Source organism: Kitasatospora sp. NPDC041917 (genome assembly GCF_055589745.1).
On record NZ_JBVJBI010000018.1, the window covers coordinates 1 to 54,012 of the forward strand.

At 74.6% G+C, this 54,012-nt stretch carries 52 protein-coding genes and 2 pseudogenes (1 of these 54 only partly in view); 20 read left to right on the forward strand and 34 right to left on the reverse strand.

Annotated elements, in window-relative coordinates:
- Positions 1-114: 114 nt before the first annotated feature.
- Positions 115-786, reverse strand: a complete 672-nt coding sequence (locus ACZ6EM_RS22225; RefSeq protein WP_465773066.1) for a DUF6629 family protein — start codon at positions 784-786, stop codon at positions 115-117.
- Positions 787-996: 210 nt separating this feature from the next.
- Positions 997-1,836, reverse strand: a pseudogene (locus ACZ6EM_RS22230) (DMT family transporter); the annotation flags it as partial.
- A 268-nt stretch (positions 1,837-2,104) separates the two neighbouring features.
- Between ACZ6EM_RS22230 and ACZ6EM_RS22235 the strand changes: the two are divergent.
- Positions 2,105-2,368, forward strand: a complete 264-nt coding sequence (locus tag ACZ6EM_RS22235) for a dsRBD fold-containing protein (RefSeq protein ID WP_380546048.1) — start codon at positions 2,105-2,107, stop codon at positions 2,366-2,368.
- 181 nt (positions 2,369-2,549) lie between these two features.
- Here ACZ6EM_RS22235 and ACZ6EM_RS22240 read toward each other — a convergent pair whose 3' ends face one another.
- Complete coding sequence (locus ACZ6EM_RS22240) at positions 2,550-3,419, reverse strand: alpha/beta fold hydrolase (RefSeq protein WP_465773067.1); 870 nt, start codon at positions 3,417-3,419, stop codon at positions 2,550-2,552.
- A 148-nt stretch (positions 3,420-3,567) separates the two neighbouring features.
- Here ACZ6EM_RS22240 and ACZ6EM_RS22245 point away from each other — a divergent pair, with 148 nt between their 5' ends.
- A complete protein-coding gene (locus ACZ6EM_RS22245) occupies positions 3,568-4,023 on the forward strand; it encodes a MarR family winged helix-turn-helix transcriptional regulator (RefSeq protein WP_401054826.1) in 456 nt (151 codons plus the stop codon).
- An 11-nt stretch (positions 4,024-4,034) separates the two neighbouring features.
- Here the strand turns inward: ACZ6EM_RS22245 and ACZ6EM_RS22250 are convergent, their stop codons facing one another.
- The gene (locus ACZ6EM_RS22250) at positions 4,035-4,961 is read right to left on the reverse strand and encodes an AEC family transporter (RefSeq protein ID WP_359907535.1); all 927 of its coding nucleotides are present in this window, start codon (positions 4,959-4,961) and stop codon (positions 4,035-4,037) included.
- Between the two features lie 286 nt (positions 4,962-5,247).
- On the opposite strand from ACZ6EM_RS22250, the gene ACZ6EM_RS22255 reads away from it, so the two are divergent.
- Positions 5,248-5,706 (forward strand): HD domain-containing protein, encoded by a 459-nt coding sequence (locus ACZ6EM_RS22255; RefSeq protein WP_465773068.1) that lies wholly within the window; start codon positions 5,248-5,250, stop codon positions 5,704-5,706.
- 278 nt (positions 5,707-5,984) lie between these two features.
- Here ACZ6EM_RS22255 and ACZ6EM_RS22260 read toward each other — a convergent pair whose 3' ends face one another.
- Entirely contained in the window at positions 5,985-6,359 is a 375-nt protein-coding gene (locus tag ACZ6EM_RS22260; RefSeq protein ID WP_380546041.1) for an aggregation-promoting factor C-terminal-like domain-containing protein, read from the reverse strand.
- Between the two features lie 566 nt (positions 6,360-6,925).
- Positions 6,926-8,464, reverse strand: coding sequence for a carboxyl transferase domain-containing protein (locus ACZ6EM_RS22265; RefSeq protein ID WP_465773069.1), 1,539 nt, complete (start codon positions 8,462-8,464; stop codon positions 6,926-6,928).
- A gap of 279 nt (positions 8,465-8,743) precedes the next feature.
- Here ACZ6EM_RS22265 and ACZ6EM_RS22270 point away from each other — a divergent pair, with 279 nt between their 5' ends.
- Entirely contained in the window at positions 8,744-9,136 is a 393-nt protein-coding gene (locus ACZ6EM_RS22270; RefSeq protein ID WP_380356563.1) for a ribonuclease, read from the forward strand.
- Between the two features lie 121 nt (positions 9,137-9,257).
- On the opposite strand, the gene ACZ6EM_RS22275 is transcribed toward ACZ6EM_RS22270, so the two are convergent.
- The gene (locus ACZ6EM_RS22275; RefSeq protein WP_401050345.1) at positions 9,258-10,076 is read right to left on the reverse strand and encodes an MOSC domain-containing protein; all 819 of its coding nucleotides are present in this window, start codon (positions 10,074-10,076) and stop codon (positions 9,258-9,260) included.
- 144 nt (positions 10,077-10,220) lie between these two features.
- On the opposite strand from ACZ6EM_RS22275, the gene ACZ6EM_RS22280 reads away from it, so the two are divergent.
- Both ACZ6EM_RS22280 and ACZ6EM_RS22285 read left to right on the forward strand, forming a co-directional pair.
- Entirely contained in the window at positions 10,221-10,931 is a 711-nt protein-coding gene (locus ACZ6EM_RS22280) for a TetR/AcrR family transcriptional regulator (RefSeq protein WP_452178096.1), read from the forward strand.
- Between the two features lie 256 nt (positions 10,932-11,187).
- Entirely contained in the window at positions 11,188-11,715 is a 528-nt protein-coding gene (locus ACZ6EM_RS22285) for a universal stress protein (protein WP_401050349.1), read from the forward strand.
- Positions 11,716-11,755: 40 nt separating this feature from the next.
- On the opposite strand, the gene ACZ6EM_RS22290 is transcribed toward ACZ6EM_RS22285, so the two are convergent.
- Positions 11,756-12,478 (reverse strand): alpha/beta hydrolase family protein, encoded by a 723-nt coding sequence (locus ACZ6EM_RS22290; protein ID WP_401050351.1) that lies wholly within the window; start codon positions 12,476-12,478, stop codon positions 11,756-11,758.
- A gap of 275 nt (positions 12,479-12,753) precedes the next feature.
- Entirely contained in the window at positions 12,754-13,560 is an 807-nt protein-coding gene (locus tag ACZ6EM_RS22295; protein ID WP_401055120.1) for an IclR family transcriptional regulator, read from the reverse strand.
- A 326-nt stretch (positions 13,561-13,886) separates the two neighbouring features.
- Here ACZ6EM_RS22295 and ACZ6EM_RS22300 point away from each other — a divergent pair, with 326 nt between their 5' ends.
- The 3 genes from ACZ6EM_RS22300 (at position 13,887) to ACZ6EM_RS22310 (ending at position 17,225) form a co-directional block, all read left to right on the forward strand.
- Positions 13,887-15,197, forward strand: coding sequence for an extracellular solute-binding protein (locus ACZ6EM_RS22300; protein ID WP_401055121.1), 1,311 nt, complete (start codon positions 13,887-13,889; stop codon positions 15,195-15,197).
- Between the two features lie 118 nt (positions 15,198-15,315).
- Positions 15,316-16,293 carry a carbohydrate ABC transporter permease gene (locus ACZ6EM_RS22305; protein WP_359907564.1) on the forward strand — a complete coding sequence of 326 codons (978 nt, stop codon included), beginning with the start codon at positions 15,316-15,318 and terminating at the stop codon, positions 16,291-16,293.
- Positions 16,290-17,225 (forward strand): carbohydrate ABC transporter permease, encoded by a 936-nt coding sequence (locus ACZ6EM_RS22310; RefSeq protein ID WP_401046383.1) that lies wholly within the window; start codon positions 16,290-16,292, stop codon positions 17,223-17,225. The genes ACZ6EM_RS22305 and ACZ6EM_RS22310 overlap by 4 nt, the downstream gene beginning before the upstream one ends.
- Positions 17,226-17,314: 89 nt before the next feature.
- On the opposite strand, the gene ACZ6EM_RS22315 is transcribed toward ACZ6EM_RS22310, so the two are convergent.
- The 3 genes from ACZ6EM_RS22315 to ACZ6EM_RS22325 all read right to left on the reverse strand — a co-directional run bounded on the left by ACZ6EM_RS22315 (position 17,315) and on the right by ACZ6EM_RS22325 (position 19,629).
- Positions 17,315-17,926: a DUF7691 family protein gene (locus ACZ6EM_RS22315; protein WP_465773070.1), complete on the reverse strand. Its 612-nt coding sequence runs from the start codon at positions 17,924-17,926 to the stop codon at positions 17,315-17,317.
- A 181-nt stretch (positions 17,927-18,107) separates the two neighbouring features.
- Entirely contained in the window at positions 18,108-18,866 is a 759-nt protein-coding gene (locus tag ACZ6EM_RS22320) for a VOC family protein (RefSeq protein ID WP_401046388.1), read from the reverse strand.
- A 121-nt stretch (positions 18,867-18,987) separates the two neighbouring features.
- Positions 18,988-19,629, reverse strand: a complete 642-nt coding sequence (locus ACZ6EM_RS22325; protein WP_465773071.1) for an alpha-ketoglutarate-dependent dioxygenase AlkB — start codon at positions 19,627-19,629, stop codon at positions 18,988-18,990.
- 262 nt (positions 19,630-19,891) lie between these two features.
- Between ACZ6EM_RS22325 and ACZ6EM_RS22330 the strand changes: the two genes are divergently transcribed.
- From ACZ6EM_RS22330 to ACZ6EM_RS22340, 3 genes are all read left to right on the forward strand, one after another.
- Positions 19,892-20,338: a hypothetical protein gene (locus tag ACZ6EM_RS22330; protein ID WP_465773072.1), complete on the forward strand. Its 447-nt coding sequence runs from the start codon at positions 19,892-19,894 to the stop codon at positions 20,336-20,338.
- A 103-nt stretch (positions 20,339-20,441) separates the two neighbouring features.
- Complete coding sequence (locus ACZ6EM_RS22335) at positions 20,442-21,059, forward strand: hypothetical protein (RefSeq protein ID WP_465773073.1); 618 nt, start codon at positions 20,442-20,444, stop codon at positions 21,057-21,059.
- A 94-nt stretch (positions 21,060-21,153) separates the two neighbouring features.
- Complete coding sequence (locus ACZ6EM_RS22340) at positions 21,154-21,672, forward strand: universal stress protein (RefSeq protein WP_380545787.1); 519 nt, start codon at positions 21,154-21,156, stop codon at positions 21,670-21,672.
- Positions 21,673-21,679: 7 nt separating this feature from the next.
- Here ACZ6EM_RS22340 and ACZ6EM_RS22345 read toward each other — a convergent pair whose 3' ends face one another.
- The 13 genes and pseudogenes from ACZ6EM_RS22345 to ACZ6EM_RS22405 form a co-directional block, all read right to left on the reverse strand.
- A complete protein-coding gene (locus ACZ6EM_RS22345; RefSeq protein ID WP_465773074.1) occupies positions 21,680-23,356 on the reverse strand; it encodes an amidohydrolase in 1,677 nt (558 codons plus the stop codon).
- A complete protein-coding gene (locus tag ACZ6EM_RS22350; protein WP_452178105.1) occupies positions 23,353-24,195 on the reverse strand; it encodes a PaaX family transcriptional regulator in 843 nt (280 codons plus the stop codon). The genes ACZ6EM_RS22345 and ACZ6EM_RS22350 overlap by 4 nt, the downstream gene beginning before the upstream one ends.
- A gap of 92 nt (positions 24,196-24,287) precedes the next feature.
- Positions 24,288-25,040, reverse strand: coding sequence for a maleate cis-trans isomerase family protein (locus ACZ6EM_RS22355; protein WP_387688143.1), 753 nt, complete (start codon positions 25,038-25,040; stop codon positions 24,288-24,290).
- Between the two features lie 32 nt (positions 25,041-25,072).
- Positions 25,073-26,014, reverse strand: a complete 942-nt coding sequence (locus tag ACZ6EM_RS22360; protein WP_465773075.1) for a fumarylacetoacetate hydrolase family protein — start codon at positions 26,012-26,014, stop codon at positions 25,073-25,075.
- Positions 26,015-26,031: 17 nt separating this feature from the next.
- Complete coding sequence (locus ACZ6EM_RS22365) at positions 26,032-27,171, reverse strand: cupin domain-containing protein (protein ID WP_465773076.1); 1,140 nt, start codon at positions 27,169-27,171, stop codon at positions 26,032-26,034.
- Positions 27,168-28,139: a carbon-nitrogen hydrolase family protein gene (locus ACZ6EM_RS22370; RefSeq protein WP_401051766.1), complete on the reverse strand. Its 972-nt coding sequence runs from the start codon at positions 28,137-28,139 to the stop codon at positions 27,168-27,170. Before ACZ6EM_RS22370 ends, ACZ6EM_RS22365 begins: the two co-directional genes overlap by 4 nt.
- A gap of 9 nt (positions 28,140-28,148) precedes the next feature.
- On the reverse strand, positions 28,149-30,524 hold the full coding sequence (locus ACZ6EM_RS22375; protein WP_465773077.1) for an oxidoreductase: 2,376 nt from the start codon (positions 30,522-30,524) through the stop codon (positions 28,149-28,151).
- An 88-nt stretch (positions 30,525-30,612) separates the two neighbouring features.
- Positions 30,613-30,996: an acyl-CoA thioesterase gene (locus ACZ6EM_RS22380; protein ID WP_401051770.1), complete on the reverse strand. Its 384-nt coding sequence runs from the start codon at positions 30,994-30,996 to the stop codon at positions 30,613-30,615.
- A gap of 33 nt (positions 30,997-31,029) precedes the next feature.
- A pseudogene (locus tag ACZ6EM_RS22385) lies at positions 31,030-32,640 on the reverse strand (AMP-binding protein); the annotation flags it as partial.
- 135 nt (positions 32,641-32,775) lie between these two features.
- Positions 32,776-33,828 carry a hypothetical protein gene (locus ACZ6EM_RS22390; RefSeq protein WP_465773078.1) on the reverse strand — a complete coding sequence of 351 codons (1,053 nt, stop codon included), beginning with the start codon at positions 33,826-33,828 and terminating at the stop codon, positions 32,776-32,778.
- Between the two features lie 216 nt (positions 33,829-34,044).
- A complete protein-coding gene (gene adhP / locus ACZ6EM_RS22395; RefSeq protein ID WP_452178109.1) occupies positions 34,045-35,058 on the reverse strand; it encodes an alcohol dehydrogenase AdhP in 1,014 nt (337 codons plus the stop codon).
- 148 nt (positions 35,059-35,206) lie between these two features.
- The gene (locus ACZ6EM_RS22400; protein WP_401055489.1) at positions 35,207-35,704 is read right to left on the reverse strand and encodes a GNAT family N-acetyltransferase; all 498 of its coding nucleotides are present in this window, start codon (positions 35,702-35,704) and stop codon (positions 35,207-35,209) included.
- A complete protein-coding gene (locus ACZ6EM_RS22405) occupies positions 35,701-37,068 on the reverse strand; it encodes a DUF6271 family protein (RefSeq protein WP_465773080.1) in 1,368 nt (455 codons plus the stop codon). The genes ACZ6EM_RS22400 and ACZ6EM_RS22405 overlap by 4 nt, the downstream gene beginning before the upstream one ends.
- 358 nt (positions 37,069-37,426) lie before the next feature.
- Between ACZ6EM_RS22405 and ACZ6EM_RS22410 the strand changes: the two genes are divergently transcribed.
- The 3 genes from ACZ6EM_RS22410 (at position 37,427) to ACZ6EM_RS22420 (ending at position 40,578) form a co-directional block, all read left to right on the forward strand.
- Entirely contained in the window at positions 37,427-38,620 is a 1,194-nt protein-coding gene (locus ACZ6EM_RS22410; RefSeq protein ID WP_452178110.1) for a peptidoglycan-binding protein, read from the forward strand.
- Between the two features lie 159 nt (positions 38,621-38,779).
- Positions 38,780-39,499 carry a DUF2269 domain-containing protein gene (locus ACZ6EM_RS22415; RefSeq protein ID WP_465773081.1) on the forward strand — a complete coding sequence of 240 codons (720 nt, stop codon included), beginning with the start codon at positions 38,780-38,782 and terminating at the stop codon, positions 39,497-39,499.
- Positions 39,500-39,570: 71 nt separating this feature from the next.
- Entirely contained in the window at positions 39,571-40,578 is a 1,008-nt protein-coding gene (locus ACZ6EM_RS22420) for an LLM class flavin-dependent oxidoreductase (protein WP_359898257.1), read from the forward strand.
- A 150-nt stretch (positions 40,579-40,728) separates the two neighbouring features.
- Here ACZ6EM_RS22420 and ACZ6EM_RS22425 read toward each other — a convergent pair whose 3' ends face one another.
- Together ACZ6EM_RS22425 and ACZ6EM_RS22430 are read right to left on the reverse strand one after the other, a co-directional pair.
- Positions 40,729-42,285 (reverse strand): APC family permease, encoded by a 1,557-nt coding sequence (locus tag ACZ6EM_RS22425; RefSeq protein WP_465773082.1) that lies wholly within the window; start codon positions 42,283-42,285, stop codon positions 40,729-40,731.
- A 162-nt stretch (positions 42,286-42,447) separates the two neighbouring features.
- Entirely contained in the window at positions 42,448-44,094 is a 1,647-nt protein-coding gene (locus tag ACZ6EM_RS22430; RefSeq protein ID WP_452178113.1) for an amidohydrolase, read from the reverse strand.
- 205 nt (positions 44,095-44,299) lie between these two features.
- On the opposite strand from ACZ6EM_RS22430, the gene ACZ6EM_RS22435 reads away from it, so the two are divergent.
- The 5 genes from ACZ6EM_RS22435 to ACZ6EM_RS22455 all read left to right on the forward strand — a co-directional run bounded on the left by ACZ6EM_RS22435 (position 44,300) and on the right by ACZ6EM_RS22455 (position 47,924).
- Entirely contained in the window at positions 44,300-44,908 is a 609-nt protein-coding gene (locus tag ACZ6EM_RS22435; RefSeq protein ID WP_452178114.1) for a TetR/AcrR family transcriptional regulator C-terminal domain-containing protein, read from the forward strand.
- 634 nt (positions 44,909-45,542) lie between these two features.
- Positions 45,543-45,926 carry a hypothetical protein gene (locus tag ACZ6EM_RS22440; RefSeq protein WP_380545757.1) on the forward strand — a complete coding sequence of 128 codons (384 nt, stop codon included), beginning with the start codon at positions 45,543-45,545 and terminating at the stop codon, positions 45,924-45,926.
- 4 nt (positions 45,927-45,930) lie between these two features.
- Positions 45,931-47,001, forward strand: coding sequence for a hypothetical protein (locus ACZ6EM_RS22445; RefSeq protein WP_465773083.1), 1,071 nt, complete (start codon positions 45,931-45,933; stop codon positions 46,999-47,001).
- Between the two features lie 82 nt (positions 47,002-47,083).
- Positions 47,084-47,479: a roadblock/LC7 domain-containing protein gene (locus tag ACZ6EM_RS22450; protein ID WP_359898245.1), complete on the forward strand. Its 396-nt coding sequence runs from the start codon at positions 47,084-47,086 to the stop codon at positions 47,477-47,479.
- Between the two features lie 70 nt (positions 47,480-47,549).
- Positions 47,550-47,924 (forward strand): hypothetical protein, encoded by a 375-nt coding sequence (locus ACZ6EM_RS22455; RefSeq protein WP_359898244.1) that lies wholly within the window; start codon positions 47,550-47,552, stop codon positions 47,922-47,924.
- Positions 47,925-48,058: 134 nt separating this feature from the next.
- Here ACZ6EM_RS22455 and ACZ6EM_RS22460 read toward each other — a convergent pair whose 3' ends face one another.
- The 7 genes from ACZ6EM_RS22460 to ACZ6EM_RS22490 form a co-directional block, all read right to left on the reverse strand.
- Positions 48,059-49,210 (reverse strand): NUDIX domain-containing protein, encoded by a 1,152-nt coding sequence (locus ACZ6EM_RS22460; RefSeq protein ID WP_465773084.1) that lies wholly within the window; start codon positions 49,208-49,210, stop codon positions 48,059-48,061.
- Positions 49,207-49,566: a DUF6210 family protein gene (locus ACZ6EM_RS22465; RefSeq protein ID WP_465773125.1), complete on the reverse strand. Its 360-nt coding sequence runs from the start codon at positions 49,564-49,566 to the stop codon at positions 49,207-49,209. The genes ACZ6EM_RS22460 and ACZ6EM_RS22465 overlap by 4 nt, the downstream gene beginning before the upstream one ends.
- 27 nt (positions 49,567-49,593) lie before the next feature.
- The gene (locus tag ACZ6EM_RS22470) at positions 49,594-50,472 is read right to left on the reverse strand and encodes an SGNH/GDSL hydrolase family protein (protein WP_465773085.1); all 879 of its coding nucleotides are present in this window, start codon (positions 50,470-50,472) and stop codon (positions 49,594-49,596) included.
- Complete coding sequence (locus tag ACZ6EM_RS22475; protein WP_465773086.1) at positions 50,453-51,760, reverse strand: glycosyltransferase; 1,308 nt, start codon at positions 51,758-51,760, stop codon at positions 50,453-50,455. Before ACZ6EM_RS22475 ends, ACZ6EM_RS22470 begins: the two co-directional genes overlap by 20 nt.
- Entirely contained in the window at positions 51,757-52,974 is a 1,218-nt protein-coding gene (locus ACZ6EM_RS22480; protein WP_465773087.1) for a glycosyltransferase family 4 protein, read from the reverse strand. Before ACZ6EM_RS22480 ends, ACZ6EM_RS22475 begins: the two co-directional genes overlap by 4 nt.
- Positions 52,975-53,083: 109 nt before the next feature.
- Positions 53,084-53,272 carry a YegP family protein gene (locus tag ACZ6EM_RS22485; protein ID WP_359898239.1) on the reverse strand — a complete coding sequence of 63 codons (189 nt, stop codon included), beginning with the start codon at positions 53,270-53,272 and terminating at the stop codon, positions 53,084-53,086.
- Between the two features lie 137 nt (positions 53,273-53,409).
- On the reverse strand, positions 53,410-54,012 hold the 3' portion of the coding sequence (locus tag ACZ6EM_RS22490; RefSeq protein ID WP_401054492.1) for a TetR/AcrR family transcriptional regulator. The gene runs 75 nt beyond the window's last position; only the last 603 of its 678 coding nucleotides appear in the window; its start codon lies off the right edge, out of view; the stop codon is at positions 53,410-53,412.

The following is a 54,012-nucleotide window of genomic DNA, read 5'->3' on the forward strand; positions in this document are numbered from 1 at the left end:
CGACGCCAACACCAGGCCCGGACCAGCCACTACAAACGACGAGGCCACAGCCCAAGAGCTGAAGCCTCGCCACAGTAAGCACCGTTGCAGTACTAGCCGGCCCCAGGGCACGCCCTATCGGGCCCGGTCTTCGACAGGGGCTGGCCCGCCCGCCGGTCGGTGGCCCGCCCACTGGAGCAGCAGCAGGCTGGTCAGCGCGGCGAGGGCACACCACGTGGAGACGAAGGCGAGGTGCCAGAGCAGGGCGCAGGCGGCGGCGCCCGCGCCGGTGAGGAGACCGAGACGGCGGAGCAGCCGGTCGCCGCTTGCCAGCAGGGAGCCGACGGTGACGAGGAGGTAGCCGGCCAGCAGGAGAGCCGGGTACGGGATGCCCACCGCATAGCCGAGGGTGTGGCCGTGCACGGTTGCCCCCACCGGGTGGGAGCCGATGGCCACGGCCGGTGGAACGGCGACCGCCGCACCGAGCAGGGTGAGCGCGGCGAGCAGCCGTCGGCGCGGGCCGTCGGTCGCGCACCACACGGCGGCGGGGACCAGGACGGGCAGCAGCGGCAGGGCGACCACCGCCCAGGCGGTGCGGGCCGCTCCGGCGAGGCCGTCCGGCAGCCCGCCGTCGGTGCCGAGCCAGACCAGCGCCTCGATCAGCTGGTGCACGCCCAGGACCAGGGGGAGTGCGGCGAGCGGCAAGCGCTCGGGCCGGCCGGCCCGGTGGGCGCGGACCAGGCACGCCACCCCCGCGACCGCGACCAGCCCACCGGCCACGGCGTCCGCCTGCGCACTCCAGCACATCGGGGCCTAACCGGTGCTCCCGGGGCGGTCGTGCTCCGCGGACCCGCCCGTCGGTTCGTCCTCCGGATCGTCGTCCGGATTGCCCTTCGGCTCGTCGTCCGGTCGGTCTTCCGGCCCGCCCCCGGACTTCTGCTCCGCCCCGCCCTCCCGCGGCTCCGCTCCGTCCTCCGGCGGTGCCCCGATGCTCTCCAGGGTGTCGCGGACGGTCCCGGGCATCGCCGGATGGCGGCCGATCACGATCACCCCGATCACGATCGCGACCAGCCCGGCCGCCTGCCAGGCCAGCGCCGCCGGGGTCACCCGCAGCCGGTCGCCGAGGAACCCGACCGCGCAGGCGATCCCGGCCACCGGCTGGGCGGCGGTCAGCGCCGGCAGGGACATCCGCAGCGGCGCCGCCTCGAAGGCGCTCTGCACCAGCAGCAGCCCGACCACGCCCGCCACCACCACCGCGTACGGTTGCCAACTGCGCAGCACCGCGGACAGGCCCTCGTGGTCGAGGCGCTGGGTGGTGGTCCGGGTCAGCGCGTCCTGGAGGCCGTAGAGCAGCCCGGCGGCGAGCGCCAGCAGGGTCGCCTCCTCGAACAGCGGCAGCCGCCGGGCCAGCGAGACCAGCAGCACGACCAGCCCGACCACGGTGCCGACCACCAGCCAGTGCCGCAGCTCCCCGGCGGGCGCCCCGCCGCCGGTCGGTTGCCCGGCCACGATGAAGGCCGTCACCCCGAGGGCCAGCAGCAGCACCCCGGCCCAGCCGGAACGGCCCAGGGTCTGACGGGTCAACACCCGGGCCAGTGCCATGGCGAAGATCAGATTGGTGGCCAGCAGCGGTTCGACCAGCGACACCTCGCCCTGGTTGAGGGCGAACGCCGAGAGGATCAGCCCGCTGACCATGAACCCGGTGCCGAGCAGCCACTGCGGCATCCGCATCAGGTCCAGCAGCAGCCGCCAGCGCAGCAGATCGGAGCGAGGGGCTTGCTGCGCCGCGTGCTGCTGGAGGACGAAGCCGAGCCCCAGACAGCAGGCCGCACTGAGAGCGAGGAGGAAGACCGCCACGGAGGGACCACCAGGTTGTCGCTGCCCGCGCCGCGCCGACGGCTCCGAGAGGTGGGTCGGAGGTCGCGGCCGCTCCCGCCAGCCTACCGCCGGGCCGGTGCCCGGGCCGGGCGCACGACACGCGCGCGGCGCGGTGGGCACCGGGTCGTCCGGCAGCGCTTGCCGCCACCGGCGGGGCAGGCGCACGCTGGTGTGAGCGGCCGCCACGGGTCACCGTCCGTGCCGGTCCGGACAGGCGCGACGGGGGGCCGGCGCCAGGAGGTGTGGCATGCACAACCAGTGGGACGTGGAGCTCAGCTTCGAGGAAGACGGCGTGCACACGGCGTGCGAGGCCAGGCTGACCGGCGCCAGGGCGCCAGGCCTGAGCGCGCACGGCGAATCCGTGAAAAGCGCGGACGACCGTCCGCTCGCCAGGATCGGCGAGGAGGTCGCGGCCGCCCGGGCCCTGGAGGACCTGTCCCGCAAGCTGCGGGCGCAGGCCACCGGGGAGATCGACGACGAAGGGCACCGCCCGGGGTACCTGATCTACTGAGCCCACCGGCAGCCGAACCCCCGTAGGTCACGGGACTTACGCGAAGTCCCTCGCACGTCCGAACCCGGCAGCACGAGAAGTCGGGTGGGCCGACTTTTCGCGCGGGTTGGGTGTGGCGCCTGCCTCGGGGCGGTTTCGGTGCAGGGGGCGGGGCGACGTCTCGTGGGGTGGGTGGGGGTGGTCAGGTTTGGTGGGTGGGGGTGAGGAAGGTGGTGAGGCGGGGGTTGAGGTCCTGGGCGGCGGCCATGGGGAGGTTGTGGTGCGAGACGCCCGGGAGGATGGCGACCTCTGCTCCGGGGAGGGTGCGGCGGGCGGTCCGGGCGATGCGGTGGGGGTCGTGGGTGCGGCTGTGGGCGGCGAGGAGGGTGAGGACGGGGGCGGTGAGGGTGCGGAGGCGTTCGGGGGAGGGGCGGGGGCCGGTCACGACGGGGGAGGCGGGGAAGTCGGCGTAGCCGAGGGCGTAGAGCTCGCGCCAGGCGGGGTCGAGGGGCGGGGTGTCGCGGGTCTCCCAGTCGAGGTAGGAGCGGGCGCGGGCCGGGGTGCGGTGGGGCAGGAAGAGGGGGAGGGCGCGCAGCAGGTAGCCGGGGCGGAAGCCGGCGAAGCACTGGGTGGGGTCGAGCAGGGCGAGCCTGTCGACCCGGGCGGGGGCGTGCAGGGCGTACTCCAGGGCGATCCAGCCGCCGTACGAGTGGCCGCAGAGGTCGGCCTGCGGGACGTCGAGTCCGTCGAGGACGGCGTCCAGCCAGCCGAGCAGGCCGGGGACGCCGTCGAGGGCGGCGCCGTCGTGGATGCTGCGGCCGGGGTCTCCGATGAGGTCGACGGCGAGGACGCGGTGTCCGGCCTCGGCCCAGGCGCCGGCGTTGGCGAACCACATGGTGGAGGTGGCGCCGCCGCCGTGGAGCAGGACGAGCGGGTGGCCGTCGGCGGGGCCGCAGGCGTTGATCCGGGTGGTGCCGTGGGCGGTGCGGACGGTGAGTGCCTCGACCGGGACGGGCCAGCGGGCGAGCAGGGCGTCGTAGGCGGCGAGGAAGGGGGCGGTGCGGGCGGACATGGGGCCTCCGCGGGTGTGGTGTGATGGCGGCCGGGTCGGCTGAACCACTCGCCGAACACGTATCGCGCTGAACAAGCATCTCGCTGAGCAATTATCTCGCTGAGCGAGAGAATAGTCGCACATGCCCTCCCCGAGGAAGGACGACAGGGTGTCCGAGGTTGCCGAGCCGATGCGGCTGGTCCATCTGCTGCGTGGCCTGACGGTCGAACTCGACCTGTTCGGAGCCGAGTTCGCGGCCCGCAACGGTCTGCACCCGACCGATCTGCGGGCGCTGATCCACCTGCTGGACGCGGCCAGGGCCGAGGAGGTCGTCACCCCGGGCCGGCTCGGCGAGGCGCTGGGGCTGAACTCGGCGGGTACCACCGGCCTGGTGGACCGGCTGGAGCGGCTCGGGCTGATCCGGCGCGAGCGCGACCCGCAGGACCGGCGCCGGGTGCGGCTGCTGGTGGAGGAGCGGGCGATGGAGCTGGGGGAGGGCTTCTTCGGAGGGCTGATCGGCGACCTGGTCGCGGCGATGCGGCGGTTCGAGCCGGGGGAGCTGGACACGGCCCGGCGCTTCCTGGCGGCCGTGACCGAGGTGGTGTCGGCCGCCAGGGAGAGGTGAGCGGGCCGGAACTACGCGGGGCCGAGGGTCCAGCTGATCACCGACAGCGTCGCCATCGACAGGAGCGTCGACCAGAGCACCGCGTCCCGGGCGAGGGCGGTGCCCCGCTGGTACTCGCGGGCGTAGGTGTACACGTTCTGCGCGGTGGGCAGCGCCGAGAACAGCACCACGGTGAGGAGCTGGTGGGCGGGCAGGTGGAGCAGCGGGCCGGCCACGGCGAGTGCGACCAGCGGCTGGACCAGGGTCTTGAGCACGACGATCAGCCCGACCTCGGTGCGGCGCGGACGGCCGTCCGCCGGTGGGCGGTTGTGCAGCGAGAGTCCGAGGGTGATCAGCGCGGTGGGGACGCCGGCGCCGCCGAGCAGTTCGCAGGAACGATTCAGCTCGGCAGGCAGGTGCACGCCGGTCGCCGAGACGACCGCGCCCAGCGCGGTGGCCAGCAGGATCGGGTTGCGGACGGGCAGGGTGAGCAGCGCCCGGCGGCCGGCCGCGCCACCGTCCAGGACGGCCAGGACGGCGGGGGTGACCACCAGGATCTGGAACAGCACCACGGGCGCCACGAAAGAGGCGTCGCCGAGGACCTGCATGGTCACCGGGATGCCGAGGTTGGCCGAGTTCACGTAGCCGGAGGCCATCGCGCCGATGGCCAGTTCGCCGGGCTTGCGGTGGAACAGCAGCCGCCCGGCGAGCAGCCCGAGGCCGATCGCGACCGCGGTGCCCGCAGTGAAGGCGAGCATCGAGGCGTTGGCGAAGCGGTCCAGCGGGGTGCGGGCGATCATCAGGAACAGCGCGGCCGGCATCGCCACGTGGAAGACGAACCGGTTGAGCACCGTCTCGGCGTGCGGCCCGAGCAGTCCGGCGCGGCCGACGACGTAGCCGACGCCGGTGAGCGCCCAGATCGGCGCGAAGGCGGACAGCAGGGGATGCAGGGCTGGCATGGTTCCTCGGATCGCTCGGACGGGTCTGCCGGTGCGACGGGGACGTCCCGTCGGGGGCGCCGACTTCCGAGCGCGGTGACCCCCCCGAAGCCCATGAACCCCCGGGGCAGTAAACCAGTGGCCGCGGGCGCGGCGATCAGTGGGTCTGTCGCGAGCACGCCAGCAGGACCGGCTGTCCGGGACGGTGTCGGCCGGCAGGGGCGGGGCCGAGGGCCCGGCGCCCGGCCGATCGCCCGGGCGCCGAGAGACCGAGGCCCGGCCGATCGCCCGGGCCTACGATGGCCCGATGGAGGACCAGTACCTGAGCCTGTCCGAGGTGGAGGCGATCGCGCGCCGGGCCCACCAGGGGCAGGTGGACAAGAACGGCCACCCGTACGGAGAGCACATCGCGGCGGTCGCCCGGGGGACGGCGGCGCGCGGCGGCAGTGCGGCGCAGATCGCGGCGGGCTGGCTGCACGACACCGTCGAGGACGACCGGCTGAGCCGGGAGTGGCTGGCCGGGGCCGCGCTGCCGGAAGAGACCAAGGCGATCGTGGACGCGCTCACCCGGCGCCCGGACGAGCCGGTCGAGGAGTACACCGCGCGCATCCTGGCCACGCCGGGCGCGCTGCTGGTCAAGCGCGCGGACCTGGCGCACAACTCCGATCCGGCCCGCCTCGCCACCCTGGACCCGGCGACCGCCGAGCGGCTGGCCGCCAAGTACGCGCGGATGCGCGAGCTGCTCGGGCTCACCGGCGGGCTGTAGCCCGCACGCCGTGAGCCCGTGGCCGCGAAGCCCGCACGCCGTGAGCCCGCGAGCGCGTAGCCCGCACGCGGGGTCCACGCGCCGTGGCGCCCACGCCGTGGCCCGGGCGGGCGCGGTCCACGGGCCGGGCCGCCGCCGGAGAACCAGGAGAGGGCCCGGACCACGCGGGTCGCGCGGGTCCGGGCCCTCTCGGGCACCCCGGTGGTCCCTGTCCGACCCCCGGGGTGAGGGGGAGTGGTCAGGTGACGGGCGGTGGTCGGTGGGCCGACGGGGTCGGCTTAGTACCAGTGGTGGGTCTGCCAGAAGTTCCAGGCGGCGTTCGGGCTGCCGTAGCGGGTGTTCATGTAGTCCAGCGCCCACTTGATCTGGGTGGTCGGGTTGGTCTTCCAGTCCGAGCCGTGCGAGGCCATCTTGGAGCCCGGCAGCGCCTGGGCCAGGCCGTACGCGCCCGAGCTCGGGTTGGTCGCGGTCACGTTCCAGCTGGACTCGTGGGCGATGATCTGGCTGAAGGACGCCAGCTGGTTGGCCGGGACGATCTGGGCGGCGATGGCCTGCGGGGAGGCGGTGGCGGCGTTCGCGGTGGCGGGCAGGACACCCGCGCCCAGGGCGGTCAGACCGGCGGCGCCGGCGAGAATCGCGGCGGAAGTGCGCATGCGGAGCTTGAAAGCGGGCATGAAGAACAGGACCTCAATCGGGTTGGGCCGGTCGCTCCCCGCCCAGGACCACGGCCGGACAAGGGCCGAACGGTTGCGGGGTGCGACGCGATCAGGAAGCCGTTCACCGGTGGGACAGGAGCCGGTGCGGCTGGCGATGGAAGCCATTGTTGCCAGACCGGATCGGCCGTCGCCAAGACCCGCTCGGTACGACCCGCGGTCGTACGGAACGGGACGCCGTGGATTCGAAGGGCCGGTCGCGCGAAGCCTGCCGACCGGTGCTGAGCTGCGGGAACGCGGGGAGCGTCGGAGTGGCGCGGGGGCCGCCGGGGTGTCCACTACCGTCCGTCGTAGTCGTTGATCACGTGTGAGCGCACTCACCGTTCGGGGCTCGGGGGGCGTCACTCGCCGGTCCGGAGGACGCACGGTGGGTGCAGATGATCAACGCTGCCGTGAGACCGGGGCCACACCGTGGTGCTGAGACCGGCGCCACATCGCCCCGGCCATGCCGATGCCGGTGTCACACGGTCGCGGCGGGACCGGAGCCAAGCCGCCGTGGTGGACGGCTAGCGCAGGTCGCCCAGTCGCCGGTGCCGGGCGGCCCGGGCCGCGAGCCGGTCCGTTTCGGCGGCGGCCGCCAGGGCGCCGAGCGCCGCGCCGACCGCCTGCCCGAGCCGGGCGCAGAAGGCCTCCGGCTCCTCGGCGGCGTCCGGCAGCTCCGGAACCACCTCGTCGACCAGCCCGACCTCGGCCAGGTGGCGCGCCCCGATCCCCTGGGAGCGGGCCAGCTCGGCGGCGTGCGAGCCGTCCCGGTGGACGATCGCCGAGGCGCCCTCCGGCGGGAGTGGTGCCAGCCAGGCGTGCTCGGCGGCGATCACCCGGTCCGCCGGGAGCAGCGCGAGCGCCCCGCCGCCCGAGCCCTGGCCGAGCAGTACGGCCAGGACGGGGGTGCGCAGCGCGAGCAGGGTGGTGAGGCAGTGGGCGATCTCCACCGCGATGCCGTCCAGCTCGGCCCGCGCCGACAGCTCGGCGCCGGCCGTGTCCACCACGGTGACCAGTGGCAGCCCGAGCTGTTCGGCCAGGCGCGCGGTGCGCCGTACGGCCCGCAGGTCGGCGGCGGTGAAGGGGCGCTCGTACTCGGGGGTCTGCCGCTGCTGGCCGACGACCAGCACGGGCCGCCCGCCGAGCACGGCCAGTGCCCGGACCAGCGCGCCGCCGCGCCCGCCGGGGGCGTCCAGCAGCACCAGCTCCTCGGTGGTGTGCCGCAGCAGTTCGCGGGCGCCCGGGCGGTCGGGGCGACGGGTGCGGCGGACGGAGTCCCAGGCGTCCGGGTGTCCGGGGGCGTCCGGGTCGGACTCGGGCGTGGGCTCGGGAGTGGGCGTGGGAGCGGGCGCGGACTCGGGGGAAGGGGCCGGCGGTGCGGCGGCGAGCACGGTCAGCGCGCGGCGGAGCAGTTCGCGCAGCTCCTGCGGCGGCACGACGGCGTCCACCAGCCCCTGGCCGGCGAGCGTCTCGGCCCGCTGGACGTCCGGCGGCAGCTCCACGCCGCGCAGTTCCTCGTACACCCGCGGGCCGAGGAAGCCGAGCCGGGCGCCCGGCTCGGCGAGGACCAGCTGCCCGAGCGTGCCCCAGGAGGCGAAGACCCCGCCCATGGTGGGGTTGCGCAGATAGGTGACATAGGGGAGGCCGGCGGCGCGGTGCGCCTGGACGGCGGCGGTGATCCGCAGCATGCAGAGGAAGGCCGCCGACCCCTCCTGCATCCGCGTCCCGCCGGAGACCGGCAGGGCGAGCAGCGGCAGCCGCTCGTCGGTGGCGCGTTCGACGGCGCGGGTGATCCGCTCGGCGGTGGCGACGCCGATCGAGCCGCCGAGGAAGCCGAACTCGGAGGCGATGAGGGCGACCGGCCGGCCGCCGATCAGGCCGAGGCCGGTGAGGACGGCCTCGTCCAGGCCGGTGCGCTCACGGGCGCGGTCGAGCGAGGCGCGGTAGCCGGGGTCGGCCCGGTCGGCGGCAGGCGGCTCGTCCCAGCCGCGGAAGCCGTCGGGGTCGACCAGCAGTCCGATCAGCTGGTGGGCCGTCAGTGCCGTGCCCGAGCCCGTACCCATGCCCACCCCGTCAGAGATCGTTCCGGCCTTGCCGTGATCCGCCGCGCTACGGGGCACTCTATGCGGCGCGGTCCGGGCGGGACAGCTCCGACTTGAGTTCGATGACGGTCGACCCTTGTGTCGGCCGGGCGGTTCGTGGGCGTCGTGCGGGCGGTTCCGGGGCGGCGTGCGGTGGTCGGCGTACGGCTCAAGTCTCCGCAGGTAAAGGGGGGTTACTCACTGGTTAATAGTTTTTCCGAAGGCTTCCAGAGTTGACGGTGTCCCGCCACACTGAGGGGCATGACTCGCACTCTACGCGCGTGGAAGTCCCGCGCCGCCGCCGTCACCGCCGTCGCCCTGATGACCCTCGCCCCGGTCGCCGTCGCCACCGACGCGCACGCCGACGTGAGCGGAACGGTCTGCCTCTCCGCCCTCCCGTCGCAGGCCGCCGACACCCTCGACCTGATCGCCTCCGGTGGGCCCTTCCCCTACTCCCAGGACGGTGTGGTCTTCCAGAACCGGGAGGGCGTCCTGCCCGGTGAGTCCTACGGCTACTACCACGAGTACACCGTCATCACCCCGGGCTCCCCGACCCGCGGCGCCCGCCGGATCGTGACCGGCCGGTCCTACCAGGAGGACTACTACACCGGCGACCACTACGCGACGTTCTCCCTGATCGACCAGACCTGCTGAACCTCCACTGACCGACCGTCCCGGAACGCTTCCGGCACGACGGTGGCCCCGGCCCGCTTCCCCGCCGGGGTCACCGCCGTGCGGCAGCGCCGTGCGGCAGCGCCGTGCGGCAGCGCCGGGCTCAGAGCTCGGACGGCCCCCAGGCGCCCACCGTCAGTTCGTCCCCCACCCGCAGCGTGCCGGGTCGCAGCACCGCGAACTTGCTGCCGAACGCCACCCCGCCCGCAGCCGCCCGGCGGTACCGGGCCAGGGTGCGCAGCGGCTCCGGCCCCGCCTTGGTGCCGCTGGACTGGTCCAGCGTCGTCACCGCGCAGCGGATCGCCAGCTTGGCGTAGCCCAGTTCGGCCCCGCCCACCTCGATCCTGCGGGCCAGGTCCTCGGTGTGCGGTTCGGTCCAGCCGTCCACCACCACGTTCGCGCGGAACCGGTCCATGGGCACCGGCCGAGCGTCGGAGAGCTCGTTGAAGTGCTCCAGCGAGGAGTGCGACACCAGGAGCACGGCGCAACTGTCCGCGTAGCCCGAGGTGCCCGGGGTCAGTCCGGTGGTCACCCGGTCGTGCTCCGGCGGTACCCGGACCAGCCGGCCGCGCGAGCCCAGCACCTCGGACAGCCAGTCGGCGGCCTCCTCGCCCTGATCGATGCCGAGGAACGGCACATCGAACATCCGCACCTCGCGGCGCGGGCCCTCGGTGTCCACCGTCACCGACACCGGCTCCATGCCGGCGGCGGTCAGCGTCAGTGAGCGGCCGTCCCGCGTCACCGCCGGGCGGACGGTGGCCAGGACCGGGTCCCGGCGCTGGGAGCGGAACACGCCCTCCTCGTCCACCACCATGAACTCCCGGTCATGGGCCAGCCCGGCCCGGGTGAGCTCCGCCTGCGCGGCCGTCACCCCGGCGCAGCCCTTGACCGGGTAGTACCGCAGCTCCGTCACCGTGGCCATCGCTTGGTCGCCCCCTTCGTGCAGGCGCATCATTCTGCGCCTGCGTCCCGTCCATCTCGTCGACCCCACAGGGTAGTTGAGCCGCTCGGCGGGGCTGGTGGGTGGTGCCCGGTGGGCGAGCCCGGCGCTTGCTAGGGTCGGGGCATGGCACCACCGAGCAGCGCGAACCCCCCGGGGCGGCTCCGGCGGGACGCGCAGCGCAACCGTGACCAGCTGCTCGCCGCCGCCCGCGACATGTTCTCCCGGCACGGCCTGAACGTGCCGCTGGACCAGATCGCCAAGGAGGCCGGCGTCGGCAACGCCACCCTCTACCGGCACTTCCCGACCCGCGAGGCGCTGATCGCCGAGGTGTTCGAGGACGCCGGGGGCGGTCTGGCCGCCGCGGGCGAGGAGGCGCTCGCCGCCGACGACGCCTGGAGCGGCCTCGAACGGTACTTCGGGCGGATCTTCGAGCTGGTCGCCGCCGACCGGGGCATCAACGACCTGGTCACCCAGGCCATCCCGGCCATCCCCGGAATGATCGAGATCAGCCGCCGGCACGCCGCCACCGTCGGCGTCCTGATCGCCCGCGCCCAGGAGCAGGGCACCATGCGCCGCGACGTGGTCACCATGGACCTGCTCTTCCTCCTCGGCCCGCTCTGCCGTGCCCTGCCCGCCGCCACCGAGCTGCGCCCCGACCTCTGGCGCCGCTACCTCGCCCTCCTGCTCGACGGCTTCCGCGCCCGGGCCGCCCACCCGCTGCCGGTCCCGCCGATCGGGGAGGAGCACCTGGACCGGATGTTCGCGGACCTCTGGGAGGCGGAGTCGCCGGAGCAACCGGAGCAACCGGAGCGGCCGGAGTCGCCGGAGCGCTGAGCGCGCCTCGCCCGCGCGGCGTCAGGGACGCGTACGGAACGGCGGGCTCCACGTCAGAGCCGCGTCAACGGGCCGGTGCCGTACGGGCGCGGACCGCTTTGCTGGGGTGAAATCGGCGCGGTTCGGCGCGGTTCGGCGCAGCACGGGCCAGGGCGGTCCGGTGCGCGGGCACTCGGGCACCTTGGCACCCGGGCAGCTTGGCACCCTGGCACCAGGGCATCCGCGCGCGGCCGGACGGAGAGGCAGGGGCGGAGCCATGGCGGACAGTGGTACCGACGAGGGCCGGATCGTGGTCGGCATCAGCGGCTCGCTCGGCAGCCTCGCCGCGCTGCACCACGCGGTGGCCGAGGCCCGCCGGACGGACGTCGAGGTGCTCGCGGTGCTCTGCTGGACCCCGCCCGGCGACGAACTCGGCTACCGCCGGACCCCGTGCCCGCCGGTGATCGAGGCCGGCCGCGACGCCGCCGTGGCCCGGCTGCGGCAGGCCCTCGACGAGGCCTTCGCCGGACGCTACGCGGGTGTCCGCCTGCGCTGCCAGACCGTTCGCGGCGACACCGGCCACACGCTGGTGCGGTGCGCCGACCGGCCCGGGGACCTGCTCGTCCTCGGCGCCGGCCGGGAGCGCGGCCGCCTCGCCCGGCTGGTGCACCCCTCGGTCACCGCCTACTGCGTGCGGCACGCAACCTGCCCGGTCCTGGCCGTCCCGCGCCCACCGCTGCAGCGCGACCTGGAGGCGCTGGAACGCGGCCGCGGGCTGCGGGAGCCGGCGGCGGGGAACGGCTAGCGGCCCGCATGGCCCCGCGGGCGGGAGCCCGAGGACGGGCCTACGACAGCCCGGCCGCCTCGGCGAGGACGGCGGCGGTCCGTCGGCCGGCGGCCAGGGTGGCGGCATCGGTGGCCGGGAGGCAGCGGCGGGCCTCGGGACGGTAGGCGGTCATCACCACGCCGGCGTGGTCGGTGGGGAGTTCGAGGGTCCGTACCGCCGACATCTGCTTTGTCAGAGCAGCGCTCAACTGCCGGGTGTGCTCGACGTCCACGATCTCGTCCGCCGTGCCGTGGACCAGCCGGAGCGGGACGGGGGAGGGGGTGGCCGCCAGGTGGTCGAGCGGGGCCTCGCCGGTGGTGACGGCCCTGGTCGAGTAGTGGGAGGCGATGCCGACCCCGGCGGCGGGGCGCAGTTCGGCGGGGGTGTCGGGATGGGTGGCCACCGCGATCGCCTCGCGGCCGCCCATCGACCAGCCGGCCAGGACGAGGCGCGTCGGGTCCCCGCCGTACTCGGTGGCGATCGGGCGGGCCCGGGCCAGCGAGGCGAGCAGTTCGGCACTGCCGCCGTCCGGCTGCGTGGCGTCCCAGTCCGGGACGAGCACCAGCAGCCCCAGCCCGGCGGCCTCCTGGGCCAATGGCCGCAGCACATCGCGCTCGTTCGGGCCGTTGCCGTGCCAGAGCAGCACGACGGGGGCGGGCCCGGTGGCGCCGGAGGCCGGAAGGTGGATGTCCGTCAGTCGTCCGGCGGTGTACGGAACCGTCCGGAGTCGAGCGTTCGTCATCCGGGATTTCCCTCCGATTCGTTGAATGATCACGGAGCTGGTACTGTACTTCTCGTTGCGAGGGAGCGATTCCTCCTCAGGCGTCAGTGGTGCTACCAGAGCACGTCCTACTTTCAGTAGGAAGAGTCCGTGCGACCCGGGCCTGGCGCTCCGAAATCGGACAGGGTCCGGTGCCGTGGAAACGGCGCCGGGCCCTGTCCGCGTTTCCGGGGGCAGGACCCCGGCCGGGCAACGGCCTGACAGCGGCCGGGCAAGGGCCGGCAGCGGCCCGGCGTTCAGGACGGCTGGCGGTCGGAGCCGAGTTCGCGGGAGATCCGCAGCCCGACCTGGGCGACGACCGGGCCGAGGGCGCGGACCCGGGCGGCGGTCATCCGTGAGGTGAGGCCGGAGACGGAGAGGGCCGCGGTGACCTCGCCGGTGTGGTCGAAGATCGGGGCGGCGACGCAGCGGACCTCGGGCTCGTTCTCGCGGTCGTCGATCGAGTAGCCGCGGGCGCGGATGCGGGCGAGGTCGGCGCGGAGCCGGGGCTCGTCGGCGATGGTCCAGGTGGTGACCGGGCGCAGCCCGGCCGCGACCACCTCGGCGACGGCCTCCTCGGGCAGCCAGGCCAGGATCGCCTTTCCGGTGGCGGTGCAGTAGGCGGGAGCCCGGCTGCCGACCCGGGAGGCCATCCGGACGTTGGTCTCGTCCTCGACCTTGTCCAGGTAGACGATCCCGGGGGCCTGCCAGACGGTCAGGTGGACGGTCTCGCCGGCCTCGCGCTGGAGCCGGCGCAGGTGCTCGGCGGCGACGCTGCGCAGGTCGAGGGTGGTCAGGTAGGCCTGACCGAGCCGCAGCGAGCCGTGGCCGAGCCGGAACCAGCCGGTCTCGCGGTCCCGGTCGAGGAGGTGCTCGTCCAGCAGGGGGCCGGCCAGTCGCAGCACGGTGCTCTTGTTGAGGCCGAGGCCGTCGGCGAGCTGGGCGAGCGGGACGCCGCGCCGGTCGCCGTGGTCGCGGACGTAGCCGAGGACGGCGAGGGCGCGGCGCAGCGAGGAGGACTGGTTGCGTTCGGTCGCGGGTTTCTTGGGCGCCGTCTCCGTCATGGGTCCGTTCCCTAGTGTCGTTCTGCCGGTGTTCCCCCGCAGGTCGGCGGCGGTTGTCAGAACGTACCCGTTCGCGACCCGATCGCCGCATCTTCGATACAACGTTGTGCAGTGCAAAACTTTCACCAACTCCCTCTTGTTGGCGCCGATCGGCCCCGCCTAACGTCCCTGCCATCGAGCAGGCGACGACGCCCCACCCGAGCGCTGCGCCCTGCCGTACCCCCACCACTTCACCCACCATCGGCCCCGGTCAGGGCCTGCTTCGACGTGCCCGTCCCCGGCGGCGGACGTCTCAGCGGCAGCTGTCGGGAGGGGAGGTCTCCACCATGCGACTCATCGGACGGACCGCCGCAGCCGCCGTGCTCGCCGCCGGCTGCCTGGCCGCCACCGCCTGTGCCCCCGGCACCGCCGCGCCGGCGAGCGACAAGGCCGCCGACGACCGGACCGGCACCGTGCAGGTCTGGCTGTACAACGAGGCCGGCAACGCGGCCAAGGAGGCCGTGATCTCCAAGGCCGTGGCCGAGTTCCAGGCCTCCCACCAGGGCGCCACCGTCAACGTCAGCTACATCGACACCGACGCCTCGGCCCGCGCCGCCAAGATGAAGGGCGCCTTCAACGACCCGAACAGCGCCCCCGACCTGGTCGAGTTCGGCAACACCGACCTGCCCGGCTACGTCGCCGCCGGCGGCCTCGCCGACATCACCGCCGACCTGGACAAGTGGCAGGACAAGGGCGACCTCGACCCGGCGATCGCCAAGACCGCCGTGGTGGACGGCAAGACCTACGGCCTGCCCTGGTGGGTCGGCGTGCGCGCGCTGTACTACCGCACCGACCTGTTCACCGAGGCCGGCCTCACCCCGCCGACCTCGTACGCCGAGCTGGTCGCCGCCAACCAGAAGATCCACGCCGCGCACCCGGACACCTTCGGCATCGCCGTCGGCGGCAAGTACACCTTCGCCGCGCTGCCCTTCGTCTGGGACGCGGGCGGCGACATCGCCGCCAAGGACGGCGCCACGTTCAAGGCGGCGATCGCCTCGCCCGCCTCGCAGGCCGGGATCAAGCGCTACACCGACCTGTTCGGCGCGGACGGCTGCCCCGCCCAGCAGTGCGCGGACCTGACCGGTGGCAAGACCGTGGACCTGTTCGCGGCCGGCAAGTCGGCGATGGCGGTGCTGCTCAACTCCAACCGCAGCAAGGTGGACGCGGGCGCGGTCAAGGGCAAGTACGGCGTGGTGCCGCTGCCCGGCGAGAAGCCCGGCTCGATCGCCCCGGCCTTCGCCGGCGGCAACAACCTGGGCGTGATGAAGGCGGCCAAGCACCGCACGCTGGCCGTCGAGTTCGCCGAGCTGCTGGCGAGCCCCGCGTACCAGGAGCAGATGTACGACGCGATGGGCAACCTGCCGACGCTCAAGTCCGTCAGCGGCAAGGTGGCGGCGAAGGACGCGTTCCTGAAGCCCTTCACCGACACCATCGCGGCCGGCACCAGGTTCGTCCCGCTCGACCAGGCGTGGGCGCAGATCGACGCCCAGTCGGTGATCCCGACGATGCTCCAGCAGGTCGTCACCGGCAAGGCCGACGTGGCCAAGGCCTCGGCCGACGCCGCCGCGCAGATCTCCTCGGCCTTCGCCGCGCACTGACGGCCGGCCGCCGGCGGTGCACCGCCGCAGGCCCCGCACCGCAGGCCCCGCACCGTCGGCCACCGGCCGCGCACGGACGGCCCCCCTCCCGGTTCGTCTCAGAGAGCAGGTCCCGCACGTGTCCGTATCCACCTCGACCGCCCCGGCGCCGCCTTCCCCGCAGAGGCGCCGTGGGGGAAAGGCGCCGGCCGCACCCCCGGGCGGCCGGCGCCGGCGGCCCCCGCTGCTGCTGCTCCTGCCGGCCGCGGTCATCCTGATCCCGCTGGTCGCCTACCCGATCTACCAGCTCGGCCTGCTGTCCGTCCTCGACTTCGGGCAGGCCCAGGCCTCCGGCGGCGTCCCGACCTCCTTCGTCGGCTTCGGCAACTACACGAAGATCCTGGAGGACGAGCAGTTCTGGACGGTGCTGTTCCAGACCATCGGCTTCGCCGCGTTCTGCGTGGTCGCCACCCTGGCCGTCGGCGCCACCCTCGCGGTGCTGCTCACCAAGGTCGGCCGGTGGCCGCGGCTGGTGCTGACCACCGCGGCGATGGCCGCCTGGGCGGCGCCGGCGATGACCGGTTCGACGGTGTGGAGCTTCCTGTTCGACACCAACCTCGGTCTGGTCAACCACACCCTGGAGGGGCTCGGGCTCTCCGGCTTCCACGAGTTCAACTGGTTCTACGACAAGTGGACGGCGTTCCTGATCGTCGGCGCCGTGGTGGTGTGGCACTCCTACCCGTTCGTGATGGTCACCCTCTACGCGGGCATCCGGGCGATCCCGGAGGAGATCATGGAGGCGGCCGCCCTGGACGGCGCCAACACCTGGACCACCTTCCGCCGGATCACCGCGCCGATGCTGCGGCCGATCCTGACCATCGTGGTCATCCAGTCGGTGATCTGGGACTTCAAGGTTTTCACCCAGATCTATGTGATGACCGAGGGCGGCGGCATCGCCGGCCAGAACCTGGTGCTCAACGTGTACGCGTACCAGAAGGCGTTCGCCTCCTCGCAGTACGGGCTGGGCGCGGCGATCGGCGTGATCATGCTGCTGATCCTGGTGATCCCGACGGTCCTGTACATCCGCACGCTGCGACGGACGGGGAACGAACTGTGAGCCCGGCGAACTCCTCCCCGGCCGCCGTGAAGCCGGCCGGCAACGCCCGCGGCCGGAACTCCCGTGGTCGGAACACCCGCGGCCGGAACGCCCGGGGCCGTTGGCGGCTGGCCGCCAACACCGGTGCGATCGTGCTGGCCGTGGTCACCGCGTTCCCGATCTTCTGGATGGTGCTCTCGGCCTTCAAACCCAAGGGCGAGATCCAGTCCCTCGACCCCAGGCCGTGGACCGCCCACCCCACGCTGGAGAGCTTCCGGCAGGTGCTCAGCGTCGACGGATTCGGCCGCTACTTCGTGAACAGCCTGGTGGTCGCGCTGTCGGTGGTGGTGCTGTCGGCGATCGTGGTCTTCCTGGCGGCGGTGGCCGTGACCAGGTTCCGCTTCAAGTTCCGGACCACCATCATGGTGATGTTCCTGATCGCCCAGATGATCCCGGTCGAGGCGCTGACCATCCCGCTGTTCTTCATGTTCCGCGACGCCGGGCGGTTCGCCCCGGGCGTCGGGCTGAACACCCTGGCCTCGCTGGTCCTGGTGCAGCTGGCGTTCTCGCTGCCGTTCGGGATCTGGATGATGCGCGGCTTCGTCGCGGCCGTCCCGGTCTCGATCGAGGAGGCGGCGCAGATCGACGGGGCCGGCCGGACCCGCATCCTGTGGCGGATCCTGCTGCCGCTGGTGGCGCCGGGACTCGCCGCGACCAGCGTGTTCTCCTTCATCGCGGCGTGGAACGACTTCGTCTTCGCCAAGACCTTCATCATCAGCGCCACCCAGAACCAGACGCTGCCCTCGGCGCTGCTGGTCTTCTTCAAGCCGGACGAGAACGACTGGGGCGGCATCATGGCGGCGTCCACGCTGATGACCGTGCCGGTGCTGATCTTCTTCATCGCGGTGCAGCGCAAGCTGGTCTCCGGACTGGCCGGCGCGGTGAAGGACTGACGTCCGCCGAGGCCGCGCACCCGGGAGTCCCGCCGTCGGCGGGACTCCCTCGGCCGTCCGGGCCCGAGCGCCTCAGGAGGCCGGGCGGTTCAGGAGACGAAGCCGACCACGTCGGAGCCCTTCCGGCGCTGCGCGAGCCGGAGCCAGCCGACGACCTCCGCGACGGCCTCGGCCACCTCGCGCTCCGGCGCCGGGGTGCGGCCCTCGCGCTCGGCCCGTTCGAACTGCTCCAGTGCCCTCCGGCAGTCCTCGGCCGGCCAGGTGCTGCAGGACGGCACGTCGCAGGAGGGCAGTTCGGCCGGAAGGCCGCCGCCGAATTGGAAGTCCGCGACCGAGACGGCCGTGATCCCGTACGCCTTCAGGCCGTCGTCGACCACCTCCAGCCAGTTGCCCCGGAACGGTCCGAAGGAGTCGACCTCCAGGGGCTGCCCGACGAGCCAGCACAGCCGCCGGTACGCGTAGCCGTACTGGAAGGCGTGGCCCGCGTCCGCGGAGAAGGGGCCGCCGTGCACCACGGCGCGCAGCGCCTCCAGGGCGGTCGGCGCGCCCAGCGTGATCTCGTCGGCGAAGTGCTCGTCGGACCTGTCCAGGGACGGGCCGAAGTATGCGAGGGCCTCGTCGAGCGCCCCGTCGTTGCCGCTGCCGACGCGGACACGGAGCTCCGCGGGGTCGACCAGGTACGCGCGCAGGAAGGAACTCATGGCAGCACGGTAGCGGTCGCAACGGACAGCGGGTTCGGCGGGTCGGTCGTCCTCGGGCGCCCGGTGAGTGTGCCGAACGGTCGTGCCAGGAAGGCAACTTGACGGGCTGGAGGGGGAGGCTCCGGGTCCGTGTGCGGGTGCGCGGACGGGTGGATCGGCGGCCGGTTCGGCCGGGGCGGGCTCAGGCCGCCGCCGCGGAGTCCCGGGTCGGGACGGCGACCAGCACGAACTCCGCGCCGGCGTCGTCCCGGACCAGCGCGGTGCGGCCGAACGGCGCCGGCGCCGGACCGGTGACGACCGTGCCGCCGAGGGCGCGCAGCCGGTCGGCCGTGCGGTCGGTGTCCCCGGTCGCGAAGTGGACCAGCCAGCGCGCCTCCGCGCCCGGCCCGGCGGGGCCGATGCTGCACGCGGGCAGGCCGGCCACCCGGGCGAGGGTGTGTCCCGCCCGTGGCCGGTCGTAGCCGTAGCCGAGGACCCGGTGGTAGAAGGCCCGGGCGGCGTCGGGGTCGGGGGAGAGGTGCTCGTTCCAGGCGAGCGCGCCCGGTTCGTCGACCAGGCCGGCGCCGTCGATGGTGCCGGCCTGCCAGAGTCCGAAGCGGGCGCCGAGCGGGTCGACGGCGAGCGCGGCGCGGCCCTGCTCGGGCACCTCGTACGGTTCACGGGCGAGGCGGCCGCCGGCGGCCCGGACCGCGGCGAGGGTGCCCGGCGGATCGGGGCAGGCGAGGAAGGTGGTCCAGGTGGCGGGCGGGTCGGTCGGCCGGGCCCGTTCGACGGCCGCGACCTGGGCGCCGTACCGGGTGGCAACCGCCTCGGCGGGGCCGGTCGGAACGAACTCCCAGTCGAACAGCGCGCCGTAGAAGGCCTCTGCCCGTGCGGTGTCCGGCGTGGTGAGAACGACCCAGCACGGCACCCCGGCGCGGTAGTTGCCCGGTTTCGGCATGCGACCCTCCTGGCGGGCCCGGTGCCCGGTGCCCGGTGCCCGGCGTTCGGCATTCGGCGTTCGTCGCCACCGGCCCCACCCGCCAGCCTCCGCGCCCGGCGGGTGCGCGGCAAGCGGGGGATCAGGACACTCCGTGCGGCCGGAACTGGACGCTGATCCGAGGGCCCACCGGGCGGGCCGTCTTGGGGATCGCGTGCTCCCAGGTGCGCTGGCAGGAGCCGCCCATCACGACCAGGTCCCCGTGCCCGAGCGGGTGGCGGACGACCGGCCCGCCGCCGGACCGGGGCCGCAGCGCCAGGGTGCGCGGCTCGCCGACGGAGAGGATCGCCACCATGGTGTCCTCGCGGGCGCCGCGCCCGATCCGGTCGCCGTGCCAGGCCACGCTGTCCCGGCCGTCCCGGTAGTAGCACAGGCCGAGGGTGCGGAACGGCTCGCCCAGCTCCTGGGCGTAGTGCCGGCTCAGCGCCGTCCGGGCCAGGCCGAGCACCGGGTGGGGCGGTTCGGCCTGCGCCGGGTAGGAGGCCAGCAGGCGCGGGACGTCGACCGTCCGTTCGTACATCTCGCGGCGCTCGGCCCGCCACGGCACGTCGGAGGCCAGTTGTTCGAACAGCTCGTCGGCTCCATGCAGCCAGCCCGGGAGCAGGTCCAGCCAGGCGCCGTCGCCGAGCGGCTGCCGCCGCAGGCCGGTGAGCGGGCCGAGGCGGAGGCCGCCGCGGTCCGCGTCGTCGAACAGCGAGGGCAGGAGGTGGACGGTGCCGTGCATGGGGTCAGCGTACGCCTCGATTCGAACATGTGCTCGAATGGCTGGAGGGTTTCAGGTCATGCCTTGTGGATCTTCGCCGGGCCTGCGACGCCAGGGCGTGTTCCCCGGCGGCGGAGGAGGGCCGCTACGGCGATCGACGGTCGGCGGGGGCGTCCGTTCGGCGCAGCTTCGTCCGGCGGTGGCCGGAGACCGTTGTCAGGCGGCACGGGCGACCGGTAGACGGGAGGCTCCGAGCGCCGATCCTCCGAGTACCGGGAGTGCCGTGAACGCCCTGAGACTGCTCGCCGTGCCCGCCGCCGCCCTCGCCCTGACGCTGAGCGCCGCACCCGCCGCACCCGCCGCACCCGCGGCGTCCGGGGCGTCCGGGGCCGCCACGGCCCCCGACCCCGCGCCCGGCACCGTCACCATCTCCCGTGCGGACGGCGGATCGACCGTCCAGGCGCACGTGGGGGACACCGTGCAGGTGGAGCTTCTCGCGCTGCGCGACTACACGGTGACCTGGTACTGGTACGCCCTGGGCACCCCGACGCCCGCCCTGCTCTCGCAGACGGCGGGCAGCGCCGAGGCCAACGGCGACTCCCACGGGACCTTCTCGGCGACGGCCGCCGGGACGGGCGCCATCACCGCGATCGGCCGCTGTGTGCCGGACCGCGGCTCGGTCTGCCCGCCGTGGGTCATCAACTGGAAGGTCACCGTCCAGGTCTCCTGACCGGGCGCGGGACGCACCGCCGCCCCGGGCACCGTCGACGGTGCCCGGGGCGGCCGCGGGGTGGTCGAGCGGCCGGTTCCCCGCTCCCGTCTAGGCTTCGGACATGGCGATCAACGGCTTCGGGGTCACCGAGTTCCAGCTGGTGCTGCTGCGCCGGATGGCCGATTTCCAGCCCGGGCTGGTGGAGGGTGCAGTGCGGCGGCTCGGCGCCACCCGGGCCTCGATGCGGGAGGCCAACAAGCGCTGGCAGGCGATGGTCCGCGCGCCCGGCTTCCCGCGCGGCGCGGCCCGGTACGCGGCCGTGCTCGGGCCGGCCGGGGCGAGTGTGCCGCGTCGGATCGGGGATCTCGACTGCGTGGCGCGCCAGTGGGCGCTGCCGCTCTGGCCCGAGTTGCGCTTCGAGATCTTGCTCGGCCCGGCGGAGATCGGTGGGCCGCTGTTGAACGAGTGGCTGGTGCGGGCGGCGGGCTCCCCGGTACCCGCGCTGCGCACGCCGGCCGATCTCGCGCCGTGGAACTGCGTGGTGGGCGACGTCGGGGCCGCGTTTCCGTCCGCGGTGCCGCGCGAGGGCAGTGCACCGACCAGGTTCCGGCTGGACTTCGCGGTCCCGGATGCCGATGGACGGCTGCGCCCGTACGAGGCCGACTTCACCTGGGGGTTGCTCCAGGAGGTCCGTCCGAGTGGCGGCCAGGGCATGGATATGCCGGGCGATGCAAGGTGATATTCAGTGAATGCCTTCGATTTGCAGGCCAAAAGAGGATGTGGCAATCTAATCGCAGACATTGAAGAGTTTTGGCATCGGAAAGTGAAGGATCATGTCGGACGGCGCCCGCGTCATCGTCGGAGTCAGCGGTTCACTGCACAGCCTGACCGCCCTGCACCGGGCGGCCGAGGAGGCCCGGGCCCGGGGGGCCGTCCTGGTGCCGGTGCTCGCCTGGACGCCGGTCGGCGGTGAGCGCAACTACCGCGCCCGGCCCTGCCCGCCGCTGCTGCGCGCCTGGCAGGAACTCGCCGAGGCGCGGATGGAGAGCGCGCTGGAGCAGGCCTTCGGCGGACTGCCGATCGGGGTGCCGGTGCAGCCGCTGGTCGTGCGCGGCGAGGTCGCGACGGTGCTGACCGGGCTGGCCGACCGCCCGGGCGACCTGCTGGTGGTCAGCACCGGGGAGCAGGGCGGCCTGCGGGTCAGGCTGCGCGGGCTGACGCGCCGCTCGATCGCCCGGCGCTGTGTGAACCGGGCCCGCTGCGGGGTGCTCGCCGTTCCGCCGTCCACGCTGCACGAGGACCTGCGCGCGCTGCACCGCGGCATCGACCTGCGGGAGCTCGCCGCGGCCTGACGAGCCGTCAGGCCCGGTGCGTGGTACGGCCGTCGACCACCGTGCGGGTGGGGCGCAGCTCGCGCAGCGCGTCCACCGGGCAGGCCGACGGATCCAGCGGATCGACCGGCCACACCGTGAGGTCGGCGAACGCCCCCGGCCGCAGGCTGCCGCGCACCGTGCTCTCGCCGGTCAGCCGGGCCGCGTTCACGGTGTGCAGCGCGACGGCCTCGGACCGGCCGATCGCGTGCTCCGGGCCGACCACCCCGGCCGTGGTGCCGCGCGTGGTCATGCCCCACACCGACACCATCGCGCCGTACGGGCCGACCGGGAAGTCCGAGCCGCCGGTGATCAGCGCGCCCTCGTCCAGCCACTCGCGCAGCGGGAAGAGCGCGGCGGTGCGTTCCTCGCCCCAGGCCCGCTGCTGGGTGAGCGCGCCGTCGTGCAGCAGTGGGTGCTGGACCGTCACCGGGATGCCCAGCGCGATCGCCCGCGCCCGCTGCTCGGGGCGGGCCAGGCCGCCGTGCTCGACCACCAGGGTGCCCGGCGGCAGGCCGGGGTGGCGCTCGACCACCTGCTCGAAGACGTCCAGCAGGACCCGCAGCCCGCGGTCGCCCCAGGCGTGCACGCCGACCCGCCGGCCCCGCCCGACCACCCGCTCCACCGCCGCGAGCAGTTCGGCCGGCTCCCAGAGCAGCCGGCCGTGATAGCAGGGCTGCCCCTGGTACGGCTCCTCCACCGCGCCGGCCTCGAAGCCGCCGTCGATCCCGAACTTGACGCCCCAGAGCCGCAGTCGGTCGTCGTCCCGGCCGGCCGCCCGCCAGTCGTCCATCCGGTCCAGCAGTGCGTCCACCTGGGCCGGCGTGCGGGCGGCGAAGCCGGAGACCAGCGCGCGGACCCGGACGGCCAGGGCGCCCTCGGCCCGGGCGGCGTCCAGGACGTCGAGGTCCTCGGCCGGGACCAGGCAGTCGCGGACGGTGCCGATCCCGGTGGCGGCGAAGTCGGCGGAGGCGGCGCGCAGTCCGTCGATCCGCTCCGTGAGGGTCGGGTGCGGCAGCACCCGCTCGACCAGCTCGACCGCCCGGTTGATCAGCCGGCCGGTGAGCCGCCCGTGCTCGTCGCGCTCGATCACGCCGCCCGGCGGCGCCTCGGTGGCGTCGGTGATCCCGGCCAGCCGCAGCGCGGCCGAGTTGAGCACCATGTTGTACGCACCGCGGCGCACCAGCACCGGGTGTTCGGCGGTGGCCGTGTCCAACTCCCCGGTGGTGGGCATCCGTTGCTCGGCCAGCAGGACCTCCTGCCAGTTGACCGTGGTGCGGATCCACTCCCCGGCGGGGGTGCGGGCGGCGCGTTCGCGGATCAGGCCGAGGAATCCGGCGAGGTCGCGGGCCCGGTGGACGGGCACGCCGTGGACGCTGTGTCCGGCCAGGATCAGGTGGGTGTGGGTGTCGTCGAAGGCGGGCAGCACGGTCGAGCCCGGGGCGTCCACCAGCTCGGTGCCCGGGCCGATCAGGGCGTCCAGTCCGCCGGGCGCGGCGGAGAGCGCGGTGATCCGGCCACCGGTGACGGCGACCGCCCGCCGGGGCGGCTCGCCGGGCACCAGGGTGTGCACGGCGGCGGCGCGGATCAGCAGGTCCGCGGGGGTGGGGCGGGCCGCCGGAAGGGCGGAGGCGGGTCGGATCGCCGGATCGGTGGGGTTGGTCATTGCGGCTCCTGGGGGCGGGACAGTCCGGTGACCTTCTCGACGTACCGGAGGCTGGGCTCGGCGAGCAGTCCGTGCAACTCGGTGAACACCGCGCGCGCCGGTACCGCGTTCCAGTCGGCGGGCAGCAGCGGCGCGGGCAGCCCCGGATCCAGGTACGGCAGCCGGCGCCACCGGGTGAGCATCGGCACGTAGTCGCGGAAGGCCTCGGCCGGGTCGACCGGAGACCGTCCGCGCAGCTCCTCGACGGCCGGGTGCCAGGCGTCGGCGAAGGCCCCGTACTGCGCCTCGATCGCCGGGAGGTCCCACCAACTCGCCACTGCCGTACGGAGATCGGCGAAGCCGGCGTACTCGGCGGAGAGGAACAGATGGACGTAGGCGCTCAGCCCGAGCCGGTCCAGCAGCCGACGGGCGTCCGGCAGCAGCCGGGCCGGTGCCAGCCAGACCCCGGGGGCGGCGTTGCCGAAGCCCAGCCAGCTCAGCCGGGAGCGCAGCTGGTGGCGGTGGGCGCGGGCGGACTCGGGCACCGAGAAGACCGCCACCACCCAGCCGTCGGCGAGTTCGGCCGGCTCCAGGCTGTGGAAGATCCGCCGGTCGCCCTCCTCGAAGACCGGTTCCATCGCGCGCGCGAGCCGGTACCCCGTGCCCGCGCGCCGCTCCTGGAGCAGGGTGCCGGCCTTCTTCAACCGCGAGATCGCCGAGCGGACGGCCGGGCCGTCGACGTCCAGCTCGGCCAGCAGCGCGATCAGGTCGGCGATGGATATCCAGCCGCCGAGGCGGCGGACGAACTCGCCGTAGACGGTGTGGATCAGGGAGCTCGGCCGGGACGTGTGCTCGGACATGCGCGGGCCCTCCTCCCCGGTGGTGGTGGCGATCATAACGAGAGTGCCGGTCCGAGGGCGCGGAATCCTGCGTTTCCAAGGCGTCCGGGAGGCTACGCGTAGGCACCGGAGAGCAGGTGTCCGGCGCCGGGTGCGAAGGCGGGCAGGCCGAGGGCCCGCAGGAGCTGGTGGGTGGTGCAGACGGCCGCCGAGACCACCGGCTTGCCCAACTGCTGCTCGGCCTCCTCGACCGCGGACAGCGAGGGCAGTTGCACGCAGGCCGAGAGCACCACCGCGTCCGCCTCGGCGTGGGCGAGACCGCGGGCGATGGCGGGCAGCAGGGCCGGGTCGTGGGCGGCGACGTCGAGGTTGTCGGCGATTTCCAGGGCGGCGTGGTCGAGCACCTCGATGCCCTCGGCGGCGAGGTACTCGACCACCGTCCGGGCCAGCGGCCGCAGGTACGGGGTGACCATGGCGACCTTCGCGGCCCCGAGTTCGTGCAGCCCGGCGACGAGCGCGCCGGCGCTGGTGACCACGGGCGCGGGGGCGCCGTTCTGGACGGTGCGCAGGTGCAGCCGCCGTTCGGCCTGCCGGTGGTAGCCGGGGCCGGTGGCCATCACGGCGACCAGGCAGGCGTAGCCGATCACGTCCACCCGGGCGTCCGACAGCTCGGCGGCGCAGCGGTCGGACTCGGCGTCCATGGCGCGCAGTTGTTCGGGGGTGACCCTGGTCATCCGCATCCGGCTGGAGTGGAAGGTGAACCGCTCGGGGGCGACCGCCTCGCGGGCCCGCAGCAGGGCGGGGACCTCGGTCTCCATGGTGACGTTGGAGCTCGGGACGATCTGGCCGATCCGGTGGGTGGTCATCGGGTGGACGGTCCTTTCCGGTCCGGGGCGGGTCAGCGGGCGTCGATCACCGGGTTGGCGAGCGTGCCGATCCGTTCGATGGTGGCCTCGACCAGGTCGCCGGGCTGGAGGAACTGCGGCGGCACCATCCCGGCGCCGACGCCCGAGGGGGAACCGGTGGAGATCACGTCGCCCGGTTCCAGGGTGACGCCGGAGGAGATGTCGGCGATCAGCCGGGCGACGCCGAACAGCATGTGGCGGGTGTTGGAGTCCTGCCGCAGCTCGCCGTTGACCTTCAGCGAGAGGTCGAGCCGCTGCGGGTCGGGGATCTCGTCGGCGGTCACCACGACCGGGCCGAACGGCGCGTAGCTGTCCTGGCCCTTGGAGAAGAACCACTGGCCGGAGCGGCGCTGGTCCCGGGCACTGATGTCGTTGACGATGCTGTAGCCGAACACGTGCCGCAGCGCGTCCGCCTCGGCCACCCGGAAGGCCGGTGCGCCGATCACCACGGCGAGTTCGCACTCCCAGTCGAGCTGCTTGGTGAGGTCGGCGTTGTGCAGGATGGGGCCGCCCGGGCCGGTGACGGCGGTCGAGGGCTTGCCGAACAGCACCGGCCGGTCGGGCAGTTCGCGGTCGGTGTCCAGGGTGCGGTGCGACTCGGCCACGTGCTCCACGTAGTTGAGGCCGACGCCGACGATCTTGCCGGGGCGCAGCGGCGCGCACAGCGAGACCTCGGCGAGCGGCCGGCCGGCCGGGGCCCCGGCCAGCAGGTCGCGGACGGTGGCCAGGGCCGGTTCTCCGGCGCGGATCAACCCGAGGAGGTCGGGGGGCAGTCGGACCCCGGCGGCGGTGGCGAGGGCGGTCAGGTCGACGACCCGTTCGCCGTCGATCCGGGCGCCGAGGCGCGGGGTGTCGTCATGGCCGTCGTCCTCGGTGCGGCCGGCGGGGTCGGCGGGGTCGGCGTCGTCGTCGGTGCGGAAGGTCAGCAGGTGCATGGTGGTGGGGCTCCTGGTCAGGCGGTGGTGACGGTGGGCTGCTGCCCGTCCGGGTGGGCCTCCTCGCGGTGGAGGCCGAGCGCGTGCATCACCGGGAAGTCGTTGAAGGAGAACAGGCAGGCGTCCTCGCCCCGGTCGAGGTTCTCGTGCTCGTGCCAGGCCCAGGACGGGACGACGAAGATGTCGCCCTGCTGCCATGCGAAGCGCTGTCCGGCGATCACCGAGGCGCCGCGCCCCTTGGCCGCGGTGTACACCACCGAGCCGGTGTGCCGGTGGGCGCGGGTGGCCTGGCCCGGGCGCAGCAGTTGCAGGTGGGCGGACATGGTCGGCATCACCGGGCCGCCGGTGACCGGGTTGGTGTACTCCATGATCACGCCGTCGTAGGGCGATCCCTCGGTGGCGCGGGCGAGCCGGCGCAGCGCGTGGTAGCTGGGCTCCCAGGGCCAGCCGAGCAGCGGGGAGTACGGCCGGCTCCACTTCTCGACGCCGTACGGCAGCAGGTTGCCGCCGTAGCTGAGCAGCGAGGAGCCGGTGACCGGCCCCGGTCGCTGGTACAGCTCCGGGTGGACCTCGTAGAAGTTGGCGTCGAGGGTGTTGACCAGCGGGATGTCCAGGCCGTCCTGCCAGATCACCGGGGCGTCGTCGGCCTCGTTGCCGTGTTCGTGCCAGGTGTTGTTCGGGGTGATCGCGAAGTCGCGCGGGCCGACCTGCAGCTTCTGTCCGTCCACGACGGTCCAGGCGCCGGTGCCCTCGTGGACGAAGCGCAGCGCGGAGGCCTGGTGGCGGTGCGCCGTCATCGCCTCGCCGGGCCCCATGATCTGCAGGCCGGTGTACAACAGGCCGACGGCGGCGCTCAGTTCGCGGCGGCCGGGGTTCACCAGCATCACCACCCGGCGTCCGGCGTCGTCGGCCTTCACCAGCGGCAGCGCCTTGCGCACCAGCGGGCGGAGGTCGGCGTAGCGCCAGAGCACCGGGACGGACTTCGGCTGCGGGTACCAGGGCTCGATCTCGTTCGCGACCGTCCACAGGGCGCCCGCCTCGTGCTCGGCCAACTCCTTGTAGTAGGTCAGCAGTTCGGGACTGTCGGCGACCCGGGCCCGGCCGATCCGGTCGTCGTCGTGAGCGTTGTGGCCAGGGGGGCCCTCGGGGCTGGTCATGCCTCCTCCTCGGGGAGCGTCAGCGGCCGCAGCGGGCGGTTGTCCACGTGCAGCCGGAAGACGTCGAAGCGGTTGTAGTGCCCGACGATGTCGTGCATCTGCTTGGGCTGGATGCAGCGGCCGAGGTCGATCTCGGCGTAGACGACGCCCTCCTCGTCCACCAGCGGTTCGGTGACGGGGCGGCCGTCCGGACCGAAGATCCCGGACAGGGCACTGTGCGGTCGGGCGAGCTGCTTGCGGACCTGCGGGTCGTCGCCGGCGATCAGGTCCACCATCCCGGGCGAGAGGGTGGAACAGGAGACGACGGAGAACACCTTGCCCTCGAAGCAGTGCGCGGCGGTGCGCAGCGCGATCGAGTCCGCCATGTCGTAGTCCTCCGGGCCCACCGGCAGCGCGATGTAGCAGGCGGCGTGGACCAGTTCGCCCTGGGCCAGCAGGGTGAAGCGGGCCAGCGGGTTGGTGTTCTCGCCGCAGGCCAGCGCGCCGAGCGGGCCGACGGCGGTGGGGTGCACCGTGAGGGTGCTCCCGTCGCCCTGGCCCCAGGTCAGTCTCTCGGCCCAGGTCGGCATCAACTTGCGGTGGACGCTGAGGAGTTCGCCGTCCGCGTCGATGATCAGCAGGGTGTTGTACAGCAGTCCGAGGCCGGGCCCGCCGCGTTCGTTGATCCCGATCACCAGCACCACGCCGGCCTGCCGGGCGGCGGCCCGCAGGGTGTCGACGTACGGGCCGGGGACGTCGACGGCGGCCCGGTACAGGCGCTCGAACCAGGGCGAGCCCTGCACCGGGTTCATCGTCCAGTTCCAGTACGGGTAGCCGGGCACGAAGACCTCGGGGAAGACCACCAGTTCGGCGCCGTGCCCGGCCGCCTCGTGGATCAGCGCGACGGCCTTGTCGACGGTGGCGGCCGGGTCCAGGTAGACCGGGGCGGCCTGGACGGCGGCGGCGGTGAAGCGGGGCAGGTGGGGCATGGCTCCTCGTCACTCCTCGGCGGTGTCGGAAGGAAGGGGCGGTGACCAGCGGCGGTGGACGGGCGCGGACGGCTCGCGCAGCAGGTGCAGGCGCGGGGCGACCCGGTCGGCGTTCGGGCCCGGCGGCCTGCGGCTGCCCGCCGTCCACGGCCCGGGCCAGCGGGCGCCCGGCCCGCTGTAGCCCCGCTCGGCGGCGGCGTGCAGGGTCCAGAGCGGGTCGTACAGCTGGGCGCGGCCGACCGCGACCAGGTCGGCCCGCCCGGCCAGCAGCACGGAGTCGGCGTCGTCGAACCCGGAGATCGCGCCGACCGCGATGGTCGGCAGACCGGTGGCGGCGCGGACCAGCTCGGCGAAGGGCGTCTGGTAGCCGCGCCCGTACGGCGGCCGCTGGTGCGCCACCACCTCGCCGGTGGAGACGTCCAGCGCGTCCGCCCCGGCCCCGGCGAGCGCGCGGCAGATCGCCACCGCCTCCTCCTCGGTGGTGCCGCCGGGCGCCCAGTCGCTCGCCGAGATCCGCACCAGCAGCGGGCGGCCGGCCGGCCAGACGGCCCGTACCGCCGTCAGCACCTCCAGCGGCAGCCGCAGCCGGTGGGCCAGCGGGCCGCCGTAGCGGTCGGTGCGGCGGTTGGTGAGCGGGGAGAGGAAGGAGGAGAGCAGGTGGCCATGGCCGAACTGGAGCTCCAGCACGTCGAAGCCGGCCCGGGCGGCCCGCTCGGCGGAGGCTGCGAAGTCCGCGGTGACGGCGGCCAGTTGGATGTCGTTCGCCTCGTGCGGAACGGGGCTGTCGGCGTCCCAGGGAAGGGCCGAGGGGGCGATCAGCGGCCAGCCTTCGGTGAGCGGGCGGCCGATGCCGTCCGGCCCGGGGGCGGTGGTCGCGCCCCGGCGGCCGGCGTGGGTCAGCTGGATGCCGAGCGGGGTGTCGCTCACCGCCCGGACGGCGCCGACGAGTTGGTGCCAGGCGGCCTCCTGGTGGTCGGTCCACAGGCCCGGGCAGCGGTCGGTGGCCCGGCCCTCGGGGCCGACCGCGGTCATCCCGGCGAGCACCAGCCCCGCGCCGCCGAGCGCGTGCCCGGTCAGCTGGGCCCGGTCGAAGCCGCTGGGCAGCGCGTCGGGGGAGGTGAAGGTGGCGAGCGGCGGCACCACGACGCGGTTGCGCAGTTCCAGTGCGCCCAGCTTCAGCGGCCGGAACATCGGCGGCACTCCGGGAGAGCCGCCGAAGGCGGTGTCCACGGCGTCCACGAAGGCGGGGTCGCGGGCCCGCAGATTGCCGTAGGTGACCCGCCGGCTGCGGGTGAGCAGGTTGAAGGCGAACCGGTCGGCGTCCTGCCCGGTCCGCCGCCCGATGGTCTCGAACCACTCCAGACTGGCCTGCGCGGCACGCTGGGTGGACTCCACCACCGGGCGCCGCTCGGCCTCGTAACCGGCCAACGCCTCGTCCAGGGTGGGCTGTTCGCTCAGTGCGGCGGCCAGGGCGAGGGCGTCCTCCAGGGCGAGCTTGGTGCCCGAGCCGATCGAGAAGTGCGCGGAGTGCGCGGCGTCGCCGAGCAGGACCACGTTGCGGTGGCGCCAGCTCGCGTTGCGCACCGTGGTGAAGCGGATCCAGCGGGAGGCGTTGGGGATCAGCCGGTGGCCGTCCAGGTGCCCGGCGAGCAGCTCCGCGCAGCGACGCACGCTCGCCAGATCGCTCTCGCCGCGCGCCGGTTCCCGTGCGGCGAGGGCCTCGAAGCCCGCACGGCGCCAGGCGTCCGCGGCCGCCTCGACGATGAAGGTCGAGCGGGTGGCGCTGTACGGGTAGGCGTGCACCTGGAGGACGCCGAAGTCGAACCTCTCGACGATGAAGGTGAAGGCCTCGAAGACCTTGTCCGTGGCGAGCCACATGTAGCGGCAGTGGCGCTCGTCCAGATCGGGGCGGAAGCTCTCCGGGAAGGCGGCCCGGGTGCCGGAGCGGATGCCGTCGGCGGCCACCACCAGGTCGTACTCGGCGGCCAGCCGGTCCACGGGCGGGGCGGGGGTCCGGTAGCGCACGTCCACCGCCAGCTCGGCGCAGCGCCGTTGCAGGACGGCGCGCAGCCGGTTGCGGTCCAGGGCGGCGAAGCCGTGGCCGCCGCTGGTGCGCACCTCGCCCGCGAAGCGGATGTCGATGTCGCTCCAGCGGGCGAACTCGGCGCTGATCGCGGCGAAGACGTGCGGGTCGGCGTGCGCGATGCCGTCCAGGGTCTCGTCGGAGAAGACCACGCCGAAGCCGAAATCGTCGTCCCGGCCGTCCCGTTCGAAGACGGTGAGCTCCCGGTCGGGCGCCAGCTGCTTGGCCAGGGCGGCGAAGTAGAGCCCGCCGGGGCCGCCGCCGATCACGGCGATCCGGGTACGGTCCCGTGCGGTGCTCATGCGGCCGCCTCGGGGGCGGTGATCGCCCCGGGACCGACAGTCGGCCCGGGGTCGACGGTCGCCCCGGCGCCGGCGGCCGTCCCGGGGCTCACGCGGCCACCTCCGGGCGCTGCGGCCCGGCCTCCGCCAGTGTGCGGCGGACCTGTGAGGGCCACGGCTCGGCGCCCCCGTCGTGCGGTGCGGAGTGCACCACCGACATCCGCCCCTTCGCGGCCAACCCGTGCGGGCCGTGCACCTCGAAGGCGTAGTGCAGCGAGGAGCCGCCGACCCGGACCACCCGCAGCTCGGTGCGGACCAGGTCGCCGAACCAGAGCCGTTCGCGGTAGTCGGCCTCGAAGTGCACCCGGGGGATCCGCCCGAACAGGTCGGCCAGTCCGAGCCGGCGCAGCAGGGCCGCCTCCGCCGCCTCGGCCCAGCGCTGCACGGCGGAGAAGTGGTAGTGCCCGGCGGCGTCGGTGTCGGACCACTCCACCCGGCGCTCGACGGTGACGCTGGCCGGGGTCGGTGCGGCCCGTCGGCGCAGCTCGGCGCGGTGCAGCTTGCCGGTCGCGGTGCGCGGCAGCCCGGGCACGAACTCGACCGCCCGCGGGTACTTGTACGGTGCGATGGCGCGCTTGACGTGCTCCTGGAGTCCGCGCGCCGTCTCCGGCCCCTCCGGGACGCCCGGGCGCAGCACCACGTACGCCTTGACCACCGTGCCGCGCCGCTCGTCCGGCGCGCCGACCACCGCGCAGTCGGCCACGTCGGGGTGGGTGGCGAGCGCCTGCTCGACCTCGGGCCCGGCGATGTTGTAGCCGGCCGAGACGATCATGTCGTCGTTGCGGGCCCGGAACCAGAAGTAGCCGTCGCCGTCCCGGACGTAGGTGTCGCCGGTGAGGTTCCAGCCGCCGCGGACGTAGTCCAGCTGGCGCTCGTCGTCCAGGTAGCGGCAGCCGGTCGGGCCCTTGACCGCCAGCATCCCGGGTTCGCCGTCCGGCACCGGACGGCCCTGCCCGTCCAGGACCGCGGCCCGGAATCCGGGGACGGGCCGGCCGGTGGAACCGGGCCGGATGTCCCCGCCGGCGGCCGAGGCGAACACGTGCAGCATTTCGGTGGCGCCGATGCCGTCGATCAACCGCTGTCCGGTGGCCTCGTGGAAGGCCCGCCAGACGGCGGCGGGCAGCGGCTCGCCCGCCGAGACGCAGTGCCGCACCCCGGAGAGCCGGTCCGCCAGCCCGGCGGCCAGGATGGCCCGGTAGGCGGTCGGCGCGGTGAACAGCACGCTCACCCGGTGCCGGCGCACCTGCTCGGCCAGCTGCTCCGGGGTGGCGTGCTCCAGCAGCAGGCCGGCGGCGCCCGCCCGCAGCGGGAAGACCAGCAGGCCGCCGAGGCCGAAGGTGAAGCCGAGCGGCGGGGTTCCGGCGAAGAGGTCCTCGGGGGTGGGGCGGAGCAGGTGGCGGGAGAAGGTGTCGGCGATGGCGAGCACGTCGCGGTGGAAGTGCAGGGTGGCCTTGGGGCGGCCGGTGGTGCCGGAGGTGAAGGCGATCAGCGCGACGTCGTCGGCGGCGGTCGGGACGGCCGGGAAATGGGCGGCCTTGGCGGCGCAGCGGGCGGTGAGGTCCTCGGGGCCGGGGCCGCCGTAGCCGAGGACGCGCAGTCCGGGGGTCCGTGCCCGGTGCAGCTCGTCCAGGAAGCGGTGGTCGCACAGGGCGAGGACGGGCCGGGCGATGCCGTGCAGTTCCGTCAGCTCGGCGGCGCGCAGCAGCGGCATGGTGGTGACGGCGACCCCGCCGGCCTTCAGCACGCCGAGCCAACAGGCCGCCAGCCAGGGGGTGTTGGGGCCGCGCAGCAGGACCCGGTTGCCGGTGGCGAGGCCGAGGTCCTCGGTCAGCAGACGGGCGATCCGGTCGGCGTGGTCGCGCAGTTCGCCGTAGGACCACCGTTCGGTGGGGGTGAGCAGGCACGGTCGGTCGGGGCCGAGGCGCTCGATGGTGTCGTCGAGCAGGGCGGCGGCGCAGTTCAGGCGATCGGGATAGGCCAACTCCGGGAGTTCGAAAAGGAGTTCGGGCCATTGCTCGGAGGGTGGGAGATGGTCTCGGCAGAACGTGTCCACGTGCGCGGAGGGTGAGAGCTCCATGGGCGGGCACCTCGTTGTGCGAGCGGGGAGTGAGGCCAGTATGGCGCGTCCGTGACGCCAGTCAAGGGAGCGATACATGCATTCGGGCGACGACCCGGCTCCCCGCCCGCTCCGGGCGCCGGGGGGCGCCGACCGTCAGCTCGTCGTCCCCCGGGCGGAGGCGTCGGGAGTGCGGCCCTCCTGGGCCTGGTGGGCGCGGTCGGCGAGCAGTCGGGCGAACACCGTCAGCCCGGGCGCGGTCAGGGCGGCGCCCGGCCCGTCGTCCCGCACCAGGAGCAGCACGCCGCCGACCTGGACCAGCGCCACCGCCGACGAGGAACCGACGGTCCGGGTGGCGCTCCGGTCGCCGATCCGCGGGATCGCCACCGCCGTCGACTCCACGCCGCCGGTGCGTTCGAGTGCGCTGCCGAAGGCCTTGGCGGCCGCCTCGGGGGAGGCGAAGGCGACCACGTCGAACTCCACGGTCTGCACCGACGCGGCGCCGAACGTCACGCTGGCCGAGGCGAGTTGCTGGTTGCAGGCGTCCGGCAGCAGGCACGGCACCGCGTCGGTCGGGCCCGTCCCCGACTCCGGCCCCCGCTGCACCCGCCACCCGCGCGGCATCGCCCCCTCGTCGGGCAGCACGCCCTGGACCAGCACCGGGTCGCCCAGCGGCTGCGCGGCGTGCGCCAGCCCGGGCCCGCCCGGCTTCAGCAGCGGGCGCGAGCCCAGGTGGACGCCGAGCGCGACCAGCGCGGCGATCAGCACCAGGACGAGCGCCGCCACGATCCCGGCGCTGCTCCGCCGGGCGGCGAGCGCCCGCGCGCGGGCGGCCGCGGGGCCGGTTCGCAGCTGAACGGTGCTCGGGCCCTTCGGCGGCGGTGCGGACGGCGGGCCGACCCGCAGCTGCACGGTGCCGGGCTCGCTCCGCAGTTGGACGGTCGGTGGATCGCCCGGCTTCCCGAGCGCGGTGGTGGCCAGGTACTGCGCGAACGCCGGGTCCGTGGCCAGCAGGTGCGCGACGGCGGCGGCCAGCAGCGCCCGCGCCTGCGCGTCCCCCGGGCTCGCCTGCGCCGCCGCGAGCGCCCCGGCGCCCTCCGGCACCATCCGCAGCCGCGCCCGCACGACATCGGCCACCGCCTGGTGCGGCCCGTCGCCCAGCAGTGCCGCCGCCACCGCATCCGGTGCCGGCCCCCGGCCGTCCCCCATGGCAACTCCCCCTGCCGCACGAGTGGTTGCCCCCACGATCCCGGACCGCCGGCCACTTCGTACCCACGCCGAACGGAACGGAGACGCAACTGCAACCCCACCCGGACGAACCGGGGCGGGCGGCGGTGTGCAGCAGTGGCGGCATCCGGGCCTTGTGCCCGCCGCCCGACCGGGCGCGCCGCCGAACCGACCGGCCGGGTGGCGGTCCGGGGGCCGTCAGCGCAGGTCGAAGACCAGGCGGGCGGAGACCTTGCCGCTCAGCACCTCGTCGAAGCAGGCGTTCACGTCGTCGAGGCGGCGGGTCTCGCGGATCACCCGGGTGCGGCCGAGGGCGTGCAGCCGGAAGACCTCGGCGAGGTCCTCGCGGGTGCCGACGATCGAGCCGATCACCTTGGTGCCGTTCAACACCGTCTCGAAGACGGGCAGTTCGAGCTTGCCGCCGGCCGGGAGGGCGACCAGGACGAGGGTGCCGCCGCGGCGCAGGGCTCCGTAGGCGGCCTGGAAGGAGGCGTTGCTGACGGCGAGGGCGATCGCGGCGTGGGCGCCGCCGAGGGCCTGGACCTCGGCGGCGACGTCCTGGGTGCGGGCGTCGAGGACGTGGTCGGCGCCGAGGTCGCGGGCCAGGGCGAGTTTGTCGTCGGTGACGTCGACGGCGATGGTCTCGGCGCCGAAGACCCGGGCGTACTGGAGCGCCAGGTGGCCGAGCCCGCCGATGCCGGAGACCAGCACCCGGGTGCCGGGCCCGGCCCCGGAGACCTTGAGCGCCTTGTAGGTGGTGACGCCCGCGCAGGACAGCGGCGCGGCGTCCAGCGGGTCGATGCCGTCGGGGACGGGGACGACGTAGTCGCCGTGCGCGAGCGCGTACTCGGCGTAGGCGCCGTCCACGGAGTAGCCGCTGTTGTGCTGCCGGAGGCAGAGGGTCTCCCAGCCGGAGACGCAGTGGTCGCAGCGCCCGCAGGCGTCCGCGAGCCAGGGGATGGCGACCCGCTCGCCCACCCGGACGTGCCGGACCAGGTCGCCGGCCGCCTCGACGATGCCGACGCCCTCGTGCCCGGGCACGAACGGCGGGCTGGGCTTGACCGGCCAGTCGCCGTGGGCGGCGTGGATGTCGGTGTGGCAGAGACCGGAGGCCTCGATCCGGACCCGGACCTGGTGCGCGGCCGGCTCGGGTACCGGGTGGTCCTCGACGACCAGCGGTGCGGTGAAATCGCGGACGACGGCGGCCTTCATGCGCTGCTCCTCGGACGTACGGCCGGGTACGGGGGTACTGCCGGCGGCTGCGCGGGGGCGCAGCCGCCACCAGCTTCACCCGATGGGGTGATCTTCGCCGGTCGAACTAGGCCGAACGAGTGATCATCCGTCCGCGTATCCGCGCAGGTCAGCGCACCGGCATCGACATGTACACCGCCCGTCGCCCATAGCAGGCGGGCACCGGCACCTCCCGGTGCGCCCGGTAGCCGAGCAGCCGCAGCAGGATGTCCGCCCCGCGCACCGCGACCATCGAGATCCGCTCGTAGCCCTGCCCGCTCGCGTGCTCCCGGAAGTGCCGGATGAAGCCCAGCGCGACGTCCCGTCCGCGCAGGTCCTCGGCGATCACCAGGTCGTGCACGTGCAGGTTGGTCGAGCGGAAGGCCTGCTCCTCCGGGCGGCTGAGGTCCGGGCAGCGCAGCGGCGGGTAGGGCAGGCTCAGCAGGTAGCCGCGCACCACGCCGTGCTGCTCCAGCACGAAGCAGGTGCCGGGCGAGCTGCGGGCGCGCGACTGGAGCGCCTCCCGGCCCTCGGACAGGTCGTCGGCCGCGTAGGCGTCGTGCTCCAGCGCGACCACGGCGTCCCAGTCGTCGTCGGCCAGCTGCCGGATCCGGAGGTCCTCGCTCACCGAGCCGGCGCCTCCGTGCCGGCGTCCGTGCCGTCCGTGCCGGCGTCCGTGCCGTCCGTGCCGGCGTCGAGCCCCTCCGCGCGGGCGGCGGCCACCATCGGCGCCCAGGCCTCCACCAGCACCGCCCACCGCTCGGCGTCCTGCCGGGCCTCGTCCAGGAGCTGCTGCCGCTGCCCGGCCACCACGTCCGCGAGCTCGGCGTACTTGCCGCCCAGCTTGCGGTAGGAGCGGTCCAGGACGTCCAGGCAGTGCACGTTCCCGGCCGGGTCCCAGTCGACGCTGCCCCGCACCAGGTCGAGGATCGGCTCGACCTTCAGTCCGTGCCGCTCGTCCAGCAGCCCGCGGCCGAGGTCGATCATCCCGCCGTAGACCGGGTACAGGTACAGCATCGAGAGCAGGAACTTGACGAACCGCATCTGGTAGGAGACGAAGCCGGTGCCGGTGCGGCGCTCGGGCGTGTAGTAGTTGACGATGTGGCGGTTGTGGACGACGCCGGGCAGCCGGGAGTGGACCATGGCGTGCAGCAGGGCGTAGTCGCTGCCGATGGTCTCGATCGAGGGCAGCAGCGGCAGCACCTCGTAGGCCCGGTGGTCCAGGGCGATGTTGCACATGTAGACGTCCCAGATGTCGGGCACGCCGAGGACGGATTCGTCGGTGCTGAACGGCTCGGAGCCGGCGCCCTTGAAGGAGACGTCCACCATCGCGTCCCTCTCCTCCTCCGACCACACCGGTGGGGTCCACAGGCGCACCACGTCGCGGTAGACGGCCGGGTCCATCTCGTGGATCTCGCTGATGTCCACGTTGAGTTCGCCGATGAAGGAGCCGCTGACCAGCATCACCGGCTTGTCCGCGTCGGCCGGGTCGAGCTCGGAGCGGGACACGCCGGCCACCGCCTCGCCGGCCGGGCGGCCGATCGAGAGCAGCTCGTGGTGGATCGGGAAGACCTTCCGGCCGTCGACGACCTGGAAGTCGGCGTCGTCGTTGCGCAGGTGCGCCGAGGTGCAGCCCAGGGCGGCCGCGCCGAGGAAGAGCCGGTTGACGCAGGAACCGTACGCGACGGCCCGCGGGAGCATCAGGTCGAGCAGCAGTTCGGGGTCGGCGGCGCCGGAGCGCTCGGACACCCGGCGCAGGAACTCCCGCTGCCCCGCCTCGCCCAGGTGGTGGACGGCCACGCCGGGGGTCGGCTCCAGCGCGGCCACGGCGCCCGCGTTCTCCGCGAACCCGACGGCGTCGGTGGTGTCGAGGACGAGGAGGTGCACCTCGACCCCGAAGGTCGCGACGGCGTAGGCCGCCTCCTCGGCGAGTTCCGCGATGGTGTCGGGGCAGGGCCGCATGGTGGGCAGGGCGAGACAGACTCTTTGCATGGTGCGGATTTCTCCATCGGATCGTCAGATTCGGTTCCACGGAGGCCAGTTGGGCGCACAGGGAGGACCCGGACGCGGGCTGGTGCCGGTCCGCCGGACTACCGTGGACTAGACCACTTTTGATGTCAACGATTGACAGCGGCGCCCCGACGGGGTGCAATACGCCCCCTCCCGCGCGATCCACCGCCCCCGCACGGGCGCCGGAATCGCACGCGGGGGCGAACGCCCCCTGCAGAGTCGAACGTCCGGGCGGGTGCGGGGGGTTCATCGCCGGGCATTTGCGCCGTCGGGGTCAATCCGCGAGCCGTACCTGCCGATACCGGAAGTGATGCCCTTACGCCGTTCGGAGGAGCCCGCAATGCCCGAACCGTGGCTGCCCGGTGCCGAGATCCACGACCTCGGCGACCACGCGCCGACCGATCAGCAGTACCCGCCGAAGGCCATCGCCCACATCACCTGGGACCGCAACGCGACCGCCGCCGCACCGCAGGACTGGTGCCCCTACGAGGACCTGGTCGGCTACTTCACCGGCAGCGGCGCCGGCAGCGCGCCGCACCTGGTCTGGGACCCGTTCAGCGGCCGCACGGCGCAGCTGTTCCCGGCCGACTCCCGCTCGAAGAGCCTGCTCAGCCCCGCCGAGAGCCCGACCCGCACCAACCGGGCCGGGCGGGTGGTGATCCAGATCGAGGCGGTCTTCTTCCCCTACTGCCGCTACCAGGGCGGCGTCTACCCGCGGCTGGTCGACACCCCGTGCGCGGGCTGGGACCGCATCCACGCCTGGATCACCTCCTGGGGCGTGCCCGACATCTGGCCGATGGGCCGGCCCACCGACTTCTCCGGCCACCGCGACGAGCGGACCTGGGAGGCCTTCGGCGGCTGGTACGCGCACGCCCACGTGCCCTACAACGACCACACCGACCCGGGCTCCTGGCCCGACTTCACGGCCGGGCCCGGCTCCCCGGACATCCCGCCCTCCCAGCAGCACCCGGTGCCCCCCGCCGCGCCCGCCCGCTACCAGGTCAGCATCAACGGCCTGGCGTACGGCTACGGGGCCCAGGGCTACCAGGTGACGGCCGTCGGGCGGGCGCTGGTCGCGCACGGCTTCGGCGACCACTACCGCTCCGGCCCCGGCCCGAACTGGACGGACGCGGACACCGAGAACTACGCGGACTACCAGGGGAGTCTGGGCTACTCCGGGCAGGCGGCGGACGGAGTCCCGGGCGCGGGCTCGCTGCGCCGGCTGCTCGGCTACCTGCCCGGGCAGCGGACGGTCTCGGTGGCCCACGTGATCGAGGCGGCCCGGACCGACCCGGGGGCCGAGCAGGGGCACCTGACCTACCCGGCCGAGGCGGCCATCGTGGAGCAGGCGCTCGTGGACGAGGGACTGCTCGACCAGCGCTGGGTGGACGGCTCGTTCGGCAGCCGGACGGTCTCCGCGTACGCGGCCTGGCAGCGGAGCTGCGGGTACGAGGCGGGGGCGGCGGACGGGATCCCCGGCCCGGCCTCGCTGCAGCGGCTGGGCGCGGCGCAGGGGTTCGCGGTGACCGACTGAGGGGCGGTGCTGCTCCCGGGGGAGGCGTGGCCGGTGCTGCGCCGAGGCTGTGTACTCGCTCGGGAGTAGGCGAGGTTACTTCCACCGTCAGATGCCGGATGAGGCAGGGGCGGGAGAGCCTGGGGCCGTCCTGGTGACCCCGACTCGAAGGAGGTACCCGTGCGCTCGCCCACCGGCGCCGTCGCGGCGTCCGAACCGACGCCACGGCGGGTGGCGACACCCGTGTCCGGGGGCCGCCGCCTGCCGCCGGCGGTGCGCAGACCGCTGGTCGTCCTGCACGTCGTCGCCTCGGTGAGCTGGCTGGCCTTGATGCTCTGCCTGCTCACCCTGGCGGTGACGGCCCTGACGACCGGGGACGCCGACCGGCTGCGCACCGCCTACCGGGCGATGGGCCTGCTCGGTGACGCGCTGATCCTGCCGCTGAGCCTGCTCACCTTCCTGAGCGGGGTGGCGCTCGGGCTCGGCACGTCCTGGGGGCTGTTCCGGTACTACTGGGTGAGTACCAAGTTCTGGCTGACACTCGGGGCGATGACGGCCTCCGTCCTCGCCCTCACCGACCGGCTGCACGACGCGGTGCGGGTGGTGGACGCGCATCCGATCGGCCCGATCACGGTGGCGGACCTCGGCTTCGTCCGCTACAACACGGTGATCGTTCCGGCGGTGGCGCTGACGCTCTACCTGTTCAACGTGATCCTGTCGGTGTACAAGCCCTGGGGCCGCCGCAAGGCCCACGCCAAAGTCACCGCCCCGGCCCAGGTCACCGCCCCGGCCCAGGTCACAGCCCCGGCACCGGCCCCGGTCAGGGCCCCGGTCAGGGCCGAGGCTGCGGACGAGGCCACGGACACCCGTCCGGGCCGAATACCCGGAGCGGGCGACTGACCGACGGGCCGTCGGCCGCGGCCCGGTCGCTCGGGGAATGCCCGTGCGGGGCGCAGGCGTTGTCCAACGACGTGACCACTGCCGCGCCCACGACCAGGCTCTCCGTGCTCGACCGCTCCCGGACCCGACAGGGCGAGGAACCGGCCCAGGCACTGCGGAGCACGGTGGCCTTCGCCCGTGAGGTGGAGCGGCTCGGCTACCACCGGTTCTGGGTCTCCGAGCATCACGGCGTGCCGGGGGTGGCCGGGTCGGCGCCCACCGTGCTCGCTGCGGCGGTGGCGGCCGCCACCACGCGCATCAGGGTCGGTACCGGCGGGGTGATGCTGCCCAACCACCAGCCGCTGGTGGTGGCCGAGCAGTTCGGGGTGCTGGCCGCACTGTTCCCGGGGCGGATCGACATGGGGCTCGGGCGCTCGGTGGGTTTCACCGACGGTGTCCGGCGGGCGCTGGGGCGGGAGAAGGACGCCGCGGACGCGTTCGGTGCCCAGCTGGCCGAACTGCTCGGCTACTTCGACGGCTCGCAGCCGGCGAACCGCGGGGTCCACGCCCGGCCGGCCGAAGGCCTGCACGTCCCGGCCTTCGTCCTGGCCACCGGCACGGGCGCCGACCTGGCCGCCGACGCGGGACTGCCGCTGGTGATCGCCGCCCCGCGCGGAGTGGACCGGATGCTGGAGGCGATCGACCGCTACCGCGCCCGCTTCCGTCCTTCCGCGCAGGCCGCCGAGCCGTACGTGGTGGTCTCGGGGACGGTGGCCGTCGCCGACACGGCCGAGCGGGCGTGCGAGCTGCTCGTCCCGGAGGCCTGGTCCGGCGCGTACTCCCGCACCCACGGCGAGTTCCCGCCGCTGACCTCCGCCGCCGAGATCCGGGCCCGGGCGATGACCGCCCGGGAGCGGGCCGCGTTCGAGCAGTCGCTCAAGGGCCACATCGCGGGCACCCCGGAGCAGGCCGCCGCCGAGCTGGCGAAGCTGGTCGAGTGCAGCGGGGCGGACGAGTTCCTGGTCACCACCAGCACCTACGACCGCACCGCGCTGCTCGACTCCTACCGGCTCCTCGCCGAGGCCGTCGGCCAGATCTGACCAGGCGACGGCCGGGGCGGGCCGGGCCGGGTCGGTCCGGGCCGGGGTGGAGCCGGTTCGTCACCCGGTCGTCACCGGGCCCCGCCGCCCGCCGCCCGCCGCCCGTCGCCCGCCCGCCCGCCCGCCCGCCCCCGGCCCGTCGCCCGCGGCTCAGCCCGCGTCGACCTCGGTCGTCCCGAGCCGCGCGTACACCTCCGGCCGCCGGGCCCGCAGCCGCAGGGCGATCCCGACGCCGATCAGGAAGACCACCGGCACGATCGCGACCAGCGGCCAGTTGACCTCCGGGCCGGCGCCGGTGAAGAGGTCGAGCCGCCACACCACCAGCGCCGTGGCCCCGCACAGCAGCACGGTGGCGGCGAGCGGTGCCACGACCGTACGGAACACCCCGGCGCTCGCGGCGGCCGCCCGGTTGCGGCGGAAGAAGGCGAACACGGCGAGGCCGGCCAGCGCCTGGAGCACCAGGATGCCCACCACCCCGGGGGAGTTCACCCAGAGGAAGAACTGGTTGTACGGATCCGCCCCGATCAGCGCCGCCACCCCGACGGCCACCGCCGCCAGCACCGACTGCGCGATGCCGCCGATCCACGGCGAACCGTGGCGCGGGTGGATCCGGCCGAGGGCGGCCGGGGCGGCCCGCTCGTTGGCCAGCGCGTAGCCGTACCGGGTGATGGTGTTGTGGAAGGCGAGCAGTGCCGCGAGCAGGCTGGTGACGATCAGCACCCGCTGCACCTCCGTCGCCCAGCCGCCGACGTAGTCGGTCATCGCGGTGAAGAACATCCCGGCCGGGTCGGCGGTGGCGGCGGCGACGGCCTCCGTGTCGCCGAAGGCCTGCACGATCATCCAGGTGACGAAGGTGTAGAAGAGGCCGAGGAAGGCGATCGCGGCATAGGTCGCTCGCGGCACGGTCCGGTGCGGCCGCCGGGCCTCCTCACGGTAGATCGCGGTGGCCTCGAAGCCGATGAACGCGGCGAAGGAGAGTCCGAGCACGCCGCCCATCCCCCCGGAGAACACGTGCTCGGGGGCGAACGAGGACAGGCTCAGCCCGTGCGCCCCGCCCTTGACCAGCACCGCCACCGCGAGCACCAGCAGGATGCCGGTCTCGGCGATCAGCAGTGCCCCGAGCACCTTGGCCCCGAGGTCTATCGAGCGGAAGCCGAGGAACCAGACCACCGCGACCCCGAACAGCGCCCAGACCGGCCAGGGCAGGTCCAGCCCGAGCAGGTCGGCGGCGGTGGTGCGGGCGAAGAACCCGAAGGCGCCGAACATCCCGATCTGGATGGCGTTGTACGAGAGCACCGCGAGCAGCGCCGCACCCAGCCCGGCCGCCCGGCCGAGGCCGCGGGTGACGTACGCGTAGAAGGCGCCGGCGTTGCGGATGTGCGCGGTCATGGCGGTGAACCCGACCGCGAAGAGCGCCAGCACCACGCCGGTGGCCAGGTAGGCGACCGGCGTGCCGATGCCGCCGAAGGAGATCGCGAACGGTGCCACGCCGGCCATGACGGTCAGCGGCGCGGCGGCGGCCACGACGAAGAAGACGATGTCGCCGGTACCGAGCACCCCGCGTCCCAGGCCGCCGGAGCCGCCGGAGCCGCCGGGGGAGCCCAGGGAGCCGGGGGAGGCGGACGTGGAGGTGGCGGAGCCGGAAGCGGAGCCGGAGCCGGGGGGACGGAGCGCGGAGGAGGAGGCCGCGTCGGAGGGCGGGTTCATGGGGGAGCTCTCCTGAGGTCGGGCGAACGAGGAAGCGACGGTCGGCGGCGGACACGCGCCGGCCGCCGACCGGGGAACGAGGCACGGCCGCCGTGGGGGACGGCCGGAACCGGTCGGGAAGTCCGTCGGGGCGGCTGGGGTTTGCCGGGGGAGCGGGGCGCCTCAGCGGGTCGAGCGGTCGGCGCCACCGGGCGGGCCGCCGTGGGTGCGCCGCCCGCCGAGCCAGGTGCCCGCCACCCCGATCGAGGCCAGCTCACCGGCCGGCACCGCGTAGGGATCGGTGGCCAGGTGCACCAGGTCGGCCCGCATGCCCGGCCGCAGCACGCCCCACTCGGCCTCCTCGAAGGCCTGGTGCGCCACGCCCGCCGAGTACGCCGCCAGCGCCTCGGTGAGTCCGATCCGCTCCTCGGGCAGCCAGCCGCCGTCCGGCAGGCCGTCCGGGGTCTGCCGGGTGACGGCGGTGGCCAGCCCGGCCAGCGGCTCGTAGCGGGTGACCGGCCAGTCGCTGCCGAAGGACACCCGGGCGCCGCCGCGCAGCAGGGCGGCGATCCGGTACTGCCGGGAGCCGCGCTCCGGGCCGATGCGGGGCAGGGTGAGCTCGGTCATCAGCGGGTCGGTCTGTGCCCAGAGCGGCTCGAAGTTGGCGATCACGCCGAGCTCGGCGAAGCGCGGCAGGTCGTCGGGGTGGACCAGCTGCACGTGGGCGATCACCGGACGGCGGGCGCGCGGCCCGTTGCGGCGGGCGGCGGCCTCGACGGCGTCCAGCGCGATCCGTACGCCGAGGTCGCCGATCGCGTGGATGTGCGGCTGGAAGCCCAGCGCGTCCACGGCGGTGACGGCCTCCGCCAGTTCGGCGCCGGTCCAGTTGGCGACGCCGTGGGAGTGCGGGCAGTCGCTGTACGGCTCCAGCAGCGCGGCCGTCCCGGACTCGATGACGCCGTCGGCGAAGAACTTGACCGCCCGCGCGGTGAGCCGCCCGTGCCCGGCGGCCTCGACCCGGTCGCGGTCGGTGGCCAGCCGGGGGAGCCGCTCGCGCCAGCCGTCCGGTTCGAGCAGCAGGGCGAGCCCGGCCCGGACCGGCAGGCCCTCCTCGGCGACGGCCGCCAGCCAGGTGTCCACCTGCGCTGGCTCGACCCAGGCGTCCTGGAGCCAGGTGATCCCGGCGGCCGCCAGCGCGGCGGTGCTCTCCCGCAGTGCGGCGACCTGCTCGGCCAACGGCGGCGGCGGGACGAGCGCGAGGACGGGGTTGAGCGCACCGAACTCGCGCAGGGTGCCCAGCGGGCTGCCGTCCGGCCGGCGGACGATCTCGCCGCCGACCGGCTCGGGGGTGTCCGGCCCGTACCCGGCCCGGCGCAGCGCCTCGCTGTTGGCCCAGCCGGTGTGGTGGTCCATGGTGCGCAGCAGCACCGGGCGGTCGGGGACGGCGGCGTCGAGCAGTCGGGCGTCGAACAGTCCGCCCTCGGCCAGCCACGGGTCGACGGCGTCGCCGGTGATCCACTCGGCCTCGGGGTGGCGCCGCGCCCAGTCGCGAACGGCCGCCACGACCTGCTCCAGGCTGGTGCAGTCGCGGACCGGCGCGCCGCGCAGGCCGATGCCGCCGAGCAGCGGGTGGACGTGTCCGTCGCCGAAGGAGGGCAGCAGGGCGCCGCCGTCGAGGTCGACGGTCTCGGTGCCTTCGTCGCGCAGGGCGAGGGCGGCGTCGCCGAGGGCGGCGATCCGCCCCGCGCCGACGGCGAGGGCGTGGGTGCGGGGGAGGGCGGGGTCTCCGGTGTGGATCCGGCCGCCGGTGAAGATCGTTTCGGCACGCATGCGGGGGTGTGCGTCCTCTCCGGGGCAGGGCGGGCCGACGGGTGCGCGGCCTGCCCAACCGAATGGGGTTCGGTTACCGTAGGCGCGGCACCGGCGGGTGCGGAAGAGTTTTACTGAAAGCCGTTCAGTAACGCTTGGATAACGACGATCTTGGTCTGCCGGTGCCGACGGGCCGCTCGGCGACCCCGAAGGTGAGGAACCGGGCATGCCCAGGCCGCGCACACCCCTGCTGGACCGGCAGCGCATCGTGGACACCGCGCTGCGGCTGGTCGACGAGGCGGGGGACCTCACCATCCCCGCGCTGGCCGGTGCGCTCAAGGTCAGCCCCTCCGCGCTCTACCACCACGTCACGGGCCGGGCCGAGATCGTCGCCCTGATGCGCGCCGAGCTGGTGCGCACGATCGGCGAGCAGTCGATGTGGGACCAGTCCTGGGACGCCGCGCTGCGCACCTGGGCGCACGCCTACCGGGACGCCTTCGCCGAACACCCCGGCATCGTCCGGCTGCTCGCCACCGCGCCGCTGGCCGAATCGTTCATGCACGAGCTGTACGAGCGGGCCGTCGCCACCCTGGAGGACGCGGGCTTCGCCGCACGGGACGTGATGGGACTGATCACCGCCCTGGAGAGCTTCGTCCTGGGCTCGGCGCTGGACCTGGTCGCCCCGGACGTCATGGTCGACGCCGTCGACCGGGCCGCCACCCCGCGGCTGGCCGACGCCCTGGACGCCGTCCCCGCCGGGCGCGAGCGCGCCGACCGGGCCTTCGGGCTCGGGCTCACCGCCCTGATCGAGGGCTACCGGGTGCTGCTGGGCTGACCCGGGGCCCCGGTCCGGCCCCGGCGCGCAGCCCCGGTCGGGCCCCGGTGCGCCCCTCGGCCCGGCCTCGCCCCGTTCGCCCCGGGGTCGCTGCCGTTCGCCGGCCACGATTTCTGACCGGGCGTGATGTCCTGCTAGTGTTCATCCCGTCGAGAGGAAGTGATCTTCCGGGAAACGGAATCTCGAACAGGCGTCAGCGGTGCTACCAGAGCACGCCCTACTTTCAGTAGGGAGAGTCCGTGCGATCCGGGCCTGGCGCTCCCATCGAAGGGGCTCGTTCCGTCCAGCGGAACGAGCCCCTTCGTCGTGTTCGCCTTCCGTGCCCGCGCCCTCTTATCGTACTTTCGGGCTCGAAACCCTCCCTTGGGGCTCGATACCGGCCAAGGTGCCGTGCCAGGTGGCCGGTGAACGGTACTCCAACCTCCCTGGCCGACCGGTGGGGGCGGGGTCGCGTCCGGTCTGATGTTCCGTCAGTTCTTGGCTGGAACTGGCTGTTACTGATGTGAATATGCCATTGGAATGTTCGTCATATGGAATCCGGCAGTAGCCTTCCGTGTCGAACTAGCCACTGCTGGTGGTGAACCGGTCGGTGCCGCGCTGCGGCCGACCGCCCAGACCCCGCGAAGGAGCCGGTGTGCCCGGTATCGACGAATGCCTCTCCGGAGCGATGGCGATCCCCGGGGCCCGTGCCGCGAGCCTGGTCGACTGGAGCAGCGGGCTCGCCCTCGGCAGCCTCGGGGACAGCCCGACCGGAGAGCACGAGACCTCCGCCGCCGAGGCAACCGACCTGGTGCGGGCGGCCGTTGAGAGCCAGACCTTCACCGTGACGGAGGACCGGCGGGCCCCGTTGGAGGACATCATCGTCACCGCCGGCCGCAGTTACCACCTGATCCGCTTCATCGACACCGTCTTCGACAACAGGCTCGTCCTGCACCTCTGGCTGGACCGCGCGGAGGGCAACCTCGCCGCCGCCCGATTCCGCCTCCAGGCACTCGCCGAGGAGCTGGTGCTGGGGTGAGCGCGTGACCGCCGCGACCGGCACCGTGCCGCCGCCCCCGGCGGAGGTCGCCACCCCGAGGTCCCCGGGCGAGGCGCTCGCCCTGCTCGCCGACCGCCGCGCCACCGGCGCCCTGCGCGGGCCGCTCGGCAGCCTCCACCTGATCGACGGGCGGGTGGCCGCCGCCGAGTCCCTCCGGGCGCCCGGACTGGCCGACCTGCTCATCGGCTGCGGTCGGATCACCCCCGAGGACTGGGCGGAACTGCTCCGGGCTCACGGCCCGAGGTCGAGGGTCGGCGAGGCGCTGGTCGAACGGCGGCTGCTCACCCGGGGAGAGCTCGAACTCGGCCACCTGGGAACGCTGTTCGACGCCGCGTTCTTCGTGCTGGCCGACCCGGCCGGCGGCGTCTGGCGGTTCGAGGCCGACGCCCGGCACTGGCTCGGGCCGGTCGCGGAGGTCGACCCGGCCCGGATCCGCCGCGAGGTCGAACGCCGCCGGAAACTGCTCGACGGGATCTGGCCGTGGGCGCAGCTCGACACCGCGCCCGTCCGCCCGGCCGAGTGCGGCCGCCGGTCGTCCCACCGCTCGTGCGGCCGCCGGCGACGTGAGCTGTTGGACCACGCCGACGGTCGCAGGACCCCGGCGGACCTGGCCCGGCTGCTCGGCCGCTCCGGCTTCGGGGTGACGGCCGATGTCCGTCGACTGGCCGCCGCCGGACTGCTGGACGCCCCGCGCCCGTCCGCCGCGGCACCCGCAGCGCCGGAGGCCCCGGTGTCCGAGGCGCGGCAGACGACCGCTCCCCGGCCCGAAGTCCCCCCGCCGACCGCGAGCGGACCGGCCGGAGGGCTGCACCGCCGGGTCCCCGGCGCCAGCCTCCGGGGCGCCGACCTCCCCGGCGCCCCGGTCACGGCCGTTCCCGCCCCCGCCGCCGCTTCCATTCCCGCCTCCGCCCCCGAGGCGGCCCGCAGCGGGACCGACGCCCCCACCTGCCCCGAACGCCCACCCATCACGGCAGCGGCCCACCCGCTGGCCGTCCCCGATCCGGACGTCGCGCTGCTGACCCGGATCCGAGACCTTCTGGAGGCCCGACTTTGACCCACTCCCCGCCCGCGACCCCGTCGTTCCGGCCATGAGGCGGGCACTCAAGCAGCGTGTCGGAAGGAGACAACTGATCGCCTTGGAGACCGAGTTGCTCGCCGAACTGCGTGCCGTCAAACACCGCGTACCGCACCTCGCGGGTGGTCTGGTGGCCAGCGTGGACGGCCTGTTGGTCGCGCACGACACCCACGGCACCGAACCCTCGGGACTGGCCGCGATGACGGCGGCCTCGCTCTCGCTGGCCCAGCGGCTCGCCGACACCACCGGTCAGGGCGAGTTCCGCGAGTCGCTGGTGCGCGGCGAGAACGGCTACGTCGCCACGTACGCGGCCGGCGGCAGCTGCGTGCTGACCCTGCTGGCGCACCCCGACGTCAACGTCGGCCGGCTGCACCTGGAGGCCCGCCGCAGCGCCCAGCGCATCGCGGGGCTGCTCAACGACGCCCTCGTGCCCAAGGATCCGCGCGACACGGGCTGACCCGGGCCGACCACCGAACCATTGTCCCCATCCGTCACGAACCACCCATCACCGAACGGGAGTTACCCAGATGACCGACGCACCCGGCGCGCTCAAGCAGGCCATGACCAGCATCGAGGGCGCCATCGGCGCGGCCCTGGTGGACTACAACAGCGGCATGGCGCTGGCCACCCTCGACGGCCCCGGCGGCCTGGACCTCAACGTCGCCGCGGCCGGCAACACCGACGTGGTCCGCGCCAAGATGCGCACCATGGACATGCTCGGCCTCCAGGACGGGATCGAGGACATCCTGATCACCCTGAGCAGCCAGTACCACCTGATCCGCCCGCTCACCGGCCGTACCGGCAAGGGCCTGTTCCTCTACCTCGCGCTGGACAAGGCGCGTGCCAACCTCGCGATGGCCCGCCACCAGCTGGGCCGGATCGAGGCCGAGCTGGAGGTCTGACGCGCAGCCCCGGGACGCCACCCCGGCGCGGCGCCCGGGCGCGCGGGTCGCGGGTGCGCGAGCCATGGCCGCGCGGGTCACGGGCGAGGCCCCGGCGGTGGTTCGGGCCACCGCCGGGCTCCGTCCGGCGGGGCTCACCCCCGGGGCAGGTCCGGCCCGGCGGCCTGCCCGCGCACCAGCTCGGCCGGCCCGCCCGACCGCTCCCGGGCGGCCAGCGCGGCGGCCGTCCGGTCCCAGGACGGGCCGGTCAGCAGCGCCCGTGCCTCGGCCGGATCGCAGAGCCGCCACTCCACCAGCTCCTCCTCCGGCAGCACGATGGAGCCGAGCATCCGCTCCGTCACCGTGCCGCCGTCGAACACGTACACCAGGACGGCGGTGTCCCGGCCGGTCGCCGGGTCCGCCGCCGGGTCGGCCGCCGCACCCGGCTGCCAGTCCAGCGCCAGCAGCGGCCCCGGCTCGGCCTCCCAGCCGAGCTCCTCGCGGATCTCCCGCCGGGCCGCCGCCCGGGGCATCTCCCGGTCCGCCTCGACCCCGCCGCCCGGCAGCGTCCAGTACGGGACCTGACCGCGCGGCCCGTCCCACGGCCGCAGCCGCACCAGCAGGACCCGGCCGGCGGCATCGGTGAACAGCGCCCGCGCCTTGGCCCGGATGCGCGGCCGGGTGGCGTAGTAGGTCTCCCGGTCCATCGGCGGCTCCGGCCGCTCCTCGGTCTGCGGCGTCAGCCCCGGCGCCGCGGTCAGCCCGGTGTACGCGGGCACCGGCCCGTCGGCGGGCAGCAGCCGGAGCGTGTGCCCGACCGGCCGGCTGTCCTCCAGCTCCAGCGGCCCGTCGTCCCGCGGCGCCAGCAGGCAGGCCGTCACCCGGCGCGACAACCGGGGCGGCAGCGCGTGCCCGGCCTGCTCCGTCGTCAGCCAGGTCCAGCCGCCGACCTCCGCCGCGTCCGGCCGGAACGCCGCCGCCTGCGCCGCCGTCAGCGGCTCGGCCCAGTACAGGTACGCGACGATCGGCAGGTCGCCGTGGCGCAGCAGCGCCCAGTCCACGCAGGCCAGCGGTCCCAGCCGGGGCGTGAAGCCCAGCTCCTCCCGGATCTCCCGCAGGGCGGTCTCCCGGGGCGACCGGTCCGCCGGCTCCCACCCGCCGCCCGGGATCGCCACCGGGTGCTTCCGGTCGTACGGCAGCCGCACCACCAGCACCCGCCCGGCCCCGTCCGGGAACAGCACCCCCGCCGCCGCCAGGACTTCCCGACCGGCCGTGCCCGCGCTCTCCACCCCGACTCCCTCCGTCATGTTCTTCCGGACACGACAACCGGGCCCACCTCTACGGTTCCCACCGGGCGGCACTCCCGACCCCCCACGGTCGGGCGATCGGGAGGCCCGGCGCCGGCCGGTTCGGCCGCTCGCGGCGTTCGGTCCGAGTCGGCCCACGGCGGTACACCGGGGCCGTCCGGCGTGGTCACCGGCACCCGGGCCCCGTCGACGTCGCGAAGCCGGCTCCCGTCCGGACCCGGGCGGTGCGGCCCCTCCGGGTGTCCGCCGGACGCCCGGCAGGGGATGCTCCCGACGATTCCGCGCAGTGTCGCGCGCTCCTCCTCGGACCACGCGCGGTTCCACGTGCCCGCGCCGGTGAACTGCTCCTCGAACAGCCGTCGTTCCGGGCCGGCGCGGGCCCCTCACCCCAGGGAGGCCAGCGCCTGTGCCGCCGCGCGCGCCATCTGTTCGTCGTGCCGTCCGCTGCCCCCGCGCAGGCGGGCGACGCCCTCGGCGGCGGCCAGGGCGAGCAGGCCCGGCAGCAGGTCGGTGCTGCGGGCGGCGAGCCAGCGGGTGCCCCGGGTGGCCATCCACCAGAGGTCGGCGGCCAGGCCCGGCGGGGCCTCGGCGGGGGCGGCGGCCGGGGGTGGGCCGAGGGGGTGGCCGGCCTCGGTGAGCAGGTCGTGGAACCGCAGGGCGATCAGGTGGTGGCCCTCGGCGCTGGGGTGCAGGCGGTCCACGCTCAGCAGCCGGCGCTCGGCCAGCCACGGCAGTTCGGTGATGTGCAGGTGTATCGCCCGGTGGCGCTCGGTGAGGGCGTGCACCACGGTGTTGACCGCCCGCATCCGGCGCGCCAGCGGCCGGGCGAGCGGTGCCGGGAGCCGGAGCAGGCTGCCCGGGTCGGGCAGGCAGGCGGTCAACAGCCTGGCGCCGTGGCCGGACAGTTCCCCCATCGTGGCGTCGAGTTCCAGCGTGGCGCGCCGGATGTCGAAGCCCGTGCGCAGGGTGTCGTTGCCGCCGACCACCACGGCCGCCAGCCGCGGCCGCAGCGCCAGCGCCTGCGGAAGTTGACGGATCGTCAGTTCCGTGGTGAGCGCCCCGCTGTACGCCAGGTTGGTGAACTCCGCGTCCCGCCCCTCGGGTGCCAGCGCGTCGGCCAGGACGGCGGCCCAGCCGCGCCAGCCCTCGCCGACCCGGTCCCCGACCCCTTCCGTCAGCGAGTCCCCGAGTGCGACGAAGCGCAGTGGTTCGGCCGCCGCGGGGCGCTCCCGCGCCGCCCGGTCACGCCCGGCTTCCAGCATGCTCGTCCCGACCCCCGTCCACCGCCTCGTCGTGGTGCGCGCCGTGCGCCGCCAGGAACGCCGCCACCGCCGCCGGCCAGCCGTACCGCTCGGCCTGCGCCCGGGCGGCGGCCCGCCGCAGGTCCTCCGGCCGCCCCAGCAACTGCCGTACCGCGGAGGCGAATCCACTGCCCGTGTCGACGGCCGTCGCTCCGGCGAGCCCGATCAGGCCGGGCAGCGCGGAGGAGCGGCTGACCGCCACCGGGGTTCCGCAGGCCAGGGCCTCCATCGCGGCCAGGCCGAAGGTCTCCACCGGCCCGGGCGCGAGCACCACGTCCGCGCAGCCCAGCAGCCGGGCCAGCTCGGCACGCCCGCCCAGGTGCCCGAGGAAGCGTACGGGCAGTCGCAGCCGTGCGGCCCGGGCCGCCAGCCGTTCCCGCAGCGGGCCGGTCCCGGCGACCACCAGCACCGCGGGGTGCCGCCGCGCGCGCAGCTCGGCCAGGGCCTCGATCGCCCGCTCGGGCCGCTTCTCCGCCGAGAGCCGCGAGCAGAGCACCAGCAGTGTCTCGTCCGGAGCGGCGTAGCGGGCCCGCTCGGCGGCGCGGGCGGCCGGCGGCAGCGGTCGCATCGCCTCCAGGTCCACCCCCAGCGGGGCCCGGACCAGGTTCGGGGTGCCGATCCGCCGGAACTCCGCGGCGGCCCAGTCGGTGGTGCAGAGCACTGCGTCGTAGGCGCGGGCGGTGGCCGCGTTGAGCCGGTCGGCCGCCGTGCCCGCCAGCGGGCCGGGCAGGCCCCAGGTGCGCAGCACCCCGGCCGCGCTCTCGTGCGAGACCATCACCGACCGCACCCCGTGCCGCCGTGCCCAGGCGCCGGTCCAGCGCAGCGTGGTGCGGTCGGACACCTCCAGCCGGTCGGGGGAGAACCTGGTCAGTTCGGCGGCCACCGCCCGCCGGTCGGTGAGCAGCCGGTAGCCGCCGGCGGCCGGTAGCACCGGGCCGGGCAGGGTGACGACCACCCCCTGCTCGGTCTCCTCCTCGGAGCGCCGCTCCCCGGGGACGATCAGCACCGGACGGTGCCCGGCCGCCCGGTACCCGGCGCCGAGGTGGCGCAGCGCGGTGCGCAGGCCGCCGGAGACCGGGGTGACGAAGTTGGCCAGCCGGACGATCGTCAGTGCCTCGTCGGCCCTGGGCGCGTGGTCGGCCCTCGGCGCGTCGTCGGCCCTGGGCGCCCCGGCGGTAGGCCGAGAAGCCCCGGCGGTCGGCCGAGCCCCGCCGGTCGTCCGTGCGCTGCCGTCGGGAACGGGGGTCATGCCGGCAGCTCCTCCGGCAGGACGGGCGCCACCGGTTCGACCGGCGCGGGGGCGGCGGCCGGCATCGGCAGCCCGCGGTGTTCCGCCAGCACCTCGGCGTAGTGCCGCAGCAGCAGGTCCCCGACCGCCTCCCAGGTGCGTGCGGTCACCTCGGCCCGGCCGGCCTGCCCGTACCCGGCCCGCCGCGCCGGGTCGGCGGCGAGCTCGGCCACCGCGCGGGCCACCGCCGTGTCGTCCCGGGGCGGTACCAGCAGGCCGGTGCGGTGGTGGGCGACGAGGTCCAGTGGTCCGCCCGCCGCTGGGCCGATCACCGGTACGCCGCTGGCCATCGCCTCCTGGATGGTCTGGCAGAAGGTCTCCAGCGGGCCGGTGTGCACGAAGACGTCCAGGGTCGCGAAGCAGCGGGCCAGTTCGTCACCGGTGCGCCGGCCGAGGAACACCGCGCCCGGCATCGAGGCCTTCAGCCCGGGCGCCGAGGGGCCGTCCCCGACGACCACCACCCGTACTCCGGGCAGTGCCGAGGCCGCGGCCAGCAGGTCGACCCGCTTCTCCGGGGCCAGCCGTCCGACGTACCCGACCAGCACCTCCCCGCCGGGGGCGAGCGCCCGGTGCAGCGCCTCGTCCCGGTGCCGGGGGTGGAACCGCACCGAGTCCACCCCGCGCGGCCACAGCTGGACCCGGGGCACCCCGTGCGCGGTGAGGTCCTGGGCGGCGGGGGTGGACGGCGCCAGGGTGCGGGCGGCGGCCCGGTGCACGGCCCGGATCCGCCGCCAGGCGGCGGCCTCCCCGAGCCCCCGCCCGGCCCGGTAGGCGTGGGCGTAGCCGGCCAGGTCGGTCTGGTAGACGGCCACGGCGGGCACCCCGAGCCGCGCCGCGACCTGCATCCCGCGCGCGCCGAGCACGAAGGGGCTGGCCAGGTGGACGATGTCCGGACGGTGCCCGGCGATCGCGGCCGACAGTTGCCGGCTGGGCAGGGCGATCCGCACCTGCGGGTATCCCGGCAGCGGGACGGACGGGATGCACACCACGGGAATCTCGCCCGCCGGGGTGCCGCCGAAGGTCTCCGGCGGGCATTCGGCGCCCCGCGCCGGTGCGGGGGTGACGACGAGGGGCCGGTGGCCCCGGCGGACCAGGTGCTCGGCCGTCCGCAGCACGCTGTGGGCGACTCCGTTGACCTCGGGCGGGAAGGATTCGGTGACGATGGCGACGCGCATGCCAGTGTTCTGTCCGCGTCCGGCGTGCACCCGGCCAAAGGGATCTGTCGTAGAGGAGAACGCGGGTCGGCGATTTGCACTGCCGACCCGCGGCGCGGTTCGCGTCCGGTCACACGGACCCGGCGGTCTCCTTGAGCTCCGCGTACGGCGCGAGCTTGCGGATCGACTCGATGCTCCTCAGGCAGTCGTCCTTGCTCTCCTGCGGGTCGCCGGTCACCACGATCGCCCCGTTGCTCGCCTTGAGTCGGAACCGGTGCATGCCGCCCTCGTCCACGTACAGCTCGAATTTGCCAGCCATGCCAGAAACAGCCTTCCGCTCGGTTGACCCCCTGGCACCGGAACCTAGGGTCAAATCCCTTGTGCGGCACGTCAGATGATCCATCCGAGTGCACCGGAACGGGAGTTGGCGCGGGCCGAACGGTCCGGGCGGGCGGGTCAGCCGCGCGGCTCGGCCCGGCCGGCGGCCAGCCCGGTGGCGGTGGCGGTCAGGATGCGGGCGAGCCGGGGTTCGACCTCGATGACGGCGTGCGCCAGCCGGGGGTCGGTGCGGTAGAGGGCGGCGACCTCGGCGCCCGGGTTCGCGATCTGCCACATGGCCCCGGCGAGGGAGACGGCGGTGGCGATCAGGTCGGTGACGTCCTGGTCGTCCAGTGCGGGCAGTTGTTCGCGGACGGCCGCGCCGATCGGTTCGCGGGCGGCGAGCGTGGCGAGCTTGAAGTCGCGCACCGCGTCGGGCGAGACGTTGCGTTCGAGGTTGAGCGGGGCGTGGGCGAGCAGGTCGCAGAACATCCCGCGGGCGGCGAGCGTGGTGGCGAAGGCCCGCGCCACGGCGGCCGGGCCCGGCTCCGCGCTCTCCCGCAGCCGCGCGGTCAGCGCGTCCGACCACTCCGCCCAGCCCTCGGCGGTGAGCCGCAGGAAGATTTCCTCGCGGGTCTCGAAGTACCGCAGCAGCGCCGACTTGTGCATTCCCACCGCGGCGGCGATGTCGGTCAGGGTGACGTCCCTGATGCCGTGCTCGTGGCCGAGCGAGCGGGCCGC

What these genes read in the sequence shown, in the direction of transcription:
- ACZ6EM_RS22225 (WP_465773066.1), bottom strand. Translation starts at nt 786, where the DNA reads ATGTGCTGGAGTGCGCAGGCGGACGCCGTGGCCGGTGGGCTGGTCGCG.
- ACZ6EM_RS22235 (WP_380546048.1), top strand. Translation starts at nt 2,105, where the DNA reads ATGCACAACCAGTGGGACGTGGAGCTCAGCTTCGAGGAAGACGGCGTG.
- ACZ6EM_RS22240 (WP_465773067.1), bottom strand. Translation starts at nt 3,419, where the DNA reads ATGTCCGCCCGCACCGCCCCCTTCCTCGCCGCCTACGACGCCCTGCTC.
- ACZ6EM_RS22250 (WP_359907535.1), bottom strand. Translation starts at nt 4,961, where the DNA reads ATGCCAGCCCTGCATCCCCTGCTGTCCGCCTTCGCGCCGATCTGGGCG.
- ACZ6EM_RS22255 (WP_465773068.1), top strand. Translation starts at nt 5,248, where the DNA reads ATGGAGGACCAGTACCTGAGCCTGTCCGAGGTGGAGGCGATCGCGCGC.
- ACZ6EM_RS22260 (WP_380546041.1), bottom strand. Translation starts at nt 6,359, where the DNA reads ATGCGCACTTCCGCCGCGATTCTCGCCGGCGCCGCCGGTCTGACCGCC.
- ACZ6EM_RS22265 (WP_465773069.1), bottom strand. Translation starts at nt 8,464, where the DNA reads ATGGGTACGGGCTCGGGCACGGCACTGACGGCCCACCAGCTGATCGGA.
- ACZ6EM_RS22270 (WP_380356563.1), top strand. Translation starts at nt 8,744, where the DNA reads ATGACTCGCACTCTACGCGCGTGGAAGTCCCGCGCCGCCGCCGTCACC.
- ACZ6EM_RS22275 (WP_401050345.1), bottom strand. Translation starts at nt 10,076, where the DNA reads ATGGCCACGGTGACGGAGCTGCGGTACTACCCGGTCAAGGGCTGCGCC.
- ACZ6EM_RS22280 (WP_452178096.1), top strand. Translation starts at nt 10,221, where the DNA reads ATGGCACCACCGAGCAGCGCGAACCCCCCGGGGCGGCTCCGGCGGGAC.
- ACZ6EM_RS22285 (WP_401050349.1), top strand. Translation starts at nt 11,188, where the DNA reads ATGGCGGACAGTGGTACCGACGAGGGCCGGATCGTGGTCGGCATCAGC.
- ACZ6EM_RS22290 (WP_401050351.1), bottom strand. Translation starts at nt 12,478, where the DNA reads ATGACGAACGCTCGACTCCGGACGGTTCCGTACACCGCCGGACGACTG.
- ACZ6EM_RS22295 (WP_401055120.1), bottom strand. Translation starts at nt 13,560, where the DNA reads ATGACGGAGACGGCGCCCAAGAAACCCGCGACCGAACGCAACCAGTCC.
- ACZ6EM_RS22300 (WP_401055121.1), top strand. Translation starts at nt 13,887, where the DNA reads ATGCGACTCATCGGACGGACCGCCGCAGCCGCCGTGCTCGCCGCCGGC.
- ACZ6EM_RS22315 (WP_465773070.1), bottom strand. Translation starts at nt 17,926, where the DNA reads ATGAGTTCCTTCCTGCGCGCGTACCTGGTCGACCCCGCGGAGCTCCGT.
- ACZ6EM_RS22320 (WP_401046388.1), bottom strand. Translation starts at nt 18,866, where the DNA reads ATGCCGAAACCGGGCAACTACCGCGCCGGGGTGCCGTGCTGGGTCGTT.
- ACZ6EM_RS22325 (WP_465773071.1), bottom strand. Translation starts at nt 19,629, where the DNA reads ATGCACGGCACCGTCCACCTCCTGCCCTCGCTGTTCGACGACGCGGAC.
- ACZ6EM_RS22335 (WP_465773073.1), top strand. Translation starts at nt 20,442, where the DNA reads ATGGCGATCAACGGCTTCGGGGTCACCGAGTTCCAGCTGGTGCTGCTG.
- ACZ6EM_RS22340 (WP_380545787.1), top strand. Translation starts at nt 21,154, where the DNA reads ATGTCGGACGGCGCCCGCGTCATCGTCGGAGTCAGCGGTTCACTGCAC.
- ACZ6EM_RS22345 (WP_465773074.1), bottom strand. Translation starts at nt 23,356, where the DNA reads ATGACCAACCCCACCGATCCGGCGATCCGACCCGCCTCCGCCCTTCCG.
- ACZ6EM_RS22350 (WP_452178105.1), bottom strand. Translation starts at nt 24,195, where the DNA reads ATGTCCGAGCACACGTCCCGGCCGAGCTCCCTGATCCACACCGTCTAC.
- ACZ6EM_RS22355 (WP_387688143.1), bottom strand. Translation starts at nt 25,040, where the DNA reads ATGACCACCCACCGGATCGGCCAGATCGTCCCGAGCTCCAACGTCACC.
- ACZ6EM_RS22360 (WP_465773075.1), bottom strand. Translation starts at nt 26,014, where the DNA reads ATGCACCTGCTGACCTTCCGCACCGACGACGACGCCGACCCCGCCGAC.
- ACZ6EM_RS22365 (WP_465773076.1), bottom strand. Translation starts at nt 27,171, where the DNA reads ATGACCAGCCCCGAGGGCCCCCCTGGCCACAACGCTCACGACGACGAC.
- ACZ6EM_RS22370 (WP_401051766.1), bottom strand. Translation starts at nt 28,139, where the DNA reads ATGCCCCACCTGCCCCGCTTCACCGCCGCCGCCGTCCAGGCCGCCCCG.
- ACZ6EM_RS22375 (WP_465773077.1), bottom strand. Translation starts at nt 30,524, where the DNA reads ATGAGCACCGCACGGGACCGTACCCGGATCGCCGTGATCGGCGGCGGC.
- ACZ6EM_RS22390 (WP_465773078.1), bottom strand. Translation starts at nt 33,828, where the DNA reads ATGGGGGACGGCCGGGGGCCGGCACCGGATGCGGTGGCGGCGGCACTG.
- adhP (WP_452178109.1), bottom strand. Translation starts at nt 35,058, where the DNA reads ATGAAGGCCGCCGTCGTCCGCGATTTCACCGCACCGCTGGTCGTCGAG.
- ACZ6EM_RS22405 (WP_465773080.1), bottom strand. Translation starts at nt 37,068, where the DNA reads ATGCAAAGAGTCTGTCTCGCCCTGCCCACCATGCGGCCCTGCCCCGAC.
- ACZ6EM_RS22410 (WP_452178110.1), top strand. Translation starts at nt 37,427, where the DNA reads ATGCCCGAACCGTGGCTGCCCGGTGCCGAGATCCACGACCTCGGCGAC.
- ACZ6EM_RS22425 (WP_465773082.1), bottom strand. Translation starts at nt 42,285, where the DNA reads ATGAACCCGCCCTCCGACGCGGCCTCCTCCTCCGCGCTCCGTCCCCCC.
- ACZ6EM_RS22430 (WP_452178113.1), bottom strand. Translation starts at nt 44,094, where the DNA reads ATGCGTGCCGAAACGATCTTCACCGGCGGCCGGATCCACACCGGAGAC.
- ACZ6EM_RS22435 (WP_452178114.1), top strand. Translation starts at nt 44,300, where the DNA reads ATGCCCAGGCCGCGCACACCCCTGCTGGACCGGCAGCGCATCGTGGAC.
- ACZ6EM_RS22455 (WP_359898244.1), top strand. Translation starts at nt 47,550, where the DNA reads ATGACCGACGCACCCGGCGCGCTCAAGCAGGCCATGACCAGCATCGAG.
- ACZ6EM_RS22460 (WP_465773084.1), bottom strand. Translation starts at nt 49,210, where the DNA reads ATGACGGAGGGAGTCGGGGTGGAGAGCGCGGGCACGGCCGGTCGGGAA.
- ACZ6EM_RS22470 (WP_465773085.1), bottom strand. Translation starts at nt 50,472, where the DNA reads ATGCTGGAAGCCGGGCGTGACCGGGCGGCGCGGGAGCGCCCCGCGGCG.
- ACZ6EM_RS22475 (WP_465773086.1), bottom strand. Translation starts at nt 51,760, where the DNA reads ATGACCCCCGTTCCCGACGGCAGCGCACGGACGACCGGCGGGGCTCGG.
- ACZ6EM_RS22480 (WP_465773087.1), bottom strand. Translation starts at nt 52,974, where the DNA reads ATGCGCGTCGCCATCGTCACCGAATCCTTCCCGCCCGAGGTCAACGGA.
- ACZ6EM_RS22485 (WP_359898239.1), bottom strand. Translation starts at nt 53,272, where the DNA reads ATGGCTGGCAAATTCGAGCTGTACGTGGACGAGGGCGGCATGCACCGG.